Origin of the sequence: Pseudooceanicola marinus, from assembly GCF_020177265.1 — a bacterium.
Lineage (GTDB): Bacteria > Pseudomonadota > Alphaproteobacteria > Rhodobacterales > Rhodobacteraceae > Pseudooceanicola > Pseudooceanicola marinus_A.
Genome location: NZ_JAIVMC010000009.1, coordinates 109298 through 164773, shown reverse-complemented (window position 1 = coordinate 164773; position 55476 = coordinate 109298). Strand labels below are relative to the sequence as shown.

Annotated in this window: 56 protein-coding genes and 1 riboswitch (1 of these 57 running past the window's edge); of the genes, 33 read left to right on the top strand and 23 right to left on the bottom strand. The window is 66.1% G+C overall.

Translation table 11 applies throughout. The features are described 5' to 3' along the window. The 17 genes from LC066_RS16590 to LC066_RS16510 form a co-directional block, all read left to right on the top strand. Positions 1-408: the 3' end of a phage portal protein gene (locus tag LC066_RS16590; protein ID WP_224901312.1), read on the top strand. Its footprint begins 1032 nt before the window's first position; only the last 408 of its 1440 coding nucleotides appear in the window; the start codon falls outside the window, past its left edge; its stop codon occupies positions 406-408. Beyond that, positions 398-2500, top strand: a complete 2103-nt coding sequence (locus LC066_RS16585) for a head maturation protease, ClpP-related (protein ID WP_224901309.1) — start codon at positions 398-400, stop codon at positions 2498-2500. The genes LC066_RS16590 and LC066_RS16585 overlap by 11 nt, the downstream gene beginning before the upstream one ends. Positions 2501-2592: 92 nt before the next feature. Then, positions 2593-2925: a DUF2190 family protein gene (locus LC066_RS16580; RefSeq protein WP_224901306.1), complete on the top strand. Its 333-nt coding sequence runs from the start codon at positions 2593-2595 to the stop codon at positions 2923-2925. 4 nt (positions 2926-2929) lie between these two features. Beyond that, on the top strand, positions 2930-3253 hold the full coding sequence (locus LC066_RS16575; RefSeq protein WP_224901303.1) for a hypothetical protein: 324 nt from the start codon (positions 2930-2932) through the stop codon (positions 3251-3253). Then, a complete protein-coding gene (locus LC066_RS16570; RefSeq protein ID WP_224901300.1) occupies positions 3250-3675 on the top strand; it encodes a hypothetical protein in 426 nt (141 codons plus the stop codon). Before LC066_RS16575 ends, LC066_RS16570 begins: the two co-directional genes overlap by 4 nt. 94 nt (positions 3676-3769) lie before the next feature. Next, positions 3770-4183 carry a hypothetical protein gene (locus LC066_RS16565; RefSeq protein WP_224901297.1) on the top strand — a complete coding sequence of 138 codons (414 nt, stop codon included), beginning with the start codon at positions 3770-3772 and terminating at the stop codon, positions 4181-4183. A gap of 2 nt (positions 4184-4185) precedes the next feature. Next, positions 4186-4611, top strand: a complete 426-nt coding sequence (locus LC066_RS16560) for a hypothetical protein (RefSeq protein ID WP_224901294.1) — start codon at positions 4186-4188, stop codon at positions 4609-4611. A gap of 178 nt (positions 4612-4789) precedes the next feature. Further along, positions 4790-6583 (top strand): hypothetical protein, encoded by a 1794-nt coding sequence (locus LC066_RS16555; RefSeq protein ID WP_224901291.1) that lies wholly within the window; start codon positions 4790-4792, stop codon positions 6581-6583. Further along, a complete protein-coding gene (locus LC066_RS16550) occupies positions 6583-7428 on the top strand; it encodes a hypothetical protein (protein WP_224901288.1) in 846 nt (281 codons plus the stop codon). The genes LC066_RS16555 and LC066_RS16550 overlap by 1 nt, the downstream gene beginning before the upstream one ends. Then, a complete protein-coding gene (locus tag LC066_RS16545; RefSeq protein WP_224901285.1) occupies positions 7418-9184 on the top strand; it encodes a hypothetical protein in 1767 nt (588 codons plus the stop codon). Before LC066_RS16550 ends, LC066_RS16545 begins: the two co-directional genes overlap by 11 nt. Positions 9185-9187: 3 nt before the next feature. Continuing rightward, entirely contained in the window at positions 9188-9751 is a 564-nt protein-coding gene (locus tag LC066_RS16540) for a hypothetical protein (protein ID WP_224901282.1), read from the top strand. Between the two features lie 125 nt (positions 9752-9876). Further along, positions 9877-10137: a hypothetical protein gene (locus LC066_RS16535; RefSeq protein ID WP_224901279.1), complete on the top strand. Its 261-nt coding sequence runs from the start codon at positions 9877-9879 to the stop codon at positions 10135-10137. 4 nt (positions 10138-10141) lie between these two features. Continuing rightward, positions 10142-11422 (top strand): hypothetical protein, encoded by a 1281-nt coding sequence (locus LC066_RS16530; protein WP_224901276.1) that lies wholly within the window; start codon positions 10142-10144, stop codon positions 11420-11422. Further along, complete coding sequence (locus LC066_RS16525; protein ID WP_224901273.1) at positions 11419-11850, top strand: hypothetical protein; 432 nt, start codon at positions 11419-11421, stop codon at positions 11848-11850. The genes LC066_RS16530 and LC066_RS16525 overlap by 4 nt, the downstream gene beginning before the upstream one ends. 102 nt (positions 11851-11952) lie before the next feature. Then, a complete protein-coding gene (locus LC066_RS16520) occupies positions 11953-12264 on the top strand; it encodes a hypothetical protein (RefSeq protein WP_224901270.1) in 312 nt (103 codons plus the stop codon). A gap of 2 nt (positions 12265-12266) precedes the next feature. After that, positions 12267-12887 (top strand): holin-associated N-acetylmuramidase, encoded by a 621-nt coding sequence (locus LC066_RS16515; protein ID WP_224901267.1) that lies wholly within the window; start codon positions 12267-12269, stop codon positions 12885-12887. After that, entirely contained in the window at positions 12878-13459 is a 582-nt protein-coding gene (locus tag LC066_RS16510) for a holin family protein (protein WP_224901264.1), read from the top strand. Before LC066_RS16515 ends, LC066_RS16510 begins: the two co-directional genes overlap by 10 nt. Before the next feature lie 299 nt (positions 13460-13758). Here the strand turns inward: LC066_RS16510 and LC066_RS16505 are convergent, their stop codons facing one another. Further along, positions 13759-14565 carry a helix-turn-helix transcriptional regulator gene (locus LC066_RS16505; protein ID WP_224901262.1) on the bottom strand — a complete coding sequence of 269 codons (807 nt, stop codon included), beginning with the start codon at positions 14563-14565 and terminating at the stop codon, positions 13759-13761. A gap of 745 nt (positions 14566-15310) precedes the next feature. On the opposite strand from LC066_RS16505, the gene LC066_RS16500 reads away from it, so the two are divergent. Both LC066_RS16500 and LC066_RS16495 read left to right on the top strand, forming a co-directional pair. Next, on the top strand, positions 15311-15898 hold the full coding sequence (locus tag LC066_RS16500; protein WP_224901259.1) for a hypothetical protein: 588 nt from the start codon (positions 15311-15313) through the stop codon (positions 15896-15898). Positions 15899-16744: 846 nt separating this feature from the next. Then, entirely contained in the window at positions 16745-17506 is a 762-nt protein-coding gene (locus tag LC066_RS16495) for a KilA-N domain-containing protein (protein WP_224901256.1), read from the top strand. Positions 17507-18624: 1118 nt separating this feature from the next. Here LC066_RS16495 and LC066_RS16490 read toward each other — a convergent pair. From LC066_RS16490 to LC066_RS16480, 3 genes are all read right to left on the bottom strand, one after another. Further along, a complete protein-coding gene (locus tag LC066_RS16490) occupies positions 18625-19986 on the bottom strand; it encodes a methyl-accepting chemotaxis protein (protein ID WP_224901253.1) in 1362 nt (453 codons plus the stop codon). Between the two features lie 164 nt (positions 19987-20150). Beyond that, complete coding sequence (locus LC066_RS16485) at positions 20151-20813, bottom strand: ABC transporter ATP-binding protein (protein ID WP_222480126.1); 663 nt, start codon at positions 20811-20813, stop codon at positions 20151-20153. After that, on the bottom strand, positions 20810-22033 hold the full coding sequence (locus LC066_RS16480) for a capsule biosynthesis protein (protein WP_224901250.1): 1224 nt from the start codon (positions 22031-22033) through the stop codon (positions 20810-20812). Before LC066_RS16480 ends, LC066_RS16485 begins: the two co-directional genes overlap by 4 nt. A 117-nt stretch (positions 22034-22150) precedes the next feature. Between LC066_RS16480 and LC066_RS16475 the strand changes: the two genes are divergently transcribed. Then, complete coding sequence (locus tag LC066_RS16475; protein ID WP_224901247.1) at positions 22151-22894, top strand: ABC transporter permease; 744 nt, start codon at positions 22151-22153, stop codon at positions 22892-22894. Between the two features lie 221 nt (positions 22895-23115). Here LC066_RS16475 and LC066_RS16470 read toward each other — a convergent pair whose 3' ends face one another. From LC066_RS16470 to rfbC, 5 genes are all read right to left on the bottom strand, one after another. Then, positions 23116-24270: a DUF2793 domain-containing protein gene (locus LC066_RS16470; protein ID WP_224901243.1), complete on the bottom strand. Its 1155-nt coding sequence runs from the start codon at positions 24268-24270 to the stop codon at positions 23116-23118. Positions 24271-24381: 111 nt separating this feature from the next. Beyond that, the gene (rfbA, locus tag LC066_RS16465; protein ID WP_224901240.1) at positions 24382-25263 is read right to left on the bottom strand and encodes a glucose-1-phosphate thymidylyltransferase RfbA; all 882 of its coding nucleotides are present in this window, start codon (positions 25261-25263) and stop codon (positions 24382-24384) included. Beyond that, a complete protein-coding gene (gene rfbD / locus LC066_RS16460; RefSeq protein WP_224901236.1) occupies positions 25260-26120 on the bottom strand; it encodes a dTDP-4-dehydrorhamnose reductase in 861 nt (286 codons plus the stop codon). Before rfbD ends, rfbA begins: the two co-directional genes overlap by 4 nt. Continuing rightward, the gene (rfbB, locus tag LC066_RS16455) at positions 26117-27169 is read right to left on the bottom strand and encodes a dTDP-glucose 4,6-dehydratase (RefSeq protein WP_224901232.1); all 1053 of its coding nucleotides are present in this window, start codon (positions 27167-27169) and stop codon (positions 26117-26119) included. Before rfbB ends, rfbD begins: the two co-directional genes overlap by 4 nt. Next, entirely contained in the window at positions 27166-27732 is a 567-nt protein-coding gene (gene rfbC / locus LC066_RS16450) for a dTDP-4-dehydrorhamnose 3,5-epimerase (protein WP_224901228.1), read from the bottom strand. The genes rfbB and rfbC overlap by 4 nt, the downstream gene beginning before the upstream one ends. Positions 27733-28049: 317 nt before the next feature. Between rfbC and LC066_RS16445 the strand changes: the two genes are divergently transcribed. The 4 genes from LC066_RS16445 (at position 28050) to LC066_RS16430 (ending at position 31151) form a co-directional block, all read left to right on the top strand. Then, positions 28050-28613 carry a L,D-transpeptidase gene (locus tag LC066_RS16445; protein WP_224901225.1) on the top strand — a complete coding sequence of 188 codons (564 nt, stop codon included), beginning with the start codon at positions 28050-28052 and terminating at the stop codon, positions 28611-28613. A gap of 10 nt (positions 28614-28623) precedes the next feature. After that, a complete protein-coding gene (locus LC066_RS16440; protein WP_224901222.1) occupies positions 28624-29556 on the top strand; it encodes an alpha/beta fold hydrolase in 933 nt (310 codons plus the stop codon). A 3-nt stretch (positions 29557-29559) separates the two neighbouring features. Next, complete coding sequence (locus LC066_RS16435; protein WP_224901219.1) at positions 29560-30771, top strand: NAD(P)/FAD-dependent oxidoreductase; 1212 nt, start codon at positions 29560-29562, stop codon at positions 30769-30771. Between the two features lie 173 nt (positions 30772-30944). Next, positions 30945-31151, top strand: a complete 207-nt coding sequence (locus LC066_RS16430; RefSeq protein ID WP_222480104.1) for a cold-shock protein — start codon at positions 30945-30947, stop codon at positions 31149-31151. 130 nt (positions 31152-31281) lie between these two features. Here LC066_RS16430 and LC066_RS16425 read toward each other — a convergent pair whose 3' ends face one another. Beyond that, complete coding sequence (locus LC066_RS16425) at positions 31282-31929, bottom strand: arylesterase (RefSeq protein WP_412103252.1); 648 nt, start codon at positions 31927-31929, stop codon at positions 31282-31284. 97 nt (positions 31930-32026) lie between these two features. Here LC066_RS16425 and LC066_RS16420 point away from each other — a divergent pair, with 97 nt between their 5' ends. Both LC066_RS16420 and LC066_RS16415 read left to right on the top strand, forming a co-directional pair. Then, positions 32027-32719, top strand: a complete 693-nt coding sequence (locus LC066_RS16420) for an ABC transporter ATP-binding protein (RefSeq protein ID WP_224901216.1) — start codon at positions 32027-32029, stop codon at positions 32717-32719. After that, positions 32716-35241 carry an ABC transporter permease gene (locus LC066_RS16415; RefSeq protein WP_224901212.1) on the top strand — a complete coding sequence of 842 codons (2526 nt, stop codon included), beginning with the start codon at positions 32716-32718 and terminating at the stop codon, positions 35239-35241. Before LC066_RS16420 ends, LC066_RS16415 begins: the two co-directional genes overlap by 4 nt. Before the next feature lie 157 nt (positions 35242-35398). Here LC066_RS16415 and gcvP read toward each other — a convergent pair whose 3' ends face one another. From gcvP to LC066_RS16395, 4 genes are all read right to left on the bottom strand, one after another. Continuing rightward, positions 35399-38248 carry an aminomethyl-transferring glycine dehydrogenase gene (gcvP, locus tag LC066_RS16410; protein WP_224901209.1) on the bottom strand — a complete coding sequence of 950 codons (2850 nt, stop codon included), beginning with the start codon at positions 38246-38248 and terminating at the stop codon, positions 35399-35401. 156 nt (positions 38249-38404) lie between these two features. Further along, positions 38405-38764, bottom strand: a complete 360-nt coding sequence (gcvH, locus tag LC066_RS16405) for a glycine cleavage system protein GcvH (protein WP_224901206.1) — start codon at positions 38762-38764, stop codon at positions 38405-38407. A gap of 66 nt (positions 38765-38830) precedes the next feature. Beyond that, positions 38831-39961: a glycine cleavage system aminomethyltransferase GcvT gene (gene gcvT / locus LC066_RS16400; RefSeq protein ID WP_412103251.1), complete on the bottom strand. Its 1131-nt coding sequence runs from the start codon at positions 39959-39961 to the stop codon at positions 38831-38833. Positions 39962-40099: 138 nt separating this feature from the next. After that, positions 40100-40189: riboswitch (glycine riboswitch) on the bottom strand. Positions 40190-40270: 81 nt separating this feature from the next. Next, complete coding sequence (locus LC066_RS16395; protein ID WP_085889466.1) at positions 40271-40717, bottom strand: RrF2 family transcriptional regulator; 447 nt, start codon at positions 40715-40717, stop codon at positions 40271-40273. 150 nt (positions 40718-40867) lie between these two features. Between LC066_RS16395 and LC066_RS16390 the strand changes: the two genes are divergently transcribed. Continuing rightward, positions 40868-41446: a gamma-glutamylcyclotransferase family protein gene (locus LC066_RS16390; protein ID WP_224901203.1), complete on the top strand. Its 579-nt coding sequence runs from the start codon at positions 40868-40870 to the stop codon at positions 41444-41446. Between the two features lie 33 nt (positions 41447-41479). On the opposite strand, the gene LC066_RS16385 is transcribed toward LC066_RS16390, so the two are convergent. Further along, positions 41480-41923, bottom strand: coding sequence for an ion channel (locus tag LC066_RS16385; RefSeq protein ID WP_224901199.1), 444 nt, complete (start codon positions 41921-41923; stop codon positions 41480-41482). A gap of 115 nt (positions 41924-42038) precedes the next feature. Next, the gene (gene guaD, locus LC066_RS16380) at positions 42039-43331 is read right to left on the bottom strand and encodes a guanine deaminase (protein ID WP_224901196.1); all 1293 of its coding nucleotides are present in this window, start codon (positions 43329-43331) and stop codon (positions 42039-42041) included. A 154-nt stretch (positions 43332-43485) separates the two neighbouring features. Between guaD and mgtE the strand changes: the two genes are divergently transcribed. The 3 genes from mgtE (at position 43486) to gltX (ending at position 47039) form a co-directional block, all read left to right on the top strand. Further along, positions 43486-44892: a magnesium transporter gene (gene mgtE, locus LC066_RS16375; RefSeq protein ID WP_224901192.1), complete on the top strand. Its 1407-nt coding sequence runs from the start codon at positions 43486-43488 to the stop codon at positions 44890-44892. Beyond that, complete coding sequence (locus LC066_RS16370) at positions 44889-45473, top strand: 5-formyltetrahydrofolate cyclo-ligase (protein ID WP_224901190.1); 585 nt, start codon at positions 44889-44891, stop codon at positions 45471-45473. Before mgtE ends, LC066_RS16370 begins: the two co-directional genes overlap by 4 nt. A gap of 237 nt (positions 45474-45710) precedes the next feature. Continuing rightward, the gene (gene gltX, locus LC066_RS16365) at positions 45711-47039 is read left to right on the top strand and encodes a glutamate--tRNA ligase (protein WP_222480078.1); all 1329 of its coding nucleotides are present in this window, start codon (positions 45711-45713) and stop codon (positions 47037-47039) included. Between the two features lie 57 nt (positions 47040-47096). Here the strand turns inward: gltX and LC066_RS16360 are convergent, their stop codons facing one another. The 4 genes from LC066_RS16360 to LC066_RS16345 form a co-directional block, all read right to left on the bottom strand. Then, positions 47097-47633, bottom strand: coding sequence for a CAP domain-containing protein (locus tag LC066_RS16360; RefSeq protein WP_224901187.1), 537 nt, complete (start codon positions 47631-47633; stop codon positions 47097-47099). Further along, positions 47630-48970, bottom strand: a complete 1341-nt coding sequence (locus LC066_RS16355) for an 8-oxoguanine deaminase (protein WP_224901184.1) — start codon at positions 48968-48970, stop codon at positions 47630-47632. The genes LC066_RS16360 and LC066_RS16355 overlap by 4 nt, the downstream gene beginning before the upstream one ends. Positions 48971-48976: 6 nt before the next feature. Then, positions 48977-49780, bottom strand: coding sequence for a histidinol-phosphatase (hisN, locus tag LC066_RS16350; protein WP_224901181.1), 804 nt, complete (start codon positions 49778-49780; stop codon positions 48977-48979). 266 nt (positions 49781-50046) lie between these two features. Next, the gene (locus tag LC066_RS16345) at positions 50047-50427 is read right to left on the bottom strand and encodes a helix-turn-helix domain-containing protein (RefSeq protein WP_222480071.1); all 381 of its coding nucleotides are present in this window, start codon (positions 50425-50427) and stop codon (positions 50047-50049) included. A gap of 326 nt (positions 50428-50753) precedes the next feature. On the opposite strand from LC066_RS16345, the gene LC066_RS16340 reads away from it, so the two are divergent. Beyond that, positions 50754-51710 (top strand): NADPH:quinone oxidoreductase family protein, encoded by a 957-nt coding sequence (locus tag LC066_RS16340; protein ID WP_224901177.1) that lies wholly within the window; start codon positions 50754-50756, stop codon positions 51708-51710. 55 nt (positions 51711-51765) lie between these two features. On the opposite strand, the gene LC066_RS16335 is transcribed toward LC066_RS16340, so the two are convergent. After that, entirely contained in the window at positions 51766-52728 is a 963-nt protein-coding gene (locus LC066_RS16335) for a LysR family transcriptional regulator (protein WP_222480067.1), read from the bottom strand. A gap of 126 nt (positions 52729-52854) precedes the next feature. On the opposite strand from LC066_RS16335, the gene LC066_RS16330 reads away from it, so the two are divergent. Both LC066_RS16330 and LC066_RS16325 read left to right on the top strand, forming a co-directional pair. Continuing rightward, a complete protein-coding gene (locus LC066_RS16330; RefSeq protein ID WP_224901173.1) occupies positions 52855-53070 on the top strand; it encodes a DUF1127 domain-containing protein in 216 nt (71 codons plus the stop codon). Between the two features lie 382 nt (positions 53071-53452). After that, positions 53453-54190: a Bax inhibitor-1 family protein gene (locus LC066_RS16325; RefSeq protein WP_222480063.1), complete on the top strand. Its 738-nt coding sequence runs from the start codon at positions 53453-53455 to the stop codon at positions 54188-54190. 93 nt (positions 54191-54283) lie between these two features. Here LC066_RS16325 and LC066_RS16320 read toward each other — a convergent pair whose 3' ends face one another. Both LC066_RS16320 and rpmG read right to left on the bottom strand, forming a co-directional pair. Further along, positions 54284-54994, bottom strand: coding sequence for a GNAT family N-acetyltransferase (locus LC066_RS16320; protein WP_224901169.1), 711 nt, complete (start codon positions 54992-54994; stop codon positions 54284-54286). Between the two features lie 132 nt (positions 54995-55126). Further along, positions 55127-55294 carry a 50S ribosomal protein L33 gene (gene rpmG / locus LC066_RS16315; protein ID WP_007799108.1) on the bottom strand — a complete coding sequence of 56 codons (168 nt, stop codon included), beginning with the start codon at positions 55292-55294 and terminating at the stop codon, positions 55127-55129. Between the last annotated feature and the right edge of the window lie 182 nt (positions 55295-55476).

Here is a 55476-nt window from a genome sequence, read left to right as displayed (position 1 = left end):
TTCGGGGATCTGACGGGTGTGAACTTCAGTTCCGGCCGCATGGGCCGCATGGAGATGGACCGGTTCATCCAGACCTGGCAGCAGCAGCTGATCATCGGTCAGCTCTGCGCCGGGATCGGGCGCTGGACCCTCGACACCTGGCGCCTGGTGCGTCTTTCGCAGGCCCTGCCGCCCGTACCTGCCGGGCTGGACTGGACGCCTCCACGGCGTCCGCTGATCGACCCCTCGAAGGAGATCGGTGCCGCTGTCAGCGAGATCGAAGCGGGCCTGACCAGCCGCCAGCGCAAGCAGCGCGAGATGGGATACGACCCCGACGTGATCGCGCGGGAACGGGCCGAGGACGCTGCACGCGATAGCGCAGCGAGCGGCAACAACACCGAACAACAGGAGAATGAAGATGGACGGTGAAGACCTGATCCTGAATGGCGAGATCATCCTGGAGGGCGACGTGCTCCCCCATGACTTCTGCCGGTTCCTCGAAAGCGGGTGCTTCTCGGCCCGCATGGTGCGGGAGGCGCTGGACCGCTTCGACGGTGATGTCACCGTGCGCGTCAACTCGCCCGGGGGCAGCCCCTATGAAGGTGAGGCCATTCGTGCTGCTTTCGAAGCGCACAAGGGGGCTGTGACCGTCGTCGTCGGTGGCGTGGCCGCCTCGGCCGCCTCGCTGATGATCATGTCGGCGGACCGGATCGAGATGACGGCCGGGTCGCTGCTGATGATCCACAATCCGGCGACCTGCCTGTGCGGCAACGCCGAAGAGTTCCGCAAGCAGGCGGAGGAGCTGGACCGGCTCGCCCGTGTCTACGCCGGGGTCTACGCGGCGCGGTCCGGGCGGCCTGTCGACGAGGTCATGCAGATGATGACCGAGGAGACCTGGCTGGGGCCGGACGAGGCAGTTGCCGCCGGGTTCGCCGATGCGATCACCGGGGCCACCGAGATCCCGCCGCCGGAGCTCGAAGCCGCCATGTCGCTGAGCCGCGCCTCGGCGGCCACGCTCCGCATGTTCGCAGATCGTTTCATCGCGTCGGGCCAGGTGCCCGGCGCCAGTCAGACCGGGGCCGCCGGTCGCATTCAGGCCGTCATGGCCGCAACCCAGGAGACCAGCATGGATCCGGATAAACTCACCCCGGCGGTCACCCCGCCGATCCCCTCCAACCCCACGCCCGCCCCGTCGATGGCTGCCACCGATGAGGCGGCGATCGCACAGCGCGCCCAGCTCGCCGAGCGGACGCGCCAGCGCGACATCCGCGAGGCGGCGCAGCCCTTCATGGCCGCCGGTCAACTGACCCAGGCGGAAGTCGAGCGGGTGATCGACGAAGGCGTCACCGCAGATACCGCAGCGCGCCGCATGATGGCGATCATGGCGCAGAACGACGGTGAGACCGGTGGCGGCGTCCGCGTCCGCGTGACGCGCGACGAAACCGAGACCCGGGCCGAGGGCATGATCCAGGCGATGATGCGCGACTACTCGGGGCCGGGCGCCGACTATCGCGGCCTGCGTGTGCGTCGCCTGGCGATGGAACTCGGCGATTCCACCTCGCGCGGCTTCTCCGAAAGCGACGTGATCATGAACGGGATGCGCTCCACCACAATGATGGGGGGCGCCCATGGCGTGAGTGACTTCGCCTATATCACCACCGAGGTGATGAACCGCACGCTGATCGCCGAGTACAACCGGCGCGGTGCCAACTGGAACGTGGTCACCGGCGTTCCGCTGTCGGCTTCGGACTTCCGGGAGCTGAACGCGGTGCGCTTCGGCGGCGACTTCCAGCTGAAGCCGGTGAAGGAGAATGGCGAGTATGAGCAGGCGCAGCTGGCCGATGAGGCCGAGGGCCTGAAGGTCGAGCGCCGTGGTCGCACCATCCATCTGACCTTCGAGGCCGTGGTCAATGACGACATGGGGGCGTTCAACCGTATCCCCAACGAATTCGCCATGGCCGCGCGCATGATGGAAAACAGCATGGTCTGGTCGCTGATCCGCAGCAATGCGGTTCTGAAATCGGACAGCACCGCGCTCTTCCATGCGGCCAAGCACAATAACCTGGCCGCAGCAGGGGCCGCCATCTCGATCACCTCGGTCGGCGCGGGGCGTGCGGCGATGTGGGGTCAAACCGCCTTCGGCTCGAAGGATAAGGATGATTTCCTGCAGATCACCCCGGATCAGCTGATCGTTCCGCCGGCGCTGGAAGTCCCTGCCCTGCAGTTCGCCACCGCGACGGTGCCGACCACGGACGGGCAGGCCAACCCCTACAAGGGGACGCTCACGCCGATCACCGTACCGCAGCTGAGCGCCGCCGCCGGTGGTAGTGATGCAGCCTGGTATCTGGTGTCGAGCGAGCTGCCCCCGATCTCGGTGGCCTATCTCGACGGGTACGAGGCGCCGGTCGTCCGCACGGTCGAGGGCATGAACCCCGATCGTGTGACGATGGATGCGCGGCACATCTTCGGTGCTGCGGCGACCGAGTTCCGCGGGTCCTACAAGAACCCCGGCGCGTCCTGACCTGAATCTCCCTGATCCGGTCCGTCCGGGTCTGAACTGAAGGGCGGCCTCGGGTCGCCCTTTTCCTTTCCTGAGCGCGAAAGAGGTTCGCCATGAAAAACTATATTGCCCCGGGTGAGAGCATCACCCTCACGGCCCCGTATGATGTCAACGCTGGGGACGGCGTCCTGGTCGGCTCCATCTTCGGGTTTGCCCAGGCACCGGCCGCAACTGGCGAGCCCGTCGTCCTGGTGCGGCGCGGTCGCTTCAGCCATGCCAAGACGTCGGCGCAGGCCTGGACCGAGGGCGCGAAGATCTACTGGAACAATTCCACCAGGGTCCTGACCACCGCCGCCTCGGGCAACACCCTGGTGGCCGCCGCCGCCGCCGCAGCTGCCGACCCCTCCGATGAGGGCGAGGTGCTGGTCGACGGCACGATCCGCTGACGCGATGACGTCGGTCTTCGATGGCATGGCCGGCGTTCTGAACGGTGTGTTCGGAGCGTCGGTCACCATCTACCCGGGCGGCGGCCCAGGCAAGGCGGTGCGCGGCGTCTTGCGACGCCAGCAGGTCGATCTTGAAACCGATGAGGGCTTCGAGGTCATCAGCGCCGCGCCAGTGCTTCGGATCAACAAGGGTGATGCCTCAGGGCTTGGCCCGGGGGATCGGGTCGAAACAGGCGGGCAAGCTTACACCGTGCGGTTTCCAATTCCGATCACTTCGCCGGCAGCTGACGCCTTTCAGCCCTTCGCGCTTTGGGAGATCTTGGAATGACACACGTTCGCACCACGCTTCGCACTGATCTGCGCGAGGCGCTGGCCGATGCCATCCCGGAGATCACCTGGGATCGGCGCTGGTGGATGAAGGGCTCCGACCAGCAGCTTCCGCGTGGCGGGATCGCCATCAACCGTTCCAGCGATCAGCGCACCGATCAGGACGGCGTCGAGCGCGCCGTTCAGATCCTGGTCATCGTCAAGATCCTCGGTGGCGATGACATCGATGATGAACTCGACGCGCTCTCGGTGCGGGCCGAGCGGGCGGTCCTGTCCCATCTGGACACGGTGTCTGCCCTCTACAGCCTGCGCGAAACGGCCCTCTCCGTCGATGACAAGGGGGAGCGCCCGAAAGGCGAACTGGTGATGGAGTTCACCGCCATGCTCTGGACGGAGTTCGGCGAGCCCGAAGAGCTGGAATAGCAGGGATACCTGCCCGCGATGAGCGCGGGCGGGCTTGCGTGGTGCGGGAGGGCGTGAAGGACCCGCCTGCACGCTAACCATGGAGGGTCATGCAATGGCCAAGCAACCGGGCCGGAAGGTCCTGCTCAAGAAGGACGGCACGAAGATTGCTGGCGGTCGCACCGTCAGCATGACCTGGAACGGTGCCGGCATCGACACCACCGACGAAAGCTCGGGGGAGTTCCAGGAGTTCCTGGCCGGTGAACTGGCCACGGACACGATGGAAGTCACCATCGACGGCCTTGAAACCGACGGTGTGCTGCGCGCGGCGGCCCTTACCCCGGGCGCCGCGACGAAGCACTTCGACGATCTGACGCTGGAGTTCCCGACCGCCGGGACGGCTGCCGAGGTCGCGGGTAGCTGGGTGATGACCTCCTACTCGGAAACCGGCGAATACCAGGACGCGGTGAAGTTCACCGCCACCTTCGTGCGGAACGGGGCTCACACCTTCACCGCCGGCGGGGTGTGATCATGAGGGGGTTCTCGCCGATCACGCTGACCTGGAAGGGTCAGGACTACGTGGTGCCGGCCAAGGGCCAGCTGCTGCTGGTTGCTCAGGTCGAGGATGCGCTGATCGGCCGGGGCGGCGGGCAGGCAGTGGACGTGCTGCTGCGGCCCGGCGGCCCGCCCTTCACGCGCCTGGCGGCCGCCTACGGTGCCGCCCTGCGCTACGCGGGTGCGAAGGTCAGCGATGAGGAGGTCTATCTGGAAATGCACGAGGGGATTGCCCGCCAGGACGTGAATGCGATGGCGGCGATCCAGGCGGCAGTCATGGAGATGATCATGCTCATCTCGCCGCCGATCGGCTTCCAGATGGGATACGGCGATCGCGAGGAAGAGGCGAACGGCGAAGAGGGGGACGCCTCGGGGGAGAGCTGCCCGGCGGGAGCCGAGTAAGAGCGCTTTACCAGATCTTCGTGCGGGCCGAGTGGATCTCGCCGCCGGAGTTCTGGTTGCTCATGCCGGGCGAGGTCTGGTGGATCATCGAGGCGCGGATCGCTTCAGACCAACGGCGGGCGGCTGAGGCCGACGCTGAAATCTACGCAATGCTCACGGGCGAGTAGGACGGGAAACCATGGAAGTTCTGGGAAGCATCGGCGTTCGCATTGGCGCCGAGGATGACGGGCTGCGCCGGGGCGTGAACCGTTCCAGGAAGAGCGTTGCGGAAATGGAGCGCGACATGCTGCGTATGGGCGCGCGGGTGGCAAAGGTGGGGGTGGCCATCACGGCCGGCCTCACCGCGGCCGGGGCCAGTGCGATCTACATGACCCGCAACGCTGCCGCTGCCGGAACCGAAATCGCGCGCCTGTCTCGCCGCGCCGGCGCCAGCTCCACCGAGTTCCAGAAGATGTCTGCAGCCGTCGCGACTGTCGGCATTGACGGTGCGGAACTGTCCGACATCCTGAAGGACGTCAATGACCGCTTCGGGGACTTCATGGCCACGGGCGCCGGCCCGATCGCGGACTTCTTCGAGAACATCGCCCCCAGGGTCGGCGTCACCGCAGAGCAATTCGCCCGGCTCTCCGGGCCTGAGGCTCTGCAGCTCTACGTCTCCTCGCTGGAAAAGGCCGGTGTCAGTCAGCAGCAGATGACCTTCTACATGGAGGCGCTTGCCAGCAACGCGACGGATCTCCTTCCGCTCCTTCGCAATGGTGGCGTGGAGCTGCGCCGCCTCGGCGACGAAGCTGAAAAGGCGGGCCGCATCCTCGACAAGGACGCGGTCGCCGGCGCCGCAGAGCTCGATCGGAAAATGAAGGGGCTCTCGACGACGATCAAGACGCAGCTCACCCAGGCCATCCTGGATAACTCCGAAGAGATTAGTGATCTGGTCGATCAGGTCAGCGAGGTGTGGTTGCCCGCCCTGATCCAGGTGGCCGACACGATCACGAAGATCCTGGCGGGCTCTGAGAAATACGTGAACCTCGCCTCCAGCCTCATGGACGTGCGGAACTACAAGCCCGCCGAATACTCCGACGAGGAAGGCGGGCGGATTCAGGATCTCATGAATGACCCCCGACTGGGCGCCAACGGAGGCACCAGCACCGGCTCCCGTGTCGTTGATCCGAAGACGGGAGAAATCATTGAGTACGGCACCGGTGACGGCGTGCCGAAGGTCGAGAATGTAACCATCCCGCCGGCTCCAACTGTCCCGCTAACCCGGGACCCGGATGTGAAGAGCAGCGGTGGCGGCGGCGGTACTGACTATCAGTCCGAGCTTGATGCGTTGCGCGAAAATCTCGCGACGGAGCGCGAGCTGATCGAGATGGATTACGAAGAGAAGCTCGAACAGCTGGCCGTGTTCCGGGAGAAGAAGCTGGCGAGCGAGGAGGAGTTCAACGATCTCGAACGCCGCGCCGCCGAGGAGCACACCGAGGCGCTGGCGTCGCTGGACCGCAAGCTGCGGGATCAGAAGCTCGCCGCCTACAGCGGCATGTTCGGTGACCTGGCGACGCTGATGAACACCGAGAACAAGAAGATGTTCCAGGTGGGCAAGGTGGCAGCCATCGCTCAGGCAACACTCGAAGGTTACTCGGCGGCTGTCACCGCATGGGACAAGGGCATGAGGGTGGGCGGTCCTCCTGTTGCCGCGGCTTTCTCCGCCGCTTCGATTCTGAAAACCGGCGCGCTGATCAGCCAGATCCAGTCAACGCAGCTCGGCGGCGCCGGCGGCGGTGGTTCGGGTGGCGCGGCCTCCGGGGCTGCGGCGCAGCCGTCTGGTGGCGGACTCGCGGGCGGCTCTCCGGTGCGTGTCTCGTGGGACGGCATCGACCCGGACCAGCTCTATCGCGGGTCACAGATCCGCGGGACGCTGCGGGAGCTGAGCGAGGAAGCGGGCGATCGCGGGATCACCTTCGGAGAGGGTTACTGATGCCGGTGCTCATTGGAACCACGCGGGCGGCCGAGATTGCCGCCCTTGGCCGTGCGGGCGCCCCAGTCATCTCCTGGGATAGCCTGTGCACCCCCGACAACCTGGCGACGGGCCTTGGTGCCGAGGTGGTGGGTCAGGAGGCCGCGAACGCTGGCACCGGCGCCGATTGGGATGTCTGGGGCGCTGAGGCCGATGCGGGAGGCGTCGTCACCCTGGACATGTCCCTCGCCGCTCCGGCCTCGGCGGATTTCGCGGCAATCTCTTCGCACAACCTCGGAGAGCTGGGGGCCACGGCTACGCTTCAGGTTTCGCTGGATGGTGGGTCGACCTGGGCCGATACCGAAGCGGGCGGGCATGTCTGCACCGACGGCGCGCCGGTCATCTGGATGTTCCATGCTGTCTCCGCTGCGGATTGGCGGCTGCGCATTTCCGGGCTTTCGGAAGGTGATCTGGTGGAGCTTGCGGTTCTCCATGTCGGCGGATCGCTTGTCCTGCCGCGTCGGATCTACCGCGATTACGCCCCGCCCTTGACGCCGACCAACGTCCAGCTGCGCACGAACGTGAGCGAGGGTAACAAGCTCCTCGGTTCCGCCGTGGAGAGGTCCGGGAGCTCCGTGGCCGTGGAGGTCAAGTTGCTGCGGGAGGATGAGGCGCGCAGCGCCGCGTGGACGGACTTTCAGCGGCACTACAACAGCGGCGCCGGCTTCTTCTGGGTGCCGCAGCCCGGGTTGGAGGATGATGCCTTCTTCGCCTGGCGCGGCGGCAATCCGTTGGCGCCCCGGCGCGCAGGCGTTCGCGACTTCATGGTCGCAACGCTCAATCTGAGGCTCGGCCATGACTGGTAGCAATCTTGCCCGCGAGATCCAGCAGATCGTGGAAATCGACGTGCCGTTCTGCGCGCTCACCTATGGTGTGGCGCCCTGCGGCGCTGTGCTGGGTGAGACGGGCTCGGCAAAGTGCTTCGGGCTCCGGAAGACCTGTCAGAGCCCGGAGGATTTCACGCCGGAGGTGAAGACCCTTCGGTACGCCCGGAACACAGCTGGCCTGCCTCGTGGCTTCAAGGTCTACCCTGCGCTGCTCTCCGTGTCGACGGATCCGGCGGAGGTGAACCTGGGCAACGCGAAGGATTCGGCCAGCTTCGGAAAGCGGGCCAGGCTGACCATCTCCCTGCGGGATTTCATCGACGCCGACATTGGTCTCGATCCCTACCACCTAGGCCGCCGGGATGGGTCGGCCCTGGCCAGCGGCATCGGCTACAAGCCGGAGGAGCGCGGTACGCACTTCGGGCGTCTCCGGGCGCGGTGGCCGTTCTATGAGGGCGCCTCGGTTCGGATCCGGGAGGGCTTCGTCGGTGACGCGCTGGAAGACATGTGGACGCGTCACGCGATCTTGTCGGAGTGGCAGGGGGCCGGGTCAGGCACGGAAGTCACGTGGGTCGTGAAAGACATTCTCGACCTGGTCGACGATGAGAAGAACCTCTGTCCGAAGCCGTCGAATGGCGTGCTGGGCGGTGACGTCTCGGCGTCGGCCACAGACTTCACCCTGGTGCCGGAGGGTGTCGGCGCAGAGTACGACGTCGGCGGGCGGGCGAGCATCGGCAATGAGATCGTCACCTTCACGCGATCGGGAGACGACATCACCCTGACTGCCCGCGGGGTGGATGGGACCGAGGCGGATGACCACGCCGAAGGTGATCTGTTCCAGCAGTCCTTTCGCGTGGAGGATGCCTCGCTCCAGGACGTGGCGAAAAGCATCATGGTCACCTACTCGGGGGTGCCGGAAAGCTGGATCCCGGATGCGAAGTGGGCCGATGAGGCGGGCCGCTGGCTGGCCGGAACGCGGCTCACGACAACGATCCCCCGCCCTGTGGGCACGCGCACCCTGATGAACGAGCTGGCGGAGCTGGGCGTGTTCTGGTGGCAGGACGATCACCTGCAGGAGATCTCGATGCGGGCCAATCGCCCGCTGGACATCGACGAAGAGCCCGCCGAGCTAAGCGATCGGGCAAACATCATCGCCGGCACCGCCGACCAGGAGGACATGCCGAAGCAACGCCTGACTGCAGTGCTGTTCTGGCACGGGATCCGGGACTACTTCGGGTCCGTGTCGCGCGGCAGCAACTTCAACCGCTGCACGGTCGCCGGCGGCCAGCAGTTCGAAGAGGACCGCATACGGCAGATCTACACACGCTGGCTCGGCCGAAAGGGGGACGAGACAGTCGCCTGGCCGGTTGGGTCGCGGCTGATGGCTCGCTTCGAGGATCTACCCGTGCGGGTGTCCTTCGACCTCGACTGGAAGGACCGCGAGCTGATCTCACCGGGATCTCTGCACGTGCTCGACACCCGGGCCATTCAGGACGCTGACGGAAGCAACCTGCAGGCGGAGGTGCAGGTTCGGGCGATCGAGGAGACGGTGCCTGGTCACCGCTTCACGGTCGATGTCGAGACCTTCGTATTCTCCGGGCGGTTCGGCTTCACCATGCTGGACACCGCACCTCTCTACGATGACGCGACCGATCAGGAGAAGCGCGAAGGCATGTTCGCGATGGATGAGACAATCGGCACCTTCCCGGACGGGACGGGCCCCTATTTGGCGTGGTGAGATATGACCTGGCGAGACATTGATGACGACGAAGTAAAGCACAAGGCGCCCTACACGACACAGCTCGCCCGCGCGTTTCGGGACAATGTGGTCGCGGCGATCAAGGCTGCTCTCGGTGCACCCCGGATCAAGGGCAACTCTCTCGACACGCACGTGCTGACCATCGACGCAATCAACACCGTCTACACGGTGACCGACCTGGTGCATGTCGGTGGGTTCAGGGTGTCGGGCTTGTTTTTGTATACTGGCGGTTCCGGAGGGCAGGGTTTGCAGTTCGCCACGTCAAGCGACAATGGGGCGAACTGGTCGGCTTGGCGGCGCATGTCGCAGGAGATCGAGGGGTCTGGCCCGGGTGGGATTATTCCTGACACGCCCGTGGATTTGCTGGTCGGTGTCATTCCGGGCGTTCCCTATTCGCTCTCGATCTATGAGGATCTCACGCCTTTCATCTTCACCCCGGTGACCGATGCCAACGCGCTCCGTTTCCGGATCGACGCCTCGGCGACTGTGCAGATGCTGCGCATGGGGGTCTACATCACGCGCGCTGGCGAAAACAGCTACGGCTGATTGTCAGCGCATCCCGCGCATTTGGTTTTCTGCTGCTGGCCGGTCATCCGGGCCAGGCCGAAAGCCTGCCCGCGTGCCGTGGCGGAGGCTGCGGTGCAGCCCCTTAACAATGGAGCGAGATAGCTATGGACTTTTTCAAACATGAGCCGGTCGGCATGACCGATTCCGGCCGCTACCACGACGACGTCACGCCCGACGACGGCACCGATCTGCCGGTCATCCCTCGCGCGCTCTACGTGGGCAACGGCGGTGATCTCGCCATCCGTGACGCTGCCGGCAAAGTCTGTGTGCGGAAGAACGTGGCGGCCGGCACGGAGATCGCGTTCCGCGGGGTCCGCGTCATGGCCACCGGCACCACCGCGTCCGACATCCTGGCGATCTGGTGATCCCATGATCGGTATCGGAACAGGCGCCATCGCCCTAGGCGGCGGCGCCGGGAACTGGGTCGCGCGGGATCCGGTGGCCCGCAATGCCCATCTCTACTTCTCGCCCGCAACGGGTCGCTATGCGCGGGATGGTGTCCCTGTTTCCTTTTCGCAGATGGGCACGTTTGAGGCAGCTGGGACGCGGTTTGAGCGCAAGCAGGGCAGCCCACTGCTTACGCCCGTTGGCGTGGACGTACCGCGCCTTGCCGACTATTCGACCGGGTCGCGGCGATGGCTGATGGAAGGTACCGCGACGAACCGCCACGCGTTCGGCACGCTGAACCAAACCGAGGGCTGGGAAGCCTCGTTCACAGGCCCCAATGAGTGGAAACTTGAGGCAACGGTGCTTGCGCCAGACGGCCTCAACACTATCGGCAGCTATGAGTACCGTGACCGTGCGTTCTACCGCACGGTCGGCAACCTAGTGGAAGGAGCCACTTACACGGCGTCTTGCTGGGTGAAATGCAGTCCAGAGGGGGTCGGTAAACCTCTGTATCTGAGGAAGCCTGGGGCGGCCCCTGTACTTGAAGACCCTGATCTGATCGACAACTACGGGCAGATAACACTGGATGGTACATGGCAGCGAATTACTGCCACGCGGACCATCGATGCAGGTGACGGTACATCTTACAATTGGCTTTTGGAAAACCGCCTCTCCACCTCGCTGCCGGGCATCTTTGACGATAACTACCAAATAGCCGTGTGGGGCGCCCAGCTGGAGGAAGGAGACGTCGCAACATCGGTGATCGAAACTGCAGGGTCCAGTGCTACCCGCGCCCCCGAGTTCTTCACCTCAGACCTGTCTGGGTTCGGTATTGGCGGGGCGAATGGGTGCTGGGTGTACGCTAACTTCACCTTGTCAGACGAAGAGAACAGCGCTGACCGCATTTTCCAACTCGGGGACGATAACCCCAACAGTGCCCAAGTCTACTACGATCAGGCAGCTGGAGAGCTAATCGCGCGGTCGGTGACTGACTATAATGCCCAGTTTATCGCCTCTGTCCCCTACACCAAGGGAACGGACGTGAAGGTGGCGTACCGTATGGAGAACGGAAATTTCGCATTCGTGGTCAACGGTGTGGAGATTTCCGGCACCGGCTCTGGGATCTTCCCAAGTGCCGGAGCGCTGTATGTTGCATCAAGCGCGTCGGGGCTCAGCAAGCCGAGACTTGTCGAGTTCGCCGAGCTATGGGTAGCCCCCGCCCCGTCCTACACCGTCGCTAGCATGGAGGCACTGACCGCATGACTGTCACCGCAGCCCTGATCCACATCGCCAATGAGCAAGCCCTGATCGACTGGTTGGCCGAGAAGCGCCCCGACGTCATCGCCGAGGACGGAACACGCGTCGCGGGCGGGATGGCCCGCACGGCCAGCTACCCGAACCCCGGCCAGGCGAACGACGGCCCGGCTGGCCTCTATGCCAATCTGACGCCGGCGCAGGTCGCCCAGTGGACGGCCCTGGCTGCCGATCCGGCCCTGGGTATCACCATCCTCGGTCAGATGCCCTACCAGGGCCTCGGCACCGGCGCGGTCCTTTACGCGGCCGTCGAGGCCGATGCGGAAGCCTGGGCGCTCTGGGAGAGTGTCGCCACGATCCCGGCGCGCCAGGTCACGGGCGAAGCCGAAGAAGTTATCGAGCGGCCGGCGCGCGTGGCGCGGCCGAGCGTGCAGTAACGCCAACACCAGCACTCGGGGTCCTGAAGGCCCTCTCTAGATTGCGAGGGCGTGCCGACAGCGGCGCGCCCCTAAGCCGCGTATTGCCTGAAAGGGGGCAGGATGACAGCGAAACCGGAATTCACCAGAAATATCAGCTTCGGGAATGTCCTGGTGTTGGTCGGCATGATCGTGACCGGCACTGCGACCTTCGTCGCAGTCGATGCCAGGACCCAGGCCAATGCGGCCGAGATCGCGCGCAGTGTCGCCGAGATCGACGAAGCCGCGCTGCGTGTCGCGGACCTGGAGCGCCGCACGCGCGCCCTGGAAAACGAACTCGCCCGCGCCGATGAGCGCTTTTCCTCGATCCTGGGCCTGCTGTCTCGGATCGACGCGCGCCTCGAACGGATCGAGCGCACCCCTGATGGGAGGTAACCATGCCCTATGATCTAAGCGTACAATCGATTGCAAGGAGCATCGTCGCCCGTGAGGGCGGCTTCGTGAACGATCCCGACGACCCGGGCGGCGCCACGAACTTCGGCGTGACGATCCACACGATGCGCCGCCTCGGCCTCGACCTGGACCGGGACGGTGATGTGGACGTGGCGGATGTGCGGGCGCTGTCCCGCGACCAGGCCACCGACATCTTCCTGGATCACTACCTCTATGCGCCAAGGATCGACGAACTGCCGACCGACCTGGTCGACACGGTCTTCGACATGAACGTCAACGCCGGCGCGAACGCGGTGAAGATCATGCAGCGGCTGCTGCGCGAGTTCGGCCAGGACGTGGCTGTGGATGGCGCCCTGGGGCCGCAGAGCATCGGGGCCGCCCATGCGGTGGCGCAGAGCGCGGGCGGCTACCTGCGCGATGCCTACGGGATCGCCCGGCGCAATTACTACTTCGCCCTGGCCGATCGCCGGCCGCCCTCGCGCAAGTATTGCCGCGCCCGTGATGGCGGGAAAGGTGGCTGGATCCGCCGCGCCGAGGAGTTCATGGATCCGCGCTATCACATGAGCGCGGCAGAGTTTCGGGAAAGGACTTCCAAATGGGACTGATTACCACCCTGTTCAGCGCGCTCTTCGGGGGCGAGCGCAACGTGATCCGCGAGACGGCCGAGGTGTTCCGCGTGAATGCTGAGGCGGCCGATCAGCGTGGGGCCAATGCTCAAGCGGCCGCCCTAGCGCAGATGGCGGCCGAATACGGCCAGCCCCGCCGGAACTGGTTCGACGGCATGATCGACGGTCTGAACCGGTTGCCGCGCCCGGCCATGGCTTTCGGTGTCGTGGGGCTGCTGGTGGCGGCCATGGTCGATCCGATCTGGTTCGCGGAGCGGATGACCGGCCTCGCCCTGGTGCCGGAGCCGCTGTGGTGGCTTCTTGGCGTCGTGGTCAGCTTCTACTTCGGCGCTCGTCAGCAGGTGAAGGGTCAGGAGTTCCAGAAGAGCATCGCCGATACCATGTCGCGGGTCCCGCAGGTGGTTGAGAGCCTGGCCGCGCTGCGCAAGCTGCGGGCCGACAGTCCGGGCGTGGCGGATAGCGGGGCGGATGCGGAGCTTGGTCTGCGGGCAGTGAGCGCGGGTGTTGAGGGCAACGCAGCTATCGAAGAGTGGCGACGCGCCGAGAGCTGACGATTTGTGGTGCGAGTGACCCAATGGTGTGGGAGCATGGTCGAGGCCTAGCCAGGCGCCTTTCCCGCGGGCGTGCCGCAATTGGAAGCTGCAACGGGAACAGCTTCAGACGTTGACACGGCCTCAACCAAGCGAAGGGCCACTCGCAGCATCGCGTTTAGCAGACTTTCTGCTCCACCCATACGCTCGGCCGATGAATGCCCGGGATTGCGAGAACAGGGGTGAGCTTTTGGGCAGGCTGTTTTCGACCGAAACGGGGCAGTTGTTCTAACTCCGAGGCTACGTATCGGCGACCCACCCTACGAGACGGTGCGCACGCCCTTTCCTAGCCAGAGCGCTGTCAGAGCGGGACGACTATCGACGCCGCATTTCTTGAAAATGTTCTTGACGGCGTCACTGATTGTGTGGGGGCTCTTCGACAGATTATGTGCAATGACGTCCTTGGAATCCCCTTGTAGCAAACAGAGTAGGACCTCGCGTTCAGCGTTTGTTAGATAAGTGTGGGCTGAGAAGATCCCTTCGCCGAGCACCTGCTGTTTGAAGAACCATTTCAGGCCCTGGAGGGCGGAAGCGTAAGCCGCTGCCTCCTCTTGGTTGAAGATCGGCTGCTTCGCCCCGCGATCAACACGGACATGCACGTAGATGTCCGTCCCTACTGGCACTAGTCCACACATGGAATCGGACAGCCCCATCTCCAGAAGGAACTCCCGACGGCGGGATGATACCCCTGACGCTTCATCGGCTAGATCAGTTAGCTGATAGATATGAAATGAACCAGCGTCAGCCAACCGGCCCATCGTGGTAACGCCGAGCTCTTTATCGGCTAGGGGTTTGTTAGTGGCTCTGAGTGTCGCGGTGAAAGAGCCATCCACGCGAAGCTTGGTCAACACGCGCGGGGACCAATCGAGCGAGGGGTCTTCTTCCGTGCCATTGTTCTTCAGCACCGATATGACCCAGGCTGCGCTATGTGCCTCGAAGAGCTCTGCGAGACGGTGCAGATAGTACTCTCGTGCCTCTCTGACCTCATGTGCTGCGAACAGGGATAGCTGATCTCTCAGATCTGACAGGCTGCTCGCTGTTGGTGAGAGGCAAGGTGTTTTCGTCATGCGTTTAGTCTACCACTAGCCGCCGTTCGTTGAAGTTCTTCGGATAGCTGCACCTGTACACTTGTATGTGACTGTCATGGGCGCCATGAACAACCCTCCCCATCGAACAGTGCCTAAGGGAGCTGAAGGGGCAAAGTTGAGCTATAAAACAGGTCGGTAACTTCTTGATGTCAGGCCTCGCTCTGGTTTTCCGAGATGCTAAGGCAAGGTGCGAGTGACTTGTACGGGGGGACAGGCGTTATGGCTGGGTGATTTCCGACCCAGGGCCGTGCGCATCGCCGCCGTCCCAGGCGGCAGAAAGGCCAGTTTTGGGCCGCGAGAACACCTTCGCCAGAAAGACCTTCCTAGTCACTCGCAGGGAGTCGTCTATCAGAAATAAACGGCAGTTTATAGTGCTTTCAGGGGGCGCGTGCTGAGCAACGGGCAGCTCCAGGCGAGTGCTGGCGTAGGTCGCCCCACCTGAAACTCGCGGTTAGGAGCGGCAGGAAGGCACAGCTATGAAGGGCTGGGACGCGTCGCGACCCGCTGCGACAGATGCCTGAAGGTCTTTCTCTCTGTCATCGTACTGACCGCAACCTTGCTCTTGTGGCTATGAGACTTGAGCGCAATGGTTATAAAGCCTGACCCTAAGCTTTGCTCACGTTGCATCGTTCAATCTTTGTCCATAACCTGTGCATTGTCGCAGGTTTGCAGTGATGGCCGTTTGGGCATGTACCGTGAATGAGATCAATGGCTTGGGGTTCGTATGGAGTGGCTTGGAAATACCGTAAAACGTGCACTTTTTTTCCTATCGGTTGCTGCGCTACTGGCGCCCTCCGTACCAAATAATGCAACTGCGCAGGAGCGATATGATACGCGCCTTTTGTTTTCAAAGGGCGCTTGGGAGACGGTCCTTACTCATGATGGTCTCGATGGAGAGCTGTGGTGTTCTGCTGAGACCCTGAACGATCGCGGTCAGCACTTTTCGCTCATCGGCTATGGTAGTGGGCAGTTCACGGTGATGATCATCGATAACACTTGGAGTATTCCTGGTCGCAAAATTCGCTTCCGTTTGGACGTTGATTACAAGCGTTGGGATATGGACGGGTATGGTGAGGACAACGCCATCTCTATCACTCCAGATGATGTGAGCAGCGCGATTCACTTCGTGGACGATGTAATGCAGGGTAATGCTGTGGCTCTCTACAACGCAGATGGTCGGCGACTGGCGGTCTTCTCTCTAGGTGGATCCTATGCTTCCATTCTCAAGTTTGTAGAGTGCTGGCAAACAATCACAGGAAACCGAAGCTATAGCTCGGCTGATCCATTCGGGGGCAACTCCGATCCGTTTTGAAAGTGGGGCGAGCGGTGACCTTCGCCTCTGCTACTCCCAGACATAGCCGAATGAGCCTGCCCGGCAGGACATACACCGACTTCTGTCTTTTGGTCTTGCACCGTTAAGCCTGAAGATAGCCTCGAGGCCCATTGATTTGCGCAGATCGACATAATTCAGCATGGTGCTCGAACACTCAAACAGCTCCGCCAACCGGCCCGGCCTTTTGCGACGTGGAGGTGATGCGGATCGTCAGCCAGGCCGAGATCGACTGGCGAGCAGCCCATGCGGCCTGGAACATGCGGCGCGACCTGAAGACCAATGCGACCTAAAAGGCGGAGTGCGAGGCCTCCGGGGGACCTTAGCTGGATCGCTTTCTGAAATTTACCCGACCGGATGATTCTGAAGCATCGTTAGTTCTCGCGAGCGCCCGTCGCGCGATGTGCGAATAGCGCGAATCGTTTTCGACTTGCCTGCTGCATCTACGGGGAATTGAGGCCGGATCTAGCTGGCCTTCCCGCAAGTAAAATTACCTTCCCCCTGGCGGTAAAGTCCAAAGAAAAACTGAACCCACACAGCGCCTACCTGCTCGCATTACACTTTGAATTCAATAGGGTGATTGATTCTGAGATGACGGCAGATCAGTCAAGCGCAAATTTGTGCAAGGTCATCTTTGCGCTGACCGGTCTGGTTTCGTATTCTGTGCGGGTGAGAGCCGGGACACAGGTGGTCCAATACTAGTGCCCCGGCAGATTTCCGATAACCACGCTGCACGTGGCACCACTCACGGAACATCCCGATCTAACTGTGTCCATCACGGTTGGTCAAGGCCGCGTAGCAGCGAAACGACGCTCGAAAGGAGCGGAGATGACGCAGTACGCACTGAAACTGATAGAGCACGAAGTGCAGGGTAGTCCGGTCCAGCAGCGGGCCAAAGATGGCTACATCAACGCCACCGCAATGTGCCGAGTAGCTGGCAAGATGTGGGCCGACTACGCGCGGCTGTCGAGCACGAAGGCTTTCTTGTCTGCTGCGGAGGCCGATATGGGAATTCCCATATCGGAACTTGTTAAGGCGGCGAAGGGCGGCGAGCCTAGGTTGCAAGGCACATGGGTGCACCCGCAGGTCGCGATACATTTGGCGCAATGGCTCTCTCCGGAGTTTGCGCTGAAGGTGAGTAAATGGGTCTTTGATTGGCTTAGTGGCCGTCATGCCCAGACAGGCTATAGCTATCATCTTCGCCGCTACACCTCCAACATGCAGGCAGTCCCATATGGCCACTGGTCCATGCTCCAGGAGATGATGGTCCAGCTGATTGGCCCTATGGAATCCAGAGGCTATCAAATGCCCGAGAACATGCTACCGGACATCTCGGAAGGCAGGATGTTCTGCAAGTTTCTGCGGGACAGCCTCAACGTGGATACAGACAGCCTGCCAACTTACCGACACGAATTTGAGGACGGGCGTGTGGTTCATCCGAAGGCGTACCCGAACTCACTTCTGCCACCGTTCCGAGCCCACTTCTTTGAGGTGTGGATCCCAAATCGAGCGGCCAGTTACTTCCAGGCGAAGGACCCGGTCGCACTTGAGTATCTCCCGTACCTGCTCCCGAAGCCTGGCGCCGCGTAGCGACCCATGGCAGGCTAGGCTGTCTCTTCGCGGGCAGCCTGGCCACCTAGCTCTAGGCCGTTGATTGGCGTTTCGCTAGGCTATAAGTTCTCGACTTGTTCTTGCGAGGCAGGCCTGCTCAGTGCCACTGATCATCTCGCTCTTCTGCCGCTGCGGCCACAGCACCACGCGCCTCGCGGAACCCTTTTTGCGGCTCCGAACGGCCGATCAGGTTCAGGCCGCCGCCGTATGCTCCAAGTGCGGCTGTAAGAGCGCGGAGGCCACCATTGTCCACTGGATGACCGATGCGGATCTGGAGCTGAGGCGGAGACGGGGTGAGCGGATCTAGGTACACCTGTGGCCTCTGATATGACCAGAGGCCCCGCGTTTGTGTTCGTCCGTGGACCTGGACTGCAAGTAGTGCTCGGTCACGTTGAGCCCGCGCAGCAGCCATTTCATTCCATCCGCCCATGGTTCGGCACATTGAGGACAGACCGGCATCGTTCCGTACCTCACATCTGAAATCGTCATCCTGGTGGAGGCGTCACAGGCCGAGCAATAGCGGTCGATCGCAAGGTAGTCGAACCTGGTTGGTGGGAACACTGAGGCGGTCATCAGGGCACTCGTCACAAAGCTGGAGAAGGAGCAAGGAATACAATCCTAAGCATAGTGCCCTCCGGCTCCAGTGAACACTATCCTAAGGTCTAGGGCCCATGCTCAGAGGCGTTTCAAGATTCACCGATTGCTTTGTTTTGTCCGGGCCTGGCACGCCCGCAATTGAGTTGGAACCTCTGTCGCAACCCATTGATTCCTATAGGCTCGGATTCTTGGATCTTTCGGATTTAAGCCCTTGATACCTCGCGGTTCAGAGTTGTTCTTCCGGGGTCGCCACGGCAAGATGGCGACCTCTTCGGCGCCTGCGACGCCTGACCGCGCCCCGCAACTGACCAACACTCCAAGTAACCGGCCGACCTGGCCCTGGCGATCGACGGCACAGCCTGAATAAAGGAGGCGCCCCGGGGCCACGCGGAACCGAAGCTCCTCCCATTTCGGGTGCGGCCCCTCGGAAGCACGGACCGGACTATCGGCCGGCGATGTCGAAGCCTCACGCTCGCGCCGTAGTCAGCGCAGCGGACAGGTCAACCGGCGCGCAGCTGTGCCGGCATCCCCTGCACCTGCGTGTCCCAAGCGCCGCCGCCCGGACGGATGTGCAGGGACGACATCTGCTCCCGCAGCATGGCGCTTTTCTGCGACAGGCTCCGGGTCGCCTCCGCCGTCTCGATGGCAATCGCGGCGTTGCGCTGTGTGACCTGGTCCAGATTGGTGACGGCGCTGTTGATCTCACCAATCGTCGTTGTCTGCTGCGAAATCCCGAGGACGACATCATCGATCTGCTGGGTCATCGCCGCCACGCGATCGAAGATGCCACGCAATTCCGTACCGGTCTGCCGCACGAGGTTGGATCCATGGGTGACATGGTCAGAGCTCTGATCGATCAGGGTCTTGATTTCGCGAGCTGATTCCGAAGTGCGGCTGGCCAGAGAACGCACTTCGCTTGCCACGACGGCAAAGCCCAGCCCCGCCTCGCCCGCGCGCGCTGCCTCGACCCCCGCGTTCAGCGCCAGCAGGTTGGTCTGGAAGGCAATGTCGTTGATCACCGACAGGATCTCCGCGATCGCCTTCGACGAGTGCTCGATTCTCTCCATCGCGTTGGTCACCTGATCCATCAGGTCACCGCTGGTCTGGGCCGCGCTGCGGGTCTCGTCCGCCGAACGTTTCACGCCGGTGGCGCCGTCCGCAGCGACTCGCGCACTGGTGTTCAACTCCTCGATGGCCGCAGCCGTCTGCTCCAGCGTCGCCGCCTGGCTTTCGGTCCTGCGCGAAAGATCGTCAGTCGTACCGCCGATCTGTTGACTGACCCCTTCGACGTCGACCACCACGGATTGAACCTCACCGATGATGCGCCCGAGGTTTTCCAGAGAGGTATTGAAGGCCAGGGTCAGCGTGTCGAGGTCCGGCACGCCAGGTGTCTGCACGCGAACGTTCAGATCGCCCTGGCTCAGTTTCTCCAGCGCCGCGCTGATCCTTTCGATCGCGGTGCGTCGCATGGTCACGTCGGTCGCGATCTTGGTCACCCGCACGATTTGACCAGAAGCATCACGGACCGGCGCATAGGTCGCCTGGATCCAGATCCGCTTGCCGCCCTTGGTGACACGGGGAAACTGGTCTGTAACGGGCTCGCCTGTCCGGAGACGCTCCCAGAAACGGGCATATTCGGCTCCGGCGGCATAGGCGGGATCGACGAAGATGGAGTGGTGCTGACCGACCACCTCTCCCGCGCTGTAACCCAGAACATCGAGGAAGTTCCGGTTCGCGCCGAGAATCCGTCCAGACGGTTCGAAATGGATGACCGCCTGGGTCGTTTCCACGATCTGAAGGATCGCCGCCTCATCGGCCGATAGTCCGGCAGCAGCCGTCGTCCTGTTCCCGAATAGGCCCATGCCTTTCGCTCCTCGCGAGGTTCCGTCCAGGGGGTTCTAGTCCGTGGTTCTTGCTGCCGCGTTAATTGATGCACGGCTCATTGGGCAAACTACGAACAATCGGTCCGGACCTTTGCCCGTGACGGCCCTCCCCGACTTGCTCGGGGGCGAGGCCCAACGGTCAGTCACGCGGCCTGGGCCATGTTCCGCTGGTGGTGGGCAATCGCCTCTTCCAGGTCCCCGTACATCGTCAACCGCCCCCCTTCGAGCACGGCGCCCATATCGCACAGCTCTCGCAACTGCGGCATGGAGTGGCTGACGACGATGGCCCCGGCGCGGGTCAGCCGCTCCCGGAACAGGGCCGCGCTGCGACGGCGAAAGGCAGCATCGCCCACTGCCGTGATCTCATCCACGAGGTAAGTGTCGAAGCCCAACCCCATGGACAGGCCAAAGGCCATGCGCGCACGCATGCCCGAAGAAAAGGAGCTGTAGGGCAGGCGAATCCGCGCGCCAAGCTCCGCGAAATCCTCGACGAACTGCAGCAGGGCATCACTGTCCACACCGTGGATCCGGGCCACGAAACGCACGTTCTGCACCCCCGTCAGGCGCGGATGGAAGGCCCCGGCGAAGCCCACCGGCCAGGAAACCGTGCCGGTGGTGATCACCGACCCTCCGCTGACGTCTTCTGTGCCCGCGATCAGCTTCAGCAGCGTCGACTTTCCGGCCCCGTTCCGCCCCAGAAGGGCGATCGAGCGGCGGGCCGGAAAAGTGGCACAGATCCGATCTGCCACCAGAACGCGCTGCCCATCCCTGACATAAACCTTGCTCAGGTCCTGCAGCCGGATCATCCGGCGCCCCGGTCGCGCACGGCATAGGCGCTCAGCACCGCGATGGACCAACCAAGCGCCAGGAAGATCCCCACGCAAAGCAGCAGAAGCCCGCGTTCGGGATAGCGCGCTGTCTCCGCCCGCGTCGGCTGCACATGGGCCGCCAGGTAGCGGCTCTGCCGCCGCGCCTCCGATTGCGCCGCGTCGAAACGCGCCAGGGCCGCACGATGGGTCGCCTCCGCAAACTCGCGCTCCACCGCCAGTTCCTCGTAGCGACCGACGAGACCGGCGAAGGCCTGCTCGCCGTCCGTGGGCCCGGCAAGACCCAACCGTGCGCGCTCCGCCTCTATGCGGCGCTCGATCGTGGCAATCTTCAGCTCGGCATTCGTCGTCTGCACCTGATGGCGCGCCGGACGTGCCAGCAGCATATCGAGCTCCAGCTGGGCCTCGACAAGCTGGCTTTGCAGCTCCCCCAGAAGTCCGACCCGGGTCTCCAGCTCGGCGCCGGGATCGACGATCTGGTGACGGTTGCGGAATTCGGTCATCGCGCGGCGCGCCGCCTTCAGCCGAGTCAGTGTCAACTCCACTTCCTCCCGCGCGTAGGCGATGGCATCTTCCCGGGCAGAATCCGACAAGGCATTGATCATGCCAGAGCTTTTCTCGACAATTTGATCCGCGATCGCCGTCGCGTCCTCGGGCGTGAACGCCAGGACGCGCAATTCGATCAGCCCGGTCCCCCCATCGTAGAACACCTTCACCTTGCGCCGCCAATGATCCACCAGATCTTCGATCGAGGCATCGGGGGCCAGGGCAAAGACGGGATCGCCCTCCTGCCAGCCAACGCCAGGTCGCGACCAGATCGCCCGCAGATCCAGCGCCTCTCCGACAGCGGCCACGAGATCCTGGCTTTGCAGGTAGCTGTAAAGAATGTCGGTATCCGAGGTGCTGCTGCCCGAAAGCTCCGACAGGCCGCCGAGGAAATCCAGGCTCGGCGTCTGTTCTTCCGAGCGTACGGTAAAGGCAAGGGACGAGGCATATTGGTCTGCCGCCCGCACCCAGAGATACCAGATCGCCAGGATCAGCGGCAGCACCACGCAGAGGATGAAACTAACCGCGACCCGCTTGCGCCGGCGCGTCGCAGGTCGCAGGACCGGACGCTGCGCGCGGCTCGGCGGCGTTTTCTGCGGCGACAGCGCCGGAAGACTCGGCGCCGCAACGGTATTTGCGGTTTGTTCATTCATCCGGGAAAGACTAGCCGGGCAAATGTCAGAGAAGGGTTAACAGCACCCGTGTCAGAGGAGATCACCCATCCCCCGCCGCTGGCGGTCCGACCCCCGAGGCGCGGGGACAGTTTCCGCGTGATCTTCGCCCTGATGCTGAGGGAAATGGCAACCAGCCACGGACGCTCGCCCGGCGGCTATCTATGGGCGGTGATCGAGCCCGTGGCGGGCATCGCGCTCTTGTCGTTCATCTTCTCGGTGGCGCTGCGCAATCCGGGCCTCGGCGTCACCTTCCCGCTATTCTATGCGACGGGCATGCTGCCCTTCGGCATGTTCACGCTGCTGGTGTCGCGCACCGCCGGCGCGCTGGAGTTTTCCCGCCCGCTGCTCGCCCTGCCCCGTGTCGGCTGGCGCGAGGCGATCGCCGCGCGATTCCTGCTGAACCTGATGACCCAGGTGATGATCAGCTACATCTTGCTGGCCGGTATCCTGTGGATTTTCCGCACCCGAGCTATCCTGGATTTTGGCGAGATCCTGGAGGCTTACACCCTTTGCGCCCTACTGGGCCTCGGGTTGGGCACGCTGAACTGCCTGCTACAGGGGATGATTCCCGTCTGGGTCCATATCTGGTCCATCCTCATGCGGCCGATGTTCATCATCTCGACCATCTTCTTCCTGTTCGAAAGCGTGCCGCAGCCTTGGCGTGACTGGCTGTGGTGGAACCCGCTGGTACATGTGGTCGCGATCCTGCGGCGAGGCATCTATCCCAGCTACGATGCGAACTGGGCCTCACCCGTCTACGTCGCGCTCTGGGGTCTGATCAGCCTCGTCTTCGGCCTGCTGTTCCTGCGGCGTCACCACCGCGAAATCCTGCGCCGCTGAGGAAACGCGCAGCCGCGAAACGGCCCGCCGCCGCCCCAGCGCAGGGGAGAGGGGATGCGACAACGCGGGCAGGTGCCCGGGCCGATCCGAGTCACGCCCAGACCCTGCTGGCCAAGTCACGGCGCAGCCTCGTCACCGCGCAGCAGCCCGACCGGGACGGTGTCCCGCAAAACGTGGCGTGGGGCCGGTCCTGCCGACCTCCATCAACGCCATAATCCAGCTCAGAACCAACGACCGATCTTCAGCTTGCCGCCGTCGATCGAGACCGGGGTCCCGGCGAAACTGGCCGGATCGGTGGTGATCGCGCTGCCGCCATTGGTGCAGATCTGAGTACCGTCGGCCCAGCGGGTATAGGCGCCGTTGGCATTCGAGCCGCTCTCGATCACCGCCCCCGTGGGGACACCACCGCTCTGCGCCACCGTCCCCACCGTCTCGGCGCGGGTGACCAGCGCGGACCAGTCTCCCCAGGTCGCCCCATCATGGCTGCGCAACCACAGCGTCCCGTCGGCTGCAGCAAAGATCTGGCGCGTGCCGCTGCCGCCGGGTAGCGCCATCAGGCTGCCGCCCGAGGGGTCGCCCACAGGGCAATTTGTCCCCGAGGCCGTGAAGCCATAGATCCCGCCCGTCACGCAGCTGTTCGCATCGTCCCCCGGGGCCGCCACGGCGCCACCGCCCATCCCGAAGGCACCGACGGCCAGCAACCGGCCAGCGGTCGCATCCCCCGCCGAGCCCTGAACGGCCGCGCCACTGGCCAGGCCGGTCGCACCATCGAACCGCAGGGCGGTCACCCAGGCACTGCCATCGGCCGATACCTTGACGGAGAAGTCCTCCTCCCCGGCCAGGCCCATCTCGGCCCGGCCGCTCCACCCCGACTGGTACAGCAGGCTGGCGGTGTCGCCCGCCCCGGCCTTGTTGATCTTCAGCTGGTGATCGCTGCCCGCGTGGGTCAGCAGGGTCGCCGCCGCCGACACGGCCAGCCGGTTCACCGCATCCGAGGCGGTGTTGATACCCAGTTCGGCGGCCTCCAGCGGCAGACCGCTGTCATCTTGCCAGGCGCCGCCACGCCAGGTCACCAACCGCTCTTCATCCAAGACCCAGGCACGCCAGCCGGGCTGCGGCTGATGGAAGACCCAGGCGGCCCCATCGAAATGCGCCACGCGCCCATCCTCGCCCGCCCAGGCGCCCGTGGCACCGCCCGCCACGATATAGCGCTCCCCCTCCATGGGGCCCGCAGGCGGCGTGGCCAGGTCGCGGTCGGCCACGGCCAGCTGCACCAGCGCGTCGAGGATCAGCAGCGCCTCGTTATGGGTGACGTGTTTCTGCGCCTGACTGGGTTGCAGGTAGGGCATGGACAGGCTGGCGGACAGTTCCGGCATCGGGGGCTCCTCGCGTTCATCCGGCAATCGGAGAGATCGCCGAGACGCTAGGCGCGCAGGAGTAAACAGCCCCTCTTGCCACCGTACGCAGGCCGGGTCCGTGCGCCCTCGTCAGGGGGCCTCGCCCAGCAACCCCAGCAGGTAGGCCCCGTAGGCGTTCTTGCCGAAGACCTCCGCCCGCGCGCGCAGGGCGGCATCATCGATCCAGCCCTGGGCATGAGCGATCTCGTCCGGCGAGCCGATCTGTTGGCCCTGCCGTTCTGACAGGGTGCGTACGAAGTTGCCCGCGTCCAGAAGCGAACCATGGGTGCCGGTATCGAGCCAGGCATAGCCCCGCCCCATCTGTTGCACCCGCAGGGCGCCCTCGGCCAGATAGCTTTCGAGGACCGAGACGATCTCCAGCTCGCCCCGCGCGGAGGGCGTGACCCGCCGCGCCCGCTCCGGTGCCGTGCCATCCAGAAAGTAAAGCCCCGTTATCGCAAAGGGAGAGGGCGCGACGGGGGGCTTTTCGACAATGGCCTGCACCTGCCCCTGGTCGTCGAAATCCACCACGCCATAGCGCTCGGGATCCGCCACGCGATACCCGAAGACAGTGCCGCCTTCAGCCTGGCCGGCCGCCTGCAGAAGCTCGGGCAAGCCATGGCCGAAGAACAGGTTATCGCCAAGCACCATGGCCGAGGGGGCGCCGTCCAGGAACCCCTCGGCCAGGAGATAGGCCTGGGCCAACCCCTCCGGCTGGGGCTGTTCGAGCCAGGTGAACGACAGTCCCCAGGCACTACCGTCCCCCATAAGCCTTTGAAACTGTGCCTGATCCTCCGGCGTGGTGATGATCGCGATATCACGGATCCCCGCCAGCATCAGTACCGACAACGGGTAGTAGATCATCGGCTTGTCGAAGACCGGCAACAGCTGTTTCGACACCCCCATGGTGATCGGGTAAAGCCGCGTGCCGGAGCCTCCGGCCAGGATGATCCCCTTGCGTGGCGTGCTCATGCCGTCTCCTCCAATTGTGCCAAGACCGCAGCGAGGCCGGCCCGCCAGTCCGGCGGGTCGATCCCGAAATCCGCCGCGATCTGACGACAGTCGAGCCTGGAGTTGCGTGGACGGGTGGCCGGGGTCGGATAGGCGTCGGTGGCGATCTCATTCACGCTCACCGCGCGCCCGGCGCGTGCGAAGATTTCGCGCGCGAAGCCGGCCCAGCTGACCGCGGGAGCGCCGGCAAAATGGTAAAGGCCACCGGCCCGGCCCTCGGCCATCTGCCGCCCCATCTCCAGCAGAGCCGCGGCGATGTCCGCCGCAGGGGTCGGACCGCCCACCTGGTCCGCCACGATGGACAGCTGATCGCGGGTCTCAGACAGGCGCAGCATGGTCTTCACGAAATTCGTCCCATGGGCCGAAAACACCCAGGAGGTGCGCAGAATCGCCCAGGATCCGCCGGCGTCCTGCACCGCCCCCTCCCCCGCCAGCTTGCTCGCGCCGTAGGCATTGCAGGGGGCAGGCGTCATTGTCTCGTCCCAGGGCAGCGTGCCAAGGCCGTCGAAGACATAGTCGGTCGAGACATGCAGGAAGGGCAGACCCCGGGCGGCACAGGCCCGCGCCATTTCGCCCGGGGCCCCGGCGTTCAACCGGTTGGCTGCCGCCCGCTCCGTCTCGGCAGCATCGACGCCAGTGAAGGCGGCGGCATTGATGACGATCCGAGGTGCATGGGCCGCAATTGCCGCCTCTGCCGCGCCCGGGCACCGCAGGTCGCAGGCCTCGTGGCCCAGGGCGATCACCGGGGCGCGGGCCGCCAGTTCGGTCGCCACCTGGCCGCTGCGCCCGAAGACCAGGATCGGCCCCGTCGCACTCATGCCCCGGCCCCCAGCCCCAGACGCTGGCCAAGGCCCGCGCGGTCCAGCAGCGGCTGCCACCAGTCGCGGTTCTCCAGATACCAGTCGACCGTCCGGGACAGCCCCTCCTCCAGCGAAACCTGCGCCCGCCAGCCCAGCTCGGAGGCGGCGCGCTCGGGATCGATGGCGTAGCGACGGTCATGACCTGGGCGATCGGCAACCAAGGTGATCAGCTCCTCATGCGGGGCCCCGGCGGGCCGACGCAGATCCAGCAGCCGGCAGATGCGGCGTACCAGCTCCAGGTTGGTCACCTCCGCCTCGGCACCTAGGTTGTAGCTGCGCCCGACCTCGCCGCGGGTCAGCACCCGCAGCAGGGCCTCGGCGTGATCCTCGACGAACAGCCAGTCGCGCACATGGCCGCCATCGCCGTAGATCGGGATCGGCTGCCCCGCCAGCGCCGACAGGATCACCACAGGGATCAGCTTCTCCGGGAAATGGAAAGGGCCGTAATTGTTGGAACAATTCGACAGGACCACGGGAAGGCCATAGGTCCGCCCCCAGGCCCGCACCATGTGGTCCGAGGCGGCTTTGGACGCCGCATAGGGCGAATTGGGGGCATAGGGCGTCGTCTCGGTGAAACGGTGATCGGGGTCCCCCGGCAAGCTGCCGAAGACTTCATCCGTGGAGACATGGTGAAAGCGGAATTCCGCGGGCCGCCCCCGCCCTTCCCAGTAGCCCCGCGCAGCCTGCAGCAGGGTCGCCGTGCCCATCACGTTGGTGTCCACGAAGCCGCCCGGCGCGTCGATGGACCGGTCCACGTGACTTTCGGCGGCCAGATGCATCACGGCGTCGGGCGCATGGTCGCGGAAGATCCGGCGCAGGGCCTCCGCATCGCGGATGTCGGCACGCTCGAAGGCATAAAGCGGGCTGTCGGCGACGCTGGCCAGATTGTCCAGACAGGCCGCATAGGTCAGCGCATCGAGGTTCACCACCGCATGCCCCTGGGCCACCGCGTGGCGCACCACGGCCGACCCGATGAACCCTGCGCCTCCTGTCACCAGGATTTTCATGCCATACCCCCCGTGCCGGTGAAGGGGCTTTGCACGTCACGCCACCGCGGCGCGGCCGCATCCTTGTCCGACAGCACCGGGCGATCGACGCCCCAGTCAATGCCCAGATCTGGATCATCCCAGCGCACCACGCCTTCAGCCTCCGCAGCGTAGAAATCGGTGCATTTGTAGCAAATTTCCGTGCCCGGCTCGCGGGTGACGAACCCGTGCAGGAAGCCCGGCGGGATCCACAGCTGACGGCCGTTCTCAAAGCTCAGCTCGACCCCGACCCAGTGCCCGAAACGGGGCGACCCGGGGCGGAAATCCACCGCCACGTCCCACAACCGTCCGCGGCCACAGCGCACCAGTTTGCCCTGGGCATGGGGGGGCGCCTGAAAATGCAGGCCGCGCAGGGTGCCAGAGGCCTCGGAATAGGAATGGTTGTCCTGGACGAAGGTCAGATCCAGCCCCGCCTCGGCCATGCGGGCGGCATTCCAAGTCTCGCTGAAGAACCCCCGGGAATCGCCGAAACGACGAGGGGTCAGCATCAGGACCTCGGGCAGATCCGTCGGGTTGATGTCCATTCTGGCACCGTTTCCTTGCGCCCGCGACCGGGCTGGCGTCTGGGCTGTTCGGTCCGGGCCGAACGACCAAAGGCATAGCGGACGAAGCGTTTATTTTTTCTTTGCATAGCAGAAGCACGGGGCCGCGCCTCCTGCTTTTCGGACCAGGATCGGGGGACGGGCCCCCATTGCGGCGCTGGCGGAGTGGCTTCGAGGCAACAGATTGCAAGTCAAAACGCTTCCCACGGGAACGTTAACGTGCCGGGATGTGTTGGTCCGGCAAGTTCGTCCGCATACTTGCTGTCGAATGTCCCCGTGATTCCCAAAGGTTACCGCCGATGACCAGCCGCCGCTCCTTCCTCGCCTCCGCCCTCGCGGCCCCTGCCGTTCTTGCGCTGGCCGGCCCCGCCGCCGCCGTGCAAAGCCCGCCGATCCTGGCTGCGCAGCGGGTCAGCTTCTCGCGTGACTACGCCGAGGGCTCCATCGTGATCCTGCCGCGGGCCTATTTCCTCTACCATGTTACCGCCCCGGGGCAGGCCATGCGCTATGGCATCGCCGTGGCGCGTCCCGGCCTGGGCTTCACCGGCACCGCCGTGATCGGCCGCAAGGTCGAATGGCCCTCCTGGCGCCCCACCCCCGACATGATCGAGCGCGACCCGGACATCTACGGCAAGTTCAAGGGCAACAACGACCGGATGCCCGGCGGCCCGGGCAACCCGCTGGGCGCCCGCGCGCTCTACCTCTACCAGGATGGGCGCGATACGGCGATCCGCATCCACGGCACCACGCAGCCCAGCTCGATCGGGCGCAACGCCTCCTCGGGGTGCTTCCGGATGCTGAACGAGAACGTCATTTCGCTTTACGAGAAGGTGCCGACCGGCACGCCGGTCACCGTGCTCTGACCAGCGCGCCATGCGCCTGTCCGGCCTGACGGCCCTCTCGGCACTGATCCACCTGGCCCGCCGGCTGCCCCTGCTGCTGGCGGTTCTGGGAATGGTGGCCTGCGCGCCCCTGCCCGGACCGGACCGGGCGGGCACCTTCCCGCTGCTGCAGGACGGCAACGCGCGGCCCGGCGTCAAACGCGCCATCGTGGCGATCCCTGGTGCCTTCGCCTCCGCCAACATCTTCGCCCCCGTTCTCAACTGGCAGGTGCCCAACAGCACCGTCATCGTCTACCGTTTCCCGGACATGGACGGGCTGCCGCTGGACCACCGGGTGCAGATCGACGGCTCGGCCCAGCTGATCGCCGACTATGTCAACGACCTCGGCGCGCAGGAGGTCTACCTGCTGGGCTATTCCACTGGAGGTCCCATCGCGATCGAAACTGCACAGCGGATCGAGGCTCCGGAGGTCTCGCTTGCCCTGATCTCCACCGCCGGACCGGCGCCCGCAGGCATCCTGTCATCCATGCGATCGGGCGTCGAGGTGCTGCGTGCCATGCTGCGCACGGGGTCCCTGCGCCCGCGCGACGCCTGGACGGAGAACTATCGCACGCTTCTCTACGGCGACGAGGGGCTCAACGATCCGGCCCGCGCCCGCGACAGCGCCGCCCGCGCCGAGGCTCAGCGCGAGAATATGTCGACCCCCTCGCTGCGACGCACCCTCGCCCATACCCTCAGCCTGATGTTCTGGACCCTGGACCGGCCCGGCGTGCTGTCAGATGCCCGTGTTCGCCTCTTTCATGGCGACGCGGACACGGTTTTCACCCCCGCCATGGCCCGCCGATTGGCGTCCCGCCTTCCAGCGGATCAGATTACCTACTATCAGGGACAGGGCCACCTGCTCTTCGTCACGTCGCGGCGGCTCTTCGACGACATCCACAGCTTCTTCTTCGACGAGGACTGAGCCTTGACCGATCCCGCCCCTTCCGCCGCCCCCGACACCTTCGATGTGATCGTTCTGGGCGCCGGGCCGGCAGGGGCGGCGGCGGCCATGACCGCCTGCCGGCAGGGCCTGTCGGTGGCGCTGGTCGACAAGGCGCGCTTCCCCCGGACGAAGCTCTGCGGCGGTGGCGTGACCGGCCGCTCTGCCCGGTATTTCGAGGAGATCTTCGGCGCCCCCCTGCCCGAGGCCCTGGTCGACACCAAGACCTCGGTTGAGTTCCACGCCGAGGGGCGCTCCCTGGGCACGCTGCCGCAGATCCCACCGATGCACCTGACCATGCGATGGGATTTCGATGCCGACCTCGTGGCGCGCGCACTGGCCGCCGGGGCGACCGACCTGACCGGATGCCGCGTCTCCGAGATCGACATCACTGCTCCGGCGCTGACACTCTCCGACGGGCGGCGCCTGTCGGCCCGTGTCCTGATCGGGGCCGACGGGGTCAACTCGCCCGTGGCGCGCGCGCTCTTCGGGCGGGCCCATGATCCCGCGCGCATCGGCTTCGGGCTGGAGGTCGAGGCCCCTGCGCCGCCCGGCAATGCCGACCGCCCCCTGCGCATCGACTTCGGGGCCGCCCAGTGGGGCTATGGCTGGGATTTCCCGAAAACCGGCAGTTCGACCATCGGGATCGGCGGGGTGCTGTCGCGCAACGAGGACATGAAGGGGGCCATGGCCGCCTACCTCGATCTGCTGGGCCAGGACCCGACGCAGCCGGTGAAAGGGCACCACCTGCCCTTCGGCGATTTCCACAGGCACCCCGGACGTGGCTCGGTGCTGCTGGCCGGCGATGCGGCCGGGCTGGTCGATCCGATCACCGGCGAGGGGATCGCCTATGCGCTAAAAAGCGGGCAACTGGCGGCACAGGCCGCCGCGCAGGCACTGGCCGAGGATGCGCCCGCGACGGCCCTTCGCCGCTACCGCGCCACCCTGCGCCCGATCCACCGCGCGATCCGCCAGGCCCGGGCCATTCGCCTGCTGCTCTTCGCGCCGGTGTTCCGCCCGGCCTTCCTCGCGGCCTTCCGCCGCTCCGGGCACCTGCGCCATCTCTACATGCGGCTGCTGGCGGGGGAGATCGAATATCCCGACATGGCCCGCGCCACGTTGCGGCGCCTGCCCGCTTTCCTGGCCGGGGCCCTGCGGCGCGGCGGAACAACGCCACCCACTGCGCGAGACGCTTGATTTATCGTCAGAATCGGCGAACAGTTTTCGGGCAACGGACCAGCGATGACAGAGTGCCCTCCGGGCTTCCGTCCGCCGCCGCGCACCGGGCCGCTCTGCCGCATGTCGCGGGCAGGAATGTCGGCGCATCCCCCCAAACGGGCAGGACCGCCGAACCAGGGTGGATCAGACAGATGAAAACCGGAATCGTGAAGTGGTACAATGAAACCAAGGGCTACGGGTTCATCGCACCCGAAGGCGGCGCGAAGGACATCTTCGTGCATATCACGGCCCTGCAAAGCTCGGGCCTGCCCGGGCTGTCGGACAACCAGCGGGTCCATTTCGACCTGAAGGAAGGCCGCGACGGCCGCCTGTCGGCGATCAACGTCTCGGTGGACTGATCCGGTCGGAGCGCCCGGCGTCCTCCGGGGCGGGGGCGCTACCCCCTTGAGCCTGCGGCTCAATTCCCCCGGGATATTATCGGCAAAGAGAAGAACGGGCGCCGGTGACGGGGCCCTGCTTTGCGTGTGGTCAGCGATCGACCCGCGCCAGCAGGTCCTCGACCTGCGGGCCAAGCGCCTCGACGATCCGCGCCACGCCCTCGGCATTGGGATGGATCCCGTCGGCCTGCAGGAAGGCGCGGGCGGCAGCCGGGTCGGGCGCCTCCGGATCGCCCATCAGGGGCGCGAGGAAGCTGGGCACGTAGACCGCATCATGGGCCTCCGCCAGCTCCGGATAGAGGTTGTCGAAGGCCTGTTGATAGGCGGCGCCGTAGTTGCCCGGCGCCTGCATCCCCACCAGCATCACCGGCAGATCGCGGGCGGCGATCTCCGCCAGGATGCCATTGAGGTTGGCGCGGGTGTCCGCCGGGTCGAGACCGCGCAGCAGGTCGTTGCCGCCCAGGGTCACCATCACCGCGTCCACCTCGGGTGTCAGGGACCAGGCGATGCGCGACAGCCCGCCCGCGGTCGTGTCGCCCGAGACGCCGCCGTTGATCACCGTCACATCCTGCCCCCGCTCGCGCAGCCAGCCCTCCAGCTGGGGCACCAGCCCCTCGCCCTGGGGCAGACCGTAGCCCTGGGTCAGGCTGTCGCCGAAGGCCAGCAGTTGCAGCGACTCGTCCTGCGCCATCGCCGCGCCCGGCAGCACCCAAAGCCCTGCCAGTAAAGAAAATGTCACGAATGCGCCGGGTCTCTTGCCCCGTGCCCCCCTGCGCCCATATCCAAGTAGACGCGCCGCGAGGTGCCGCCCCCGAGCAAGACAGGACACCCCCGCCATGACCCATCCGGACCCCGTGATTGAACTGTCGGGCGCCGCCCTCTCGCTGGCGGGCAACGCCGGCCCGGTCGAGATCCTGCATGGCATCGACCTGACGGTCGCGCGCGGGGAAACGCTGGGGCTCATCGGGCCATCGGGGTCGGGCAAATCGTCTCTCCTCATGCTCATGGGCGGGCTGGAACGCGCCAGCGCCGGCACCGTCCGGGTGCTGGGGCAGGACCTGACCGGCCTGTCCGAAGATGCGCTGGCCCGGGTCCGCAGGGATCATATGGGGGTGGTCTTCCAAAGCTTCCACCTGATCCCGACGATGACGGCGCTGGAAAATGTCGCGACGCCGCTGGAACTGGCCGGCCACGCCGATGCGTTTGAGCGCGCGGCGGAAGAGCTGGCCCAGGTCGGCCTGGCGCAGCGCGCCGATCACTACCCCAGCCAGATGTCGGGTGGCGAGCAGCAGCGCGTGGCCCTAGCCCGTGCCGCCGCGCCCCGGCCCGAGATCCTGCTGGCGGATGAACCCACCGGCAACCTGGACGAGGCCAACGGCGGCGCCATCATGGACATGCTCTTCGGCCTGCGCGACCGCCATGGGGCGACGCTGGTCATGGTGACCCATGCCCCCGATCTGGCGACGCGCTGTGACCGGGTGGTGCCGCTCCGGGACGGGCGCATCGCCCTGCAGGATACCCCGGCATGAGCGACCTGACCCGTGCCGCCCGCCTGGCCGCCCGCGAGCTGCGCGGCGGCCTCGCTGGTTTCCGCATCCTCATCGCCTGTCTCGCCCTCGGGGTCGCGGCCATCGCCGCCGTGGGCTCCGTCCGCCAGGCCATCGAAAGCGGTCTGGCCGAACAGGGGGCCGAGATGCTGGGCGGCGACGCCGAGGTTTCCCTGACCTATCGTTTCGCCGACGCCGACGAACGCGCCTGGCTGGCCGACCGTTCCACGGCGCTGTCCGAGATCGCCGACTTCCGCTCCATGGCGACCACGCCCGGCGCGGAGGGCGCCCGCGCCCTGTCGCAGGTGAAAGCCGTGGATGACGCCTATCCGCTGGTCGGAGAGGTCGCGCTGGATCCCGCCATGCCGCTAGCGGAGGCGCTGGCAGGCGACGGGGATCGCCCCGGCGTGGTCATGGCGCCGGCGCTGATTGCGCGCCTCGACATTGTCCCGGGGGAGGCGGTGGAGATCGGCGGCGTGGCCTTCACCCTGATGGCCGCACTGACCGAGGAACCCGACTCCAATGCCTCGGGCTTCACACTCGGGCCGCGCAGCCTGGTGGCCCGGTCCGCGCTGGAGGGCAGCGCCCTGCTTGCCCCCGGCACGCTCTTCGACTCGCGCCTGCGCCTGGTCTTGCCGCCCGAGACGAACCTCGATGCGATGCAGGCCGCGGTGGCCGAACGTTTCGCCACCAGCGGCGCGCGCTGGCGCGACGCGCGCAACGGCGCGCCCGGCATCTCCTCCTTCGTGGAACGGCTGTCGGCCTTCCTCGTCCTCGTCGGGCTGGCCGGGCTGGCCGTGGGGGGCGTGGGGGTCTCGGCGGCCGTGCGCGCCTACTTGGCGGGCAAGATCCGCATCATCGCCACGCTGAAGACACTGGGGGCGACGCGGCGGGTGATCTTCCTGACCTATTTCCTGCAGATCGGGGCCCTCGCGGCGCTTGGCATCCTGCTGGGCCTGATCCTGGGCGGCGCCCTGCCGCTGCTGATGGCCCCGACACTGGGAGAGATGCTGCCCATTCCGGCCGACTTCGGCCTCTACCCCGGCCCGCTGGCCGAGGCCGCGCTCTACGGCGCGCTGACCGCGCTGATCTTCACCCTCTGGCCGCTGGCCCGGCTGGATGAGGTGCGCGTGGCGCAGCTCTTCCGTGATCCCTCCGGCGGGCGCGGCTGGCCCCGGCCCCGTTTCCTGGTCCTGCTCGCCGTGCTGCTTGCGGCGCTGGTCGCCAGCGCCGCCTGGCTCTCGGGCGCGGTGGAACTGACCCTCTGGACCTTCGCCGGCATCGCGGTGGCGCTGGTCCTGCTGGCCGGCGCCGCCGCAGCCCTGCGGCGCGCGGCCCGCCCCCTGGCCCGTGCCGCGCGCGGCCGCCCGGCGCTTCGATGGGCCGCCGCCGCCATCGCCGGGCCGGGAACAGAGGCCTTGCCCGTTGTGCTGTCTCTGGGCCTCGGCCTGTCGGTGCTGGCCTCGGTGGGGCAAATCGACGGCAACCTGCGCGCCGCCATCGCCGAGGAATTGCCCACCCGCGCCCCCTCCTTCTTCGCCGTGGACATCCAGCCGCAGCAGCTCGACGCCTTCCTGGACCGGGTGACGAATGATCCGGCCGTCAGCCGCGTTGATCGCGCCCCGATGCTGCGCGGCGTCATCACCCAGATCAACGGCCAGCCCGCGACGGAGGTGGCCGGCGAGCATTGGGTGCTGAACGGCGACCGCGGCGTCAGCTATGCCGATGCCCTGCCGGAAAACACCACCGTGACGGCGGGTGAGTGGTGGGGCGAAGGCTATGACGGACCGCCGCAGGTCTCCGTCTCCGCCGAGGAGGCCGAGGAGATGGGCCTGAGCCTGGGCGATCGATTGACCGTCAATGTGCTGGGCCGCGACATCGAGGCCGAGATCACCTCCTTTCGCGCGGTGGATTTCTCGACCGCCGGGATGGGCTTCATCCTGGTGATGAACCAGTCGGCCCTGGCGGGCGCGCCGCACAGCTGGATCGCCACGATCTATGCCGAGCCACAGGCCGAGGCGGCGATTCTGCGCGACCTGGGGCGCGATTTTCCCAATGTGACGGTGATCTCGGTGCGCGACGCCATCGCGCTGGTGACCGACCTGATGGGCTCCATCGCCGCCGCGACCTCCTGGGGGGCCGGCGCCACGCTGGTGACGGGGTTCCTGGTGCTGATCGGCGCGGCCCTGTCGGGGGAACGGGCGCGGCGCTACGAGTCGGCGCTGCTGAAGACGCTCGGCGCATCACGCGCGCGCATCCTCGCCAGCTTCGCCCTGCGCGCGGCGCTTTTGGGTGCGGGCGCGGGCCTGGTGGCGCTGCTGACCGGTCTCCTGGGCGCCTGGGCGATCAGCCACTTCGTGCTAGAGACGTCTTTCCGGGTGATCTGGCCCAATGCCCTGGCGGTGGTGCTGGGCGGGCTGGCTCTGAACCTCGCCGCAGGACTTCTCTTCGCCTGGCGGCCGCTCTCGGCCCGCCCCGCGCAGGTGCTGCGGGCGCGGGACTAGGCGGGGGCTTTGCCCCCGGCCCTTGCGAGCCTCCCCCCAGAGTATTTTCAGCTTTCGGATGAAATGAAGTGGCTCTTTATTTCATCCGACAGCCAGAAATACTCCGGGGGAGTCTCCGACGGAGACGGGGGCAGAGCCCCCAGCCCCGGCGGCCCTCCTACTCTGCCGCCTCGGCATAGTCCGACATGGGCGGGCAGGTGCAGGTCAGGTTCCGATCGCCCCAGGCGTTGTCCACGCGGTTGACCGGCGGCCAATACTTGTCCACCCGGAAAGCGCCGGGGGGGAAGCAGCCCTGCTCGCGGCCATAGGCGCGGTCCCAGTCGGCGGCAACCAGATCCTCGACCGTGTGCGGGGCGAACTTCAGCGGGCTGGCGTCGGGCGCCACCGCGCCAGACTCGATCTCCGTGATCTCGGCGCGGATCGCCAGCATGGCGTCGCAGAAGCGGTCCAGCTCGGCCCGGGTCTCGCTTTCGGTGGGTTCCACCATCAGCGTGCCGGGGATCGGGAAGGACATGGTGGGCGCGTGGAAGCCGCAGTCGACCAGCCGTTTCGCGATGTCATCCACGGTCACGCCCGCGCTTTTCTCGAAGGGGCGGGTGTCGAGGATGCATTCATGCGCCACCTGGCCGCGCGGGCCCTTGTAAAGCACCTCATAGGCGCCTTTCAGACGCGCCGCGATGTAGTTGGCGTTGAGGATCGCGACCTTGGTGGCCTGGGTCAGCCCGTCGCCGCCCATCAGCAGGCAATAGGCCCAGGAGATCGGCAGGATCGAGGGCGAGCCATAGGGGGCCGCCGAGACCGCCCCGCTGCCGCCGGTCGCCACATGGCCCGGCAGATGGTCGACCAGATGCGCCGCCACCCCGATGGGGCCCATGCCGGGGCCGCCGCCGCCGTGGGGAATGCAGAAGGTCTTGTGCAGGTTCAGGTGGCTGACATCACCGCCCAGATCGCCGGGCCGCGACAGGCCCACCATGGCGTTCATGTTGGCGCCGTCGATATAGACTTGGCCGCCATTTTCATGGGTGATCTTGCAGACCTCGCGCACCGTCTCCTCGAAAACCCCATGGGTGGAGGGATAGGTGATCATGCAGGCCGCCAGATCGGCGGCGTATTTCTGCGCCTTCTCCAGGAAGTCGCCCAGGTCGATGTCGCCATTGTCGCGCGATTTCACCGGCACGACCTTCCAGCCGGCCATATGGGCCGAGGCCGGGTTGGTGCCATGGGCCGAGGTAGGGATCAGGCAGATGTTGCGATGCCCCTCGCCGCGCGCCGCGTGATAGCGGCGGATGGTCAGCAGCCCCGCATATTCCCCCTGCGCGCCCGAGTTGGGCTGCATGGAGAAGCCCGCGTAGCCGGTAATGTCACACAGCTTGGCCGATAGATCCTCGAAGAGTTGCGCATAGCCGCCCGCCTGCTCCTTCGGCGCGAAGGGGTGCAGGGCGCTGAACTCGGGCCAGGAGATCGGCTCCATCTCCACCGCCGCGTTCAGTTTCATCGTGCAGGAGCCCAGCGGGATCATCGCCCGGTCCAGCGCCAGGTCGCGGTCGGCGAGACGGCGCATGTAGCGGGTCATCTCGGTCTCAGCGCGGTTCATGTGGAAGATCGGGTGATCGAGATAGCTGCTCTCGCGCACGAAGCCGTCGGGAATGCGGTACTCATAGGGCTCCACCGCGTCCGTCCGCTCGATCCCGAAGGCCCGCCAGACGGCCTCGATCGTGGCTGGGCGGGTGCATTCGTCCAGCGCGATGCCGACCTTCGTGTCCCCTACGGCGCGCAGGTTCAGCCCCTCGTCCCGGGCCGATTTCAGCACGGCGGATTGCAACGCGCCGACCTCCACGTGGATCGTGTCGAAGAAGGCCTTGGGGCCCACCTCGAATCCGGCCGCCTCGAACCCTTTCGCCAGGCGCACCGCCTTGCGGTGGATGCGCTGCGCGATGCCCTTCAGCCCCTGCGGCCCGTGGAAGACGGCGTACATCGAGGCCATCACGGCCAGCAGCGCCTGGGCGGTGCAGACGTTCGACGTGGCCTTCTCGCGCCGGATATGCTGTTCGCGCGTCTGCAGGGCCAGCCGGTAGGCGCGGTTGCCGCGGCTGTCGATCGACACGCCGACGATCCGGCCGGGCATCGAGCGTTTGTAGGCATCGCGACAGGCCATATAGGCGGCATGCGGGCCGCCATAGCCCAAGGGCACGCCGAAGCGCTGCGTGCTGCCCACGGCGATGTCCGCGCCCATGGCCCCCGGTTCCTTCAGCAGGCACAGCGCCATGATGTCGGCGATGACGATGCCCACGGCCTTTGCCTCGTGCAGCGCCTCCATCTGCGGGGTGAAGTCAGTCAGCCCACCATGGGTGCCGGGATACTGGAAGACGGCGCCGAAGACGCGGGAAGCGTCCAGATCCTCCGGAGCGCCGACGATGATCTCGATCCCCAGCGGTTCGGCGCGGGTGCGGATCACGTCGATGTTCTGGGGATGGCAGTTCTCGTCCACGAAGAAGGCCCCGGCCTTTGACTTGGCTACCCGCTGCGCCATGGTCATGGCCTCGGCCGCCGCCGTCGCCTCGTCCAGCAGGGAGGCATTGGCGATGTCGAGCCCGGTCAGGTCGCTGACCATGGTCTGGTAGTTCAGCAGCGCCTCCAGCCGGCCCTGGCTGATCTCGGGCTGATAAGGGGTGTAGGCGGTGTACCAGGCCGGGTTTTCCAGGATGTTGCGCTTGATCGCCGGGGGCGTGATCGTGTCGGCATAGCCCTGCCCGATCAGCGAGGTGAAGACCTGGTTCTTCGCCGACACCCCGCGCAGGAACTTCAGCAGATCCGCCTCCGACAGGGCCGGGCCGAAGTCCAGCGGATCGTCCTGGCGGATGCCCGTCGGCACGGTTTCGTCGATCAGCGCATCCAGGCTGTCGGCGCCGATCACCTGCAGCATCTCCGCCATCTCGTCCGGCGAGGGGCCGATGTGACGGCGGTTGGCGAAGTCATAGGGGCGGTAGTCGGTGGGCGTGAAGGGCATCTGGGGCTCCTTTGCGGCAGGGGGCATCCTGTCGACAGGATGCAAAAACAGGGCCGGTGCCCGGAGCGGGCATCGGAGGCGGCACCCCGGAGAACCGGGGCCGTTGCGGGGCGGTGGGACCCGGTCCTGGCCGGGCCCGGGTTGATCAGGTCAGGATCAGCCGACGTACTTCATGTAGGCGGCTTCACTCATGTATTCGTCCATCTGCTCGGGCTCGGCCGGCTTGATCTTGAAGAACCAGGCGTCGCCGGTCGGATCCTCGTTCACCTTGCCCGGATCCTCGACCAGCGCCTCGTTGACCTCGATGATCTCGCCGTCGATGGGCGCCAGGATGTCGGAGGCGGCCTTCACGCTTTCGATCACCACCACCTCGTCATCCTTGTTCACCTGGGTGCCCACCTCGGGCAGCTCGATGAAAACGATGTCGCCCAGCTGTTCGGCGGCATGTTCGGTGATGCCCACGACGACCAGCTCGTCTTCGGGGCGCAGCCATTCGTGTTCTTCGGTGAATTTCATGTCCATGGTCTCCCTGGTTTGTCTCGGGCCGGGCGGCTTTGGCGCTCCGGTATGTCGGGTTGTGGGTCAGCGTTTGAAATTGGCGGGCAGGAAGGGCAGCGAGGCGACACTGACGGGCAGCATCTTGCCCCGCAGGGCGCCCTCGACCGCGGTGCCGGGCGTGGCCAGCGCGGCGGGCAGGTAGCCCATGGCGACGGGGCCGGCAACCGAGGGGCCGAAGGCGCCGGAGGTGATCCGGCCAACCTCTGCCCCCTCATGGTGCAGCGTCACGCCCTCGCGCATGGGCGCGCGGCCCTCGGGGCGCAGTCCGACCCGCAAGCGGGCCGGACCGCGGTCCAGCTCGGCCAGGATGCGCTCGGCCCCGGGGAAGCCGCCGGCGCGGTCGCCCCCGGCGCGGCGCGCCTTCTGGATCGACCATTGCAGTGCGGCCTCGACGGGGCTGGTGGTCTCGTCGATGTCATGGCCGTAAAGGCACAGACCTGCCTCCAGCCGCAGGCTGTCGCGGGCGCCCAGCCCGATGGGCAGCACGCTGTCGTCAGCCAGCAGCGCCCGCGCCACGGATTCGGCGGCCTCGTTGGGGATGGAGATTTCGAACCCATCCTCGCCGGTGTAGCCAGAGCGTGAGATCCAGCACTCGGCCCCTTCCAGCGTGACGTAGCCCACGTCCATGAAACGCATCTCGGCCACCTCAGGCGCCAGACGCGCCAGCGCCGCCTCGGCACCCGGGCCCTGCAGGGCCAGCAGGCAGCGGTCGGTGATCTCCTCGACCTCGATGCCGGGCAGATTGGCGCGCATATGGGCAATGTCGGTGGCCTTGCAGGCGGCGTTGACGACGACGAACAGGTGATCGCCGCGATTGGCGAACATCAGGTCATCGAGGATCCCGCCCGCATCATTGGTCAGCAGGCCATAGCGCTGGCGGCCTTCCTTCAGGCCCAGCACGGCGGCGGGCGTCAGGCTCTCGAAGGCCAGGGCAAGGGTCTCGGCATCGGCGCCGCGCAGAATCACCTGGCCCATGTGGCTGACATCGAAGAGGCCGGCGGCGGCGCGGGTGTGCTGATGCTCCTTCATCACGCCGGCGGCATATTGCACCGGCATGGCATAGCCCGCGAAGGGCACCATCTTGCCGCCCAACTCGGCGTGCAGCCCGGCCAGCGGCAGGTCGATCATTTCATCGGCAGGTGCATCCTGGCCCATTGGTCACTCCCTCAATTCCCGGGCCAATGCGCCGGGCATCATCCGCGCGGCCACGCCACGCCTTGATGCCCCCTCTGTTCTTTTGCCTGAGATCGCTATCCCTTCGGCGGACCCGTCCCGGGCCTCTCTCCAGAGTCTGTCTGTCGGGCGGTCCTGAAGCCTGAGAGTTTCCGGGGCGGTTGCTCCTTCGGCACCGGCCTTGCGGCCAGTTCTCCCGTTCCGACAGGTCCCGGATACCGTCAAAGCCGCGCGTCGCGCAAGCCTCTTCAAGCGTCGCATTCCGCCGGATCGCCAAAAGGGCCGAAAAAGTCAGGCCGGGCAGGCGACGGGGCTCAGAAGTTCGGCAAGGCCGGGATTGTCGCAGACCAGCTCATCCAGAGTAACCCCGTCCAGCGAGGTGTAGAAGGCCTGGGTGGCCTGGTCGATCGCCTCGCGCAGGCGGCAGACATCGACCAGCGGGCAGGTATTGGCCTGGTCGGCGAAACACTCGGCGATCGGCACGGCCGATTCCACGGCGCGGAACACGTCGCCCACGCGGATCTTGTCCGCCGGATGGCCCAGGGTCATGCCGCCGTTGCGCCCTCGTTGCGTCATCAGGAAGCCCAGCTGACCCAGCCGGTTGATGACCTGCGCCAGGTGGTTTTCCGAGATGTTGCAGGCTTCGGCGATCTCGGCCTTGGTGACCAGCCGCCCCTTGTTCACCGCGCAATACATCAGTACGCGCATGGAGATGTTGGTTCGTTTCGTCAGCCGCATGTCATGCCCTCTCGCCTGGCTCCCCGGGGGGCGCTCCCCTCGCGTGCGTCTTCACGACACATTCGGGCCAGCATGGCACGCAATGCGTCAGCGACACCTTTGACCACTCCGCCGCAAGATGTATTTGACCTGCATCAAAGGAGGCAGAAATTGACCCAGGACCCGCATTTCTTCGGCTATGGCAGCCTCGTGAACCGCGCCACGCATGTCTACGGCGGCGCCCGTCCGGCCACTGCGCGCGGCTGGCGGCGCCTGTGGCGCCATTCCGGGGATCACGAGGTGGCAATCCTGACGGCCATCCCCAGCCCGGGCAGCGAGATCGAGGGGCTGATCGCGGCGGTGCCCGGCGGCGACTGGGCGGCGCTGGACGCCCGCGAGGCGGCCTATGACCGGCTGATCGCCACGCCCGACATCACCCCGCCGGATGCGCCCGCGGCGGCGCCGGAGATCGCCATCTACTCGATCCCCGCCGACAAGCATCCCGCCGCCCCCGCGCCACGCGCGATCCTGCTGTCCTACCTCGACGTCGTGGTGCAGGGCTACAGGGCCGAGTTTGGCGAGGCCGGCGTGGCGCGCTTCTTCGACACCACCGACGGCTGGGACGCGACGCCCATCCTCGATGACCGCGCCACGCCGCGCTATCCCCGCGCGCAGCAGCTGACGGCGGAGGAGACGGAGCTGGTCGATCACCACCTGGCGCGACTGCAGGTGGCGCGCCTTTCGGACTAGGCGGGGCGTGCACGGCCCCCTCCGTCCTCCGCGTCAGAGCGGCGAGGCCATCTGGTTGCGCCGCACGTAGCGGATCACCTCCAGCACGATGGCCGAGATCATGCCGATGTTGAGGAAACCGTTCACCGCCGTCATGCCGCCCAGGATTCGCCAGTCGTTCGGCGCCAGCAGGTCGCCGAAGCCCAGGGTGGTGAAGCTTTCCAGCGCGAAGTAGAGCGATTCCTCCAACCCTTCGAAGACCCCCAGCCAGAGGAAGGCCAGCGCCCAGATCCAGACGCTGATGGTGATCATCGCCAGCGCGCCGATCACCGTGCCGACCAGCACCAGCGCCAGCTTTGGCCGGTGCGGCGGGCGCATCAGCCAGCGGTGCATACGTGCCACCAGCGCCTCCAGCGTGACGAAGATCACGGCCGAGACGAGAACCGATATGATGACCAGGACCGAACCGATCCAGATCTGGTGAAACAGCGAGGCCATGGGCGTCGCGACCCTCCTCCACAGGTGTCGTCGGACGGTCTTGCCACGAAACCATGGCCTGCGCCAAGCGCGAGACAGGCCGGCGCGACGATCCCGCGCGCCCGGGCCGGGTCGGTCAGAACGCCGCGCGCCCGCCGATCCACACCGCCTGCACCGCCCGGTCATCCCCCATCATGATGGTGGGGAAGACGGCCTCCCAGATGTCCCCGGCCTGGGCTTCACGCTGTGCAATGGCCGGTGTCGAGGCGAGATCCAGAACGACCACGTCGGCCTCCGACCCCGGGGCCAGGGTGCCGATGCGATCGGCCATGCCCAGGGCGCCGGCCGACCCGGCGGTCGCCAGCCACAGCAGTTGCGCCGGATGCAGCGGATTGTGCCGCAGCTGGCCCACCTCGTAGGCCGCGGCCATGGTGCGCAGCATCGAGAAGTCGGACCCGCCGCCGGTATCCGTGGCCAGGCCCACCCGGATTTTGGTCTGGGTGATCCCCTTCATGTCGAACAGGCCCGAGCCGATGAAGGTGTTGGAGGTCGGGCAATGCACCACCGCCGCGCCCATCTCGTCCAGCCGGGCGATCTCACGCGGTTCCAGGTGGATCGAATGGCCGTAGAGACCGTTGCTGCCCAGCAGGCCGAACGCCTCGTAGGTATCGAGGTAATCGCGGGCCTCGGGGTAGAGGCCCTGCACCCAGGCGATCTCGTCGGTCTGCTCGCTCAGGTGGGTCTGCATCAGCACCTCGGGGTGCTCGGCCCAGAGCGCGCCCAGGGCCTCCAGCTGCTCCGGCGTCGAGGTGGGCGAGAAACGCGGTGTGATGGCATAGCCGATCCGCCCCTGGCCATGCCATTTCTCCAGCAGGGCCTTCGACTGATCATAGGCCGTCTGCGGCGTGTCGCGCAGCCCCTCGGGAGCGTTGCGATCCATGCAGGTCTTGCCCGCGACGACCCGCTGGCCGCGCTTGCCGGCCTCGGCAAAGAAGGCCTCCACGCTTTCGGGATGGATGGTGCAGAAACTGACCATCGAGGTGGTGCCATGGGCCGTTGTCAGGTCGAGGTAGCGCGCCGCGATCTCGGCGGCATAGTCGAGGCTGGCGAACTTCATCTCCTCGGGGAAGGTATAGGTGTTCAGCCAGTCGATCAGCCGCTTGCCCCAGCTGGCAATCATCGCCGTCTGCGGAAAGTGCACGTGGGCGTCGACGAAACCGGGCAGGATCAGGCCCTTGCCATAGTCCACCACCCGCGCGTCGGGGTGATCGGCCTTCAGCGCGTCGGCGGTGCCGCGGGCGAGGATCTGGCCCCCCTCGATCAGCAGCCCGCCATGCTCTTCGTAGGACACGCAGTCGGCCCAGGGTGCCTTGAAGGGATCCGCGGTGAAATCCATCACCCGCCCCGTCATAAGAACTTTTTCACCCATCGCACCCATCCTGGTCCCGTCCCTGCCAATTGGCCGCCAACGCGACGACCGCCGCCCAGATTATCCTCTGCTAAGGGGCGGGTAAACGTGCCTCGCCCATTGTTTCCGCGCCCCGGCGTCCGATATGGTCGAGGCAAAGCAAAGAGGGCGGCGCATGACCGAGATCGAGCAGGAAATCGACCCCGAAACCGCCCCCGAGGCCGGCACGGAAGAGCAGGAGAGCTATACGCTCGACCGGCGCAATGTCGCGGCGATTCTCTATGCCGTGGACACCGGCGACCGCGCGCAGTTGCTGGAGCTGATGGAGCCGCTGCACGCGGCGGACATCGCCGACCTTCTGGAACAGGTCAACGCCTACGACAGGCGCCGGCTGGTGCTGCTTTATGATCGCGATTTCGACGGCGACATCCTGTCGGAACTGGACGAGGGCATCCGCGAGGAGGTCATCCAGCTCCTGACGCCGGACGTGCTGAAGGAAGCCGTCCGCGATCTGGATTCCGATGACGTGGTCGACCTGGTCGAATACCTGGAGGAACCGCAGCAGGAAGCGATCCTGGGCGCCCTGGAGGACAGCGACCGGCACGCGGTCGAACAGGCGCTGAACTACCCCGAGGAATCCGCCGGCCGCCTGATGCAGCGCGAGGTCGTGGCGGTGCCCGAGTTCTGGACTGTCGGCCAGACCATCGACATGATGCGCGAACGCGAGGACCTGCCGGAACAGTTCTACCACGTCATCCTGCTGGACCCGAAGATCCGCCCCGTGGGCCATGTGACCCTGGGCAAGCTGATGGCCTCACCCCGCCGCACCCGCCTGCAGGAAATCACCGAACCGGCGTTCCGCACCATCCCGGCGATGCAGGACGAGGGCGAGGTGGCCTATGCCTTCAACCAGTACCACATCATCTCCGCCCCGGTGGTGGACGAGGAAGAGCGACTGGTGGGCGTGATCACCATCGACGACGCGATGATCGTGCTGGACGAGGAACACGAGGAAGACATCATGCGCCTGGCCGGTGTCGGCGAAGGCAGCCTGAACGACCGTGTGTCGGAAACGGTGAAACAGCGCCTGCCCTGGCTGGCGGTGAACCTGGCCACGGCGGTGATCGCCTCGCTGGTGATCTCGCTCTTCGAGGATACGATCGCGCAGTTTGTCGCCCTGGCGGTACTGATGCCCATCGTGGCCTCCATGGGCGGCAACGCCGGCACCCAGGCCCTGACCGTCGCGGTGCGCGCCATCGCCACCAAGGACTTGACCGGCTCCAACGTCTGGCGGGTCCTGCGACGGGAGATCATGGTGGGCCTGTTCAACGGCCTGGCCTTCGCGGTGATCATGGGCATCGTCGGACTCGTCTGGTTCGGCAGTCTGGCCCTTGGCGGGGTGATCGCGGCGGCGATGGTGATCAACCTGGTGGTCGCGGGTCTGGCGGGCATCGCGGTGCCGGTCATCCTCGACAAGTTCCGGATCGACCCCGCCCTGGCCTCGGGCACCTTCGTGACCACGGTGACGGACGTCGTGGGCTTCTTCGCCTTCCTCGGCCTCGCCGGGATGGTCCTGCTATGAGAGACGACAAGATGACTGCAGATGCGCTGACCGAAGCCAAGACCGCCGCCCGCAAGGCGGCCTTCGCCCGCCGCAAGCAGGCGCATGACACCGCCGGGCCGGGACGCGCGGGGCTGCTGTCCTCGGTGCTGGCGGGCTACCGCGGGGTGCCGCTGGCGGGTTACTGGCCGATCCGCACCGAGATTTCCCCGATCCCGGCCATGGAAGAGGCCGCCGCCCACGGCCCCGTCGGCCTGCCGGTGATCGAGGATCACGGCCTGCCCCTGCGCTTTTCCCGCTGGGAACCGGGCTGTGCCATGCGCGATGGCCTCTTCGGCGCCGCGGTGCCAGCGGTGGACGACTGGATCACGCCCGAAATCCTGATCATGCCGCTGGTGGCCTTCGACCGCGCAGGCACGCGCCTGGGCTACGGCGGCGGTTTCTACGACCGGACGCTGGAAGGGCTGCGTGCGCACCGCCCCACGCTGGCCATCGGCTTTGCCTATGCCGCGCAGGAGGCCGAGAGCCTGCCGCGCGAGGACACCGACCAGCCGCTGGACATGATCGTGACCGAGAAGGAAGTCCTCAGCTTCATCCGCTGACCCCGGCCCGACCGAGGGAGGGGGCGCTGCCCCCCGCCTCCGGTCCGGAGGCGCCCCCCGGAGTATTTTCAGCCATCGTATGGGAAAAGGCGGGTCCCCCCGATCCGGGCGCGACGCCCCTGCCCATACCCTGGCCGGAAATACTCCCGCCGGAGGCCTCGCCCGGCACGGGCGATCCCTTCGTTTTCTGGACAATCGGCGCGGCGCATGCTTAGAGGCGGCCAACAGGAGTTCGCCATGACCACCACCCGTTTTGCCCCCTCGCCGACCGGCTATATCCACGTCGGCAACCTGCGCACCGCGCTGTTCAACTTCCTGATCGCCCGCAAGGCCGGCGGGACGTTCATCCTGCGCATCGACGACACCGACCAGGAACGCTCGAAGCAGGAATATATCGACGGGATCATGGAAGACCTGGAATGGCTCGGCCTGACCTGGGATCGCGTGGAATACCAGTCCAAGCGGATGGATCGTTACCTGGACGCCGCCGACCGGCTGCGCGACATGGGCCGCTTCTACGAGGCCTTCGAAACGCCGACCGAGCTGGACCTGAAGCGCAAGAAGCAGCTGAACATGGGCAAGCCGCCGGTCTACGACCGCGCCGCGCTGGACCTGTCGGACGACGAGAAGGCCAAGCTGCGCGAGGAGCGCGGCCCCGGCGTCTGGCGGTTCAAGCTGGACCAGGAGCGGATCACCTGGGAGGACGGCATCCTGGGCGAGATTTCCATCGACGCGGCTTCCGTCTCGGACCCGGTGCTGATCCGGGCCGACGGGCAGATGCTCTATACCCTCGCCTCGGTCGTCGATGACACCGAGATGGGCGTGACCCACGTCGTGCGCGGCAGCGACCACGTGACCAACACCGCCACCCAGATCCAGATCATCGAGGCGCTTGGCGGCAGCGTGCCGACCTTCGCCCACCACTCGCTGCTGACCGGCCCGCAGGGCGAGGCTCTATCGAAGCGTCTGGGCGTGCTGTCCATCCGCGACCTGCGCGCCCAAGGGGTCGAACCGATGGCCCTGCTGTCACTGATGGCCCGCCTGGGCTCCTCCCAGCCGGTCGAGGTCGCGGGCTCGGTCGAGGAGCTGGCGGAGGGCTTCGACCTGGACACCTTCGGCTCGGCGCCGACGAAATTCGACGAGAAGGACCTCTTCCCGCTGACCGCCCACATCCTGCAGCAGCGTCCGCTGGCGGACGTGGCTGACGAGGTCGCGGCCCTTGGCGTGCCCGCCGACCGGGCCGAACTGTTCTGGACCGTGGTGCGCGACAATATCACCACGCTGCACGACCTGCCGGCCTGGTGGACGATGTTCCGCGACGGCGCCGACCCGCTGATCGACCCCGAGGACGAGGATTTCATCGCCGAGGCCATGACCCTGCTGCCCGAGGGCCCGCATGACGAAACCACCTGGGGCGAGTGGACCAAGGCCGTGAAGGAGGCGACGGGCCGCAAGGGCCGTGGCCTCTTCATGCCGCTGCGCAAGGCCGTGACCGGCATGTCACACGGGCCGGACATGTCCAAGGTTTTGCCGCTGATGCAGGTGATCCGCGCCAAGAAGGGCTGAGGCCCGCCGGGTCGCGCCAGTGGCGCGGCCCCACCCCTCACCTGAGCCTGCGGCAGCTCAGCAGGGTTTGACGAAGACCGCCACCCAGATCTCGCCGTTTCGCGCCGTGCCGACCAGGGTGTAGTCCCCCAGCAGGTTGCGGCGGTGGCCCGGGCTGACAGACCAGCCGGTCACGGCCATATCGGCGCTGGACTGGCCGCGGGCCAGGTTCTCGGCCACGCGGCACCAGGCCATGCCCTCGCGGCTGACCCGTTCCCCCACAGTGCTGCCATCGGATCCGACGTGGCTCAGTTCCCCCAGGCCGCGCAGGTCGCGGGCATGGCGTTCCGCCGCCAGGCGCGCCTGCGGATCGGGCTCCAGGGGCGCGCGGCCACGGGCGCTGCGAAAGGCGTTGATCGCTGCCAGAAGATCGCCCTGTTCGCGGGTCACCACCGGGGCGGGCAGGCTGGCGGGCACGGCGACCGCCGCACCTACAGGCGCGCTCTGCTGAGCCGCCTGCCGGGCCGTTCCGCCCTGGCAGGCCATCAGCGCCAGACAGGCCAGCAGGGCCAGGCGCGCGCGCGGGCGCAGGGGCAGAGACCGGACACCACTCATGCCATCAGCCCTTCGGCCAGCTGACGCTGCCGCGCGACCAGCGCCGGCAGATCCAGATGCGGCATCTGCCGGTCGCGCACCACCTGCCGACCCTCGACCAGCAGGTGTTTCACCCGCATCGGCCCAGCCAGCAGCAAGGCGGCGGGATCCCAGCTTCCGGCACTGTCGATACCCGAGACATCCCAGATGGCGATATCGGCGCGCTTGCCATGGGCCAGGCGCCCGCAATCGGGCCGGCCCAGCACATCGGCACCACCGCGGGTGGCAATCTCCAGCGCCTCACGGGCGCTCATGGCGTCAGCCCCTTGGCTGACCCGCTGCAACAACATCGCCTGCCGCGCCTCGGCCACCAGGTTCGACCCGTCGTTGCTGGCCGATCCGTCGACGCCCAGCCCGACCTTCACGCCCGCATCGCGCATGCCGCGCACCGGCGCGATGCCCGACCCCAGCCGGCAGTTGGAACAGGGGCAATGGGCGACGCCCGTGCCCGTGCGGGCAAAAAGCGCCACCTCGCTGTCGTCCAGTTTCACGCAATGGGCATGCCAGACATCGTCCCCGGTCCAGCCCAGATCCTCGGCGTACTGCCCGGGGCGGCAGCCGAAGTTGGCCTCGGAATAGGCGATGTCCTCGGCATTTTCGGCCAGGTGGGTGTGCAGCATCACCCGCTTGTCCCGCGCCAGCAGGGCCGCATCGCGCATCAGCTCGCGCGAGACGGAGAAGGGCGAACAGGGGGCGATGCCCACGCGCAGCATGGAGCCTTCGCGCGGGTCGTGGAAGGTGTCGATGACGCGAATGCAATCGTCGAGGATCGCCGCCTCGTCCTCCACCAGGCTGTCCGGCGGCAGGCCGCCCTGGCTGACGCCGATGGACATGGCACCGCGCGTGGGGTGAAAGCGCAGGCCGACCTCCGCCGCCGCCTCGATGGTGTCATCCAGCCGCGACCCGTTGGGAAAGAGGTACAGGTGATCCGAGGTCAGCGAACAGCCCGACAGGGCCAGTTCCGCCAGTCCGATCATCGCGGAGGAGCGCATTTCGGCAGGGCCGAAGCGTTCCCAGATCGGGTAGAGCGTCTGGAGCCAGCCGAAGAGCAGCGCATCCTGTGCCGCCGGCACCGCCCGCGTCAGCGTCTGAAACAGGTGATGATGGGTGTTCACCAGACCGGGCGTCACCACGCAGCCGGTGGCGTCGATCACCTCCGCCTCGGGTTGGCTGAGCTTGGGGCCGATGGCGCGGATCTTGCCGCCGGAGACGAGAATGTCGGCGCCGAAAAGCTCGGTCCGGTGATCATCCATCGTCAGGATATGTTCCGCGTTGCGGATCAGGTAGCTGCGCTCCATGCGGCTTTATTCCGGGAAAGCCGCGAGAATGTCCAGCGCCGCGCGGTGGATGGCCGGGTTCGCCGCCGCCAGAACGCGCCCGCCCTGAAGGGCCGGACCGCCGCGCCAGTCGGTAACTATGCCGCCCGCCGCCTCGATCACGCCCAAAGGCCCCTGGATATCGTAGGAATTCAGCCCGGCCTCGATCACCAGATCGACCTGGCCGGCCGCCAGCAGGGCGTAGGCATAGCAATCCATGCCATAGCGGGTCAGCTTCACCTGTTCGGCCACGGAGCGGAAGGCCTCGGCCTCGGTCGGGCTGCCAACCTCGGGGAAGGTGGTGAAGAGGATCGCGCCTGCAAGACCGCCCGGCGTCTCTTCGCGGGCCGCGAGAGGGCGGTCTCCCTGCGGGCCGGTCATCCGGGCCTCTCCGAAGCCCCCCCAGAAGCGTTCGCCGGTGTAGGGCTGGTCGACCATGCCCATCAGGACCCGGTCGCCGTCGGTGAGGCCGATCAGCACGCCCCAGGTCGGCGTGCCGCTGACGAAGCCGCGGGTGCCGTCGATCGGATCCAGCACCCAGGTCAGGCCGCTCTCGCCCGCCTGGGCGCCATACTCCTCGCCCAGGACCGCATCCTGCGGACGCCGGTCCGCCAGCACCGCGCGCATGGCACGTTCCGCGGCACGGTCGGCCTCGGTCACCGGGTCGTAGCCCCCGGCCAGCTTGTTGTCCTCGGAAAGGGTCTGGCTGCGGAAATGCGGCAGGATCGCCGCACGGGCGGCCTCCGCCATCTCGTGCGCCGTCGCCAGGATCTCGGTTCCATCCGGCTGCATCGTCTCGCCTCCCCTACGTCACGTGGACGCGAGAGCTAGCCCGAGACGGCTCCCGTGACAAGAGTCACGGGCCACTGCACGAACCGCATTTTCTGAAGTCTTGTGTCCTGCCGGGGTCCCGCCCGGCCGATCACTGTCCCCATGTCGATCGTCGGATCCGCCACCCCGGATCCTGATCGCCCCTGTCGGCCCGCAACGGGCCAAGGTCATTTTTACGCTGCGAATCTAACCTGCGTCCCCAGGTCAGATCACGCCTGGTCACCCTTTCAGGCGACGTCACTCAGCACGCGGGCCAGTTCGAACAGGCGGCGGCGCTGGTTCTCGGGAATCGCGTAGTAGGACCGGATCAGGTCCAGCGCTTCCTTGTCGCCCATCACATCGGCCGGCACGGCGGTCGGTGCGACTGCGGCTTCGCCCTCTGCGACCTCACCTTCGATGCCTTCGAAGAAGAAGCTGACGGGAACATCCAGCGCGTCGGCGATATCCCAAAGCCGGGAGGCGCTGACGCGGTTCGCGCCGGTTTCGTATTTCTGGATCTGCTGAAACTTGATGCCAACGCGTTCGGCAAGCTGCTGCTGGGTCATCCCGACCAGCCAGCGGCGATGCCGGATCCGTTTTCCCACGTGCACATCGACCGGATGAGTCATTCGCGGCTCCTGTCATACCCGGCCCCGCCCCTCGCGAAGTACGAGAGCCGCCAAGCCGAGCTTTGGTTTTCGTTTTTGACACGCCGCACATCCCTACAGCGTGAGAGGATCGTAACAGTTTTCAACTTTTACGCAACTTGTCTCCACCCGAAAGAGCAGACTGACGCAATAGTTAACGCAATTTCCGGATGTGCATCAAGCGCCCTGCTTTCCTAAACTTGCAGGATCTGCCGCATTGCAGCAAGAATTGGAACCTGGAGGAACGGGGAGGTGATCGTTTCTAAGCAAACTATCCTCCCGAAATCAAACGACAATAGGAGAGGCACATGCGCGCGTGGCGGTGTCGGGGGGCAGACAGTCAACCCCAGTTGGAACATTTGGACGCAGACCGACCTGGCCCGGGGGAAATGCTGGTGGAGGTCCGCGCCTGCGGTTTGAACTTCGCCGATTTACTCATGATCCGGGGCCAATACCAGGAAACGCCGACTCACCCATTTACGCTCGGCATGGAAATTTCGGGCCTCGTCCACGCCGTTGGCGACGGTGTTGAGGTTGCAACCGGCACGCGAGTCGCGGCCTTCCCCGGGCAGGGAGGTCTCGCCGATTACGCCATCGTATCGGCAGATCGCGCCGTAACCCTGCCCGAGGGGATGGGGTACGATTCGGCGGCCGCCCTGCAAATCGCCTACGGCACCTCCCACCTGGCCCTCGACCACCGCGCGCGTCTACGTCCCGGCGAGACGCTTCTGGTGCTGGGCGCCACCGGCGGGGTCGGCCTGACGGCGGTGGAACTCGGCAAGTTGATGGGTGCCCGGGTCATCGCCGTGGCGCGCGGCGCCGAGAAGGAGGATATCGCGCGCAATGCCGGCGCCGACATCTACCTGGACAGCGAAACGGCCGACCTGCGCGCCGAGGTGAAGGCGCTTGGCGGGGCTGACGTGGTCTATGACCCAGTGGGCGGCGCCCTGGGCGAGGCGGCGTTCCGCGCCTGCAACCCGGAGGCGCGCTATCTGCTGATCGGCTTCGCTTCGGGCAGCACGCCCGCGATCAAGCCCAACCACATGCTGGTGAAGAACATCGACCTGATCGGGTTCTACTGGGGCGCCTATTTCAAATTCCGCCCCGAGGTGCTGACCCGGTCGCTGGCCACGCTGCTGGACTGGCATGCCCAGGGCCGCATCCACCCCCACATCAGCCACCGCCTACCGCTAGAACAGGCGATGGAGGGGCTGTACCTGCTGCGCGACCGCGCCGCCTCGGGCAAGGTCATTATCCAGCCCTGAGCCAGGACGGGCGGCAGGGGTGCCCTTCACGGGCCTCCCTGCCGCGAAAGCGCCATCAGACCGAGGCGCGACGGGCCCGGCTCAGCTCCTGCTGCCAGACGTAGCGGCCCAGGCCGCTGCCGCCGCCATGTTCCGCCTCACGCTGCGCGGCGGACTTGTAGCCGCCCGAACTGCAGCTGAAGCCCAGGCGCAGCATCTCCGCCATGCGCTCCATCACCTCGCCTGCGCCACGATCCTGGCGGTACATGCAGATCTTCTGCGTGCCCAGTTCGGGCAGGTCCCCGCCATGATCCACCACGGCCAGCTGCGGCGGCTCGGTCCCGGCGATCATCGCCGAAACGGCCAGGTCGGCGCTGACCGTCGCCTCGACCGTGCGGTCACTGGAGGTATCAACGGCGTTTTCCCAGTCGACGCTGTTCTCTTCCATGGTGCGGATCACCAGCGGCCGGAACAGGCAATTTCGCCCCGAGGCAAAGCGCAGCGGCCGCTGCCGCCAGGCCTGGCCGCCCGGGGCGCCGATCCAGGCCAGGGGCCGTTCATCCAGGATCTCGCCGCGATTGTCGGGCTCCGCCTCCGTCGTCAGGATGATATCCGTCTCGCCCCGGTCGAAGCTTTCCTTCAGGCTGCGGGTATAGGCCGAGACGAGCTGCACCTTCATGCGCGGGAACTCCTGCGCGAACTGCTGCAGCACCGTCGGCACCACCGGGTAGACGATGTCATGGGGCACGCCCAGCACCATCTCGCCCTCGTAGCTCTTGCAGGTCAGGCGGGTCAGCGCCTCATCATTCATGTCGATGATGCGCCGCGCATAGCCCAGCAGCTGTTCGCCCGCCGGCGTCAGCGCGATGCGCCGGTTGGACCGGTCCAGAAGGGCAATGCCCAGCATTTCCTCCAGCCGTTTCAACTGCATCGACACCGCGCTCTGGGTGAAGTTCAGGATGCCGGCCGCCTTGGTCACGCCACCGTGGTCCGCCACCGCGACAAAGCTGCGCAGCGAGGTCATGTCGAGATTTCGCATTTCATCACCCCTCGTGATGTGATCCGTCAGAAACATTCATTTTCAATATTGATCATAAAGGCGCATATACATCAACAGAAATCATGAAGTCCTCGTTCACTCATCAATTTTGGAAAGGTAAGACCGATGAGCACCCAAAGCCTGACGTCCGACGTCGCCTGCACCCCGCGCGCGTCCCGCGCGCCTTTCACCCGCCTGATGACCATGCTGGGCGTTCACCGCGAACGCCGAGCCCTGCGCAATCTCGACGCGGCCCTGCTGAAGGACATCGGCGTCACCCCCGACCAGGCGCGCCTCGAATCCACGCGCCCGATCTGGGACACCCCGGTGCGCCCGTTCTGATCCCATCCCGGCGGTGTCGGGCACAGCCCCCAGTGCCCGCACCGCCCTGCCGCGCCCGTCCTGCCCCTGCGGGCGGCGCGGCCCCTATCTCCCCGTGACCGTTCCCGACGGTCCGTGACTGACCCGCAGCGCCCGGTTTCCCCGATGGGAGACCTCGGCCTGCGGGTTTTTTCTTCTGATTTTTCAAACCCCTCTTAGGCCGCACAGCCTTATGTTCAAGGCCCCCGGCACCCCGGCAGGGCACGAGGGCGCTCAAACCCCGGCAAAACAGGGCCTCACCGGCGCGATTTGCGAGCTGAAAATCTTGAAAACAGGGGCAACCTTCCCGATATTGGTCACAACATCCGCCCCCATGGGCTTTGCTGTTTGATCGGAGGCAAGAATGGCTGACTACAGAACGATGCAGGCAACGGCAGGTAGCCGGTCCGCCGCCATCGACGAAGGGCTGCGCGCCCACATGAACAAAGTCTACGGCACCATGTCCGTGGGCACCCTGCTGACCTTCCTCGTGGCCTGGGCCGTCGGCTCCTCGCCCGAGTTGCTCAGCATCTTCCGCGACCCGCAGACGCTGCAGCCCAACATCCTGGGCTGGATCATCATGTTCGCTCCGCTGCTGATGGTCTTCGGCTTCGGCGCCATGATCAACCGCCTGTCGGCTGCCGGCGCGCAGACGTTCTTCTACGTCTTCTCCGCCGTGATGGGCCTGTCCCTGTCCTGGATCTTCGTCGCCTTCACCGGCATCTCGATCGCCCAGGTCTTCCTGGTGACGTCGATCGCCTTCGCCGGCCTGTCCCTCTACGGCTACACGACGAAGCGTGACATCTCCGGCTGGGGCGCCTTCCTGATGATGGGTGTGATCGGCCTGGTCGTGGCCTCGATCATCAACATCTTCCTGGGCTCCCCCGCTCTGCACTTCGCGATTTCCGCGATCGGTGTCCTGATCTTCGCGGGCCTGACCGCCTACGACACGCAGAACATCAAGACCACCTACCTGCAGCACGCCCATTCGATGGACCAAGAATGGCTGGGCAAGTCCGCGATCATGGGCGCCCTGCAGCTCTACCTGGACTTCATCAACCTGTTCATGTTCCTGCTGCAGTTCCTCGGCAACCGCGAGTGATCTGCACAAGGTTCTGAAAACGACGAAGGCCGGTCCCCAGGGACCGGCCTTTTTCTTTGCCCGCATCTCGGCACGAGTGCCCCGCGACGCGGCTCAGGCCTGCCAGCGCATCTGCACCGCCGGGAACAACAGCCCGTTGGGCAGCCGCAGGTCGATCTGGCCGCGCGCCTCGAAGCCCAAGCTTTCGTAGAAGGGCACGGCGGTCAGCGTGGCCTGGCAATGCAGCAGTTCCACCCCCGCGGCGGTCGCAGAGCGGATGACCTGCCCCATGATCTGCCGTCCCAGCCCCTGGCGGGCGACATCGGGATCGGTGGCGACATGGCGCACATGCCCCTCACCGGGCCGACCCGCCGCGCCCCAGGGCGAGGTATCAGTCCAGCCACCCGCCGCCAGCACCCGGTCATCCGCCGGATCCAGCGCCAGGAAATAGGTGCCGCAGGTCAGCAGGCCGGGGCGCGGCCGCTTCACGAAGGGCAGCGCCTCGCGCAGCAGCTCGGCCGGGTAATCGGGGGCCAGCAGCGCCCGGTAGGACCGCGCCAGCATCCGGTTCAGCGCCTCGGTGTCTGCGGGCAGTCCGGGACGCATCATCAGGTCGTCCGGCAGGATCACCGGCGCCAGCTTGCGCGGGGCGGCAGGCATGACCGCCCCCAGGGCGCCCGGATCGGTGTCGAGGCTCGGGCGCAGGGCGGGCCGTGCGGCGGCCGCAGGGGCGGCGCGTGCGGTCAGCAGTTCGGCCAGTTCGCCCTCATGCAAGGGATCGTCGGAATGGTCGGGGGGCGTATCTTCGCCGGAAGAAAGGGGCATCGGGGCGGTCCTTGTCTCTCACCCCGGCGGTCACCGGGGTCTGTCGGGGAGGGGGGGAGACAGGGCGCGGCCCAAAAGCAAAAAGCCGCGCTCTGCGGCGCGGCTTTGCATGGTCTTCAAGGTGTTCAGATCTTACTTGATCTTGCCTTCCTTGTACTCGACATGCTTCCGCACCACCGGATCGTACTTTCGTACGGTCATCTTTTCGGTCATGGTACGCGCGTTTTTCTTGGTCACGTAGAAATGGCCCGTGCCCGCGGTCGAGTTCAGACGGATCTTGATGGTCGTCGGCTTCGCCATTGTGCTTCTCCTACAGCAGGCGCACTCCGGGCCGCCCGCGAAATCTCTTGAAGCCCGCCTTTTACCGGGACTCGGTCACGAGTCAACCGGGGATCTGGGGAAAAAGCGGAAATCGTCGATTTTGTGGACCGGCATGGCACGAAAAAGGGGGCCCGAAGGCCCCCTTTCGCCCCGACCAGGGA

Excerpts from the sequence above, each read along its gene's own strand:
- LC066_RS16585 (WP_224901309.1), top strand. The coding sequence starts at position 398 with ATGGACGGTGAAGACCTGATCCTGAATGGCGAGATCATCCTGGAGGGC.
- LC066_RS16580 (WP_224901306.1), top strand. The coding sequence starts at position 2,593 with ATGAAAAACTATATTGCCCCGGGTGAGAGCATCACCCTCACGGCCCCG.
- LC066_RS16575 (WP_224901303.1), top strand. The coding sequence starts at position 2,930 with ATGACGTCGGTCTTCGATGGCATGGCCGGCGTTCTGAACGGTGTGTTC.
- LC066_RS16570 (WP_224901300.1), top strand. The coding sequence starts at position 3,250 with ATGACACACGTTCGCACCACGCTTCGCACTGATCTGCGCGAGGCGCTG.
- LC066_RS16565 (WP_224901297.1), top strand. The coding sequence starts at position 3,770 with ATGGCCAAGCAACCGGGCCGGAAGGTCCTGCTCAAGAAGGACGGCACG.
- LC066_RS16560 (WP_224901294.1), top strand. The coding sequence starts at position 4,186 with ATGAGGGGGTTCTCGCCGATCACGCTGACCTGGAAGGGTCAGGACTAC.
- LC066_RS16555 (WP_224901291.1), top strand. The coding sequence starts at position 4,790 with ATGGAAGTTCTGGGAAGCATCGGCGTTCGCATTGGCGCCGAGGATGAC.
- LC066_RS16550 (WP_224901288.1), top strand. The coding sequence starts at position 6,583 with ATGCCGGTGCTCATTGGAACCACGCGGGCGGCCGAGATTGCCGCCCTT.
- LC066_RS16545 (WP_224901285.1), top strand. The coding sequence starts at position 7,418 with ATGACTGGTAGCAATCTTGCCCGCGAGATCCAGCAGATCGTGGAAATC.
- LC066_RS16540 (WP_224901282.1), top strand. The coding sequence starts at position 9,188 with ATGACCTGGCGAGACATTGATGACGACGAAGTAAAGCACAAGGCGCCC.
- LC066_RS16535 (WP_224901279.1), top strand. The coding sequence starts at position 9,877 with ATGGACTTTTTCAAACATGAGCCGGTCGGCATGACCGATTCCGGCCGC.
- LC066_RS16530 (WP_224901276.1), top strand. The coding sequence starts at position 10,142 with ATGATCGGTATCGGAACAGGCGCCATCGCCCTAGGCGGCGGCGCCGGG.
- LC066_RS16525 (WP_224901273.1), top strand. The coding sequence starts at position 11,419 with ATGACTGTCACCGCAGCCCTGATCCACATCGCCAATGAGCAAGCCCTG.
- LC066_RS16520 (WP_224901270.1), top strand. The coding sequence starts at position 11,953 with ATGACAGCGAAACCGGAATTCACCAGAAATATCAGCTTCGGGAATGTC.
- LC066_RS16515 (WP_224901267.1), top strand. The coding sequence starts at position 12,267 with ATGCCCTATGATCTAAGCGTACAATCGATTGCAAGGAGCATCGTCGCC.
- LC066_RS16510 (WP_224901264.1), top strand. The coding sequence starts at position 12,878 with ATGGGACTGATTACCACCCTGTTCAGCGCGCTCTTCGGGGGCGAGCGC.
- LC066_RS16505 (WP_224901262.1), bottom strand. The coding sequence starts at position 14,565 with ATGACGAAAACACCTTGCCTCTCACCAACAGCGAGCAGCCTGTCAGAT.
- LC066_RS16500 (WP_224901259.1), top strand. The coding sequence starts at position 15,311 with ATGGAGTGGCTTGGAAATACCGTAAAACGTGCACTTTTTTTCCTATCG.
- LC066_RS16495 (WP_224901256.1), top strand. The coding sequence starts at position 16,745 with ATGACGCAGTACGCACTGAAACTGATAGAGCACGAAGTGCAGGGTAGT.
- LC066_RS16490 (WP_224901253.1), bottom strand. The coding sequence starts at position 19,986 with ATGGGCCTATTCGGGAACAGGACGACGGCTGCTGCCGGACTATCGGCC.
- LC066_RS16485 (WP_222480126.1), bottom strand. The coding sequence starts at position 20,813 with ATGATCCGGCTGCAGGACCTGAGCAAGGTTTATGTCAGGGATGGGCAG.
- LC066_RS16480 (WP_224901250.1), bottom strand. The coding sequence starts at position 22,033 with ATGAATGAACAAACCGCAAATACCGTTGCGGCGCCGAGTCTTCCGGCG.
- LC066_RS16470 (WP_224901243.1), bottom strand. The coding sequence starts at position 24,270 with ATGCCGGAACTGTCCGCCAGCCTGTCCATGCCCTACCTGCAACCCAGT.
- rfbA (WP_224901240.1), bottom strand. The coding sequence starts at position 25,263 with ATGAGCACGCCACGCAAGGGGATCATCCTGGCCGGAGGCTCCGGCACG.
- rfbD (WP_224901236.1), bottom strand. The coding sequence starts at position 26,120 with ATGAGTGCGACGGGGCCGATCCTGGTCTTCGGGCGCAGCGGCCAGGTG.
- rfbB (WP_224901232.1), bottom strand. The coding sequence starts at position 27,169 with ATGAAAATCCTGGTGACAGGAGGCGCAGGGTTCATCGGGTCGGCCGTG.
- rfbC (WP_224901228.1), bottom strand. The coding sequence starts at position 27,732 with ATGGACATCAACCCGACGGATCTGCCCGAGGTCCTGATGCTGACCCCT.
- LC066_RS16445 (WP_224901225.1), top strand. The coding sequence starts at position 28,050 with ATGACCAGCCGCCGCTCCTTCCTCGCCTCCGCCCTCGCGGCCCCTGCC.
- LC066_RS16440 (WP_224901222.1), top strand. The coding sequence starts at position 28,624 with ATGCGCCTGTCCGGCCTGACGGCCCTCTCGGCACTGATCCACCTGGCC.
- LC066_RS16430 (WP_222480104.1), top strand. The coding sequence starts at position 30,945 with ATGAAAACCGGAATCGTGAAGTGGTACAATGAAACCAAGGGCTACGGG.
- LC066_RS16420 (WP_224901216.1), top strand. The coding sequence starts at position 32,027 with ATGACCCATCCGGACCCCGTGATTGAACTGTCGGGCGCCGCCCTCTCG.
- LC066_RS16415 (WP_224901212.1), top strand. The coding sequence starts at position 32,716 with ATGAGCGACCTGACCCGTGCCGCCCGCCTGGCCGCCCGCGAGCTGCGC.
- gcvP (WP_224901209.1), bottom strand. The coding sequence starts at position 38,248 with ATGCCCTTCACGCCCACCGACTACCGCCCCTATGACTTCGCCAACCGC.
- gcvH (WP_224901206.1), bottom strand. The coding sequence starts at position 38,764 with ATGAAATTCACCGAAGAACACGAATGGCTGCGCCCCGAAGACGAGCTG.
- gcvT (WP_412103251.1), bottom strand. The coding sequence starts at position 39,961 with ATGGGCCAGGATGCACCTGCCGATGAAATGATCGACCTGCCGCTGGCC.
- LC066_RS16395 (WP_085889466.1), bottom strand. The coding sequence starts at position 40,717 with ATGCGGCTGACGAAACGAACCAACATCTCCATGCGCGTACTGATGTAT.
- LC066_RS16385 (WP_224901199.1), bottom strand. The coding sequence starts at position 41,923 with ATGGCCTCGCTGTTTCACCAGATCTGGATCGGTTCGGTCCTGGTCATC.
- guaD (WP_224901196.1), bottom strand. The coding sequence starts at position 43,331 with ATGGGTGAAAAAGTTCTTATGACGGGGCGGGTGATGGATTTCACCGCG.
- mgtE (WP_224901192.1), top strand. The coding sequence starts at position 43,486 with ATGACCGAGATCGAGCAGGAAATCGACCCCGAAACCGCCCCCGAGGCC.
- LC066_RS16370 (WP_224901190.1), top strand. The coding sequence starts at position 44,889 with ATGAGAGACGACAAGATGACTGCAGATGCGCTGACCGAAGCCAAGACC.
- gltX (WP_222480078.1), top strand. The coding sequence starts at position 45,711 with ATGACCACCACCCGTTTTGCCCCCTCGCCGACCGGCTATATCCACGTC.
- LC066_RS16360 (WP_224901187.1), bottom strand. The coding sequence starts at position 47,633 with ATGAGTGGTGTCCGGTCTCTGCCCCTGCGCCCGCGCGCGCGCCTGGCC.
- LC066_RS16355 (WP_224901184.1), bottom strand. The coding sequence starts at position 48,970 with ATGGAGCGCAGCTACCTGATCCGCAACGCGGAACATATCCTGACGATG.
- hisN (WP_224901181.1), bottom strand. The coding sequence starts at position 49,780 with ATGCAGCCGGATGGAACCGAGATCCTGGCGACGGCGCACGAGATGGCG.
- LC066_RS16345 (WP_222480071.1), bottom strand. The coding sequence starts at position 50,427 with ATGACTCATCCGGTCGATGTGCACGTGGGAAAACGGATCCGGCATCGC.
- LC066_RS16340 (WP_224901177.1), top strand. The coding sequence starts at position 50,754 with ATGCGCGCGTGGCGGTGTCGGGGGGCAGACAGTCAACCCCAGTTGGAA.
- LC066_RS16335 (WP_222480067.1), bottom strand. The coding sequence starts at position 52,728 with ATGCGAAATCTCGACATGACCTCGCTGCGCAGCTTTGTCGCGGTGGCG.
- LC066_RS16330 (WP_224901173.1), top strand. The coding sequence starts at position 52,855 with ATGAGCACCCAAAGCCTGACGTCCGACGTCGCCTGCACCCCGCGCGCG.
- LC066_RS16325 (WP_222480063.1), top strand. The coding sequence starts at position 53,453 with ATGGCTGACTACAGAACGATGCAGGCAACGGCAGGTAGCCGGTCCGCC.
- LC066_RS16320 (WP_224901169.1), bottom strand. The coding sequence starts at position 54,994 with ATGCCCCTTTCTTCCGGCGAAGATACGCCCCCCGACCATTCCGACGAT.
- rpmG (WP_007799108.1), bottom strand. The coding sequence starts at position 55,294 with ATGGCGAAGCCGACGACCATCAAGATCCGTCTGAACTCGACCGCGGGC.